Origin of the sequence: Levilactobacillus parabrevis, assembly GCF_044051715.1 — a bacterium.
In the GTDB taxonomy this organism is placed as follows: Bacteria; Bacillota; Bacilli; order Lactobacillales; family Lactobacillaceae; genus Levilactobacillus; species Levilactobacillus parabrevis.
Genome location: NZ_CP168688.1, coordinates 2,305,209 through 2,362,879, shown reverse-complemented (window position 1 = coordinate 2,362,879; position 57,671 = coordinate 2,305,209). Strand labels below are relative to the sequence as shown.

Here is a 57,671-nt window from a genome sequence, read left to right as displayed (position 1 = left end):
ATTCACGGTCGATGGTGGCCAACGCGCTTAAATTATAAACTGAAATAGAGTTGAAAAAGGGAACTGCGCTTCAGTGTGCAGTTCCCTTTTAAAATGCAATTAAGCCTCGAATTCGTCAGCTAATTTTGAGTAGATTACGGCGTCCTGATAGCTACCATCGCTTGTCGGAAGATAATCACGCAAGATACCATCTTGATGAAAATGACGATGCGCGGCAACTGCACGACTGGCTTTATTTTCTGGTGCGGCTAAAAGGTTGATGACGTGAAGATCTAGAGTGGTGAATCCAATCTGTTCTGCCGCCGCGAGACAGCGGGTCATGATACCTTGACCACGTAAGGAACTTGCCAACCAGTAACCCACGGCGGCATGGTCATCTTTGAATTCGTGGAGATCAATCAGACCAGCCGGCTGGTTAGCGACCCAAATCGTGGCTAACCATAGCTTATGGTCCGCGATGCGCTGCTGACAATACTGTAAAAAGGCAGCTTCGTCCGCCACTGTACGGGTTGTCGCGGCCCATGGCAACCATTGTAAGAGTTGCTCACGGTCTGCCTCAATCTGGGCAAAGAGTGCTGGTGCGTCGCTAAGCTGGGGATTTTCTAAATTAATGATGGGTGTCATACAGAGAACCTCGATTATTTTTAAGAATAGGGTTAATTGATTTTGCCTAAGCTGACTTAAATTCGCGAGCCAGCTTGGTATAGACGACGGCGTCATCATAGTTGCCACTAGCCGTTAACAGGTGCTCTCGCAGAATACCGTCTTGATGGAACCTGCGGCGCTGGGCGACGGCACGGCTGGCCGTATTGGCCGTGGCAATGATCAATTCTAGCTGATGAAGGTCTAGCTGACTGAAGGCCACGTCCTCGACAATGCCCAACACGTGCGTCATGATACCGCGGCCCCGGAAGTCGCGGCCCAGCCAGTAACCAATCTCGGCATGACCGTTCTGGAAATTGTGAAGGTCGATCGTTCCGGCCGGCCGATTGCCAACCCAGATGACCGCTAGCCAAAATTGGTTGTTGGCAATGCGTTCCTGAGAACGGAACAGGTAGGCCGCCTCGTCTTCCACTGATTTGAGGCTGGCCGTGCGGGGCATCCACCGTGCCAAATTTTCACGATCCGCATCGATCAGGGCGTATAGAGCTGGCGCATCGGCGACCACGGGGGTCATGAGATGGGTCCGCAGGGTTGTTAGGAAGTTGGCTTTCACGGGAAACACCTCGCACTTCAAGAGATTAGGTGGCTACGTAGATTGTTAAAATCACCAATTATAGATTTAGTTATACCTGTTGCTATCTCAGAAGTCAAAAAAACACCCGACCTTTGCAAGTCGAGTGTTGGTTCTAGGCGGTAATGCCCAGTGTATTTAGAATCAAGTAAATATTCAGGATAATCAGAATGACGGCGATGATCCATCCCAAGACCTTAGACCAAGTCTTGTTGACGAATTCACCCATCAGGTCCTTGTTACTGGTGAACAGCACCAGCGGGATCATGGCGAATGGTAACGCGATACTCAGGAAGACCTGCGAGGATGTCAGCAAGTCTTCGATCTTCGCTTCATTACCGTGGTAGATGACGGCGAAGATGATAACTGGTGTCACGGAGAGTAACCGAGTCAGCAGCCGTTGTGCCCAGAGTGGCATCTTTAGGTTGATGAACCCTTCCATGATAATCTGTCCAGCCAGCGTCCCGGTAATGGTTGAACTTTGCCCGGAAGCCAACAGGGCTAAGGCGAAGAGCATACTGAGGAGTGGACTGGCAATGGCGCCGACGACTTGGTTATCGCTGAGGGCGTTGAACAGGTCAACGAAGCGACCCAGATCACTGTTGGTACCGAAGAACAGGGCAGCCCCCAGAATCAGTAACAGACTGTTTACAACGAACGCAATCGTTAACTGAATGTTGGAGTCAATCGTGGTGAACTTGATGGCCTTGGCCACACTCTTCCGGTCGCTCCGGTCGAAGTTCCGCGTTTGTGAGATTGATGAGCCCAGGTACAAATCATGGGGCATGACCGTTGCACCGACAATCCCTAAGGTCAGGTAGAGCATGCCGTGATTAGTCACGATAGCGCTGGAAGGAATGTAACCCTCTAACATCTGGGTGACTTCTGGCTTGGCGAGAATCACTTCATACAAGAATACGAAGAGGATGACGGCAACCAGAGTAGCGACGATGGCTTCAATCTTACGGAAGCCCAACTTCATCAGGATTAAGAGAATTAAGACGTCAGCGGCGGTGATGATCAGGCCGACAATTAATGGGAAACCGAATAATAACTTTAAAGCAATCGCGGACCCGATAATTTCGGCAATATCCGTGGCCATAATGGCTAATTCAGTGACAATCCAGAGGAACAGTCCGGTCTTCTTACCGGTACGTTCTCGCGTCAGTTGCGCGAGATCCTTACCCGTAACAATCCCCAACCGCGCCGACATGGCTTGTAGCAACATGGCAACCAAACTGGATAGCAGAACAACGGTTAGCAGTGCGTACTTGTATTGCGCACCACCGGCAATTGAAGTGATCCAGTTCCCGGGATCCATATACCCCACGGCAATTAACGCGCCGGGGCCTGTATAGGCCATTAGGGTTCTCCAGAAGCCTGCGTTTTGCGGTACTTCAACGGTACCGTTGACTTCATCGAGACTCTTCTGGTTAGAGTCAGTGGATCCAATCATATGGTGCTTGGACTTTGGGTCGGTTTCATGATTTTTCATAAAATCCCTCTTTTCTATTGGCTTAGAAATTCAGGTAGTCAAGTGACTTCTGTCTTTCCTGGTAAGTACGTGGTCGGAACCAGTAATAGATGGTGCAAATAAGAGCAAAATCGGAAAACTGATGTCGATCACTCACTTCATTTCCAAACGTAAGTATAGGCTATCTAGCCGCAATGTCAACCTTACCAGGCTGAAGTTTTGGTTCTCCAAAAAAATATTTGTATAAGTAGAAGCCTTTTTCTTGTCAGCGTAAAAACGGACTAGCAGGGCTTGCTTGGGAGAGGACACAACAGTGTGGTGCCGGTTTCATGGTTGCAGTGATTGACTGTGTGAAGTGTTATTCAAAGTGGCGGTGTCTGTCGGAGCCGGGGTGAGTCGCATATGCAGGGCTAATGCCAGAATTAGTTCCGGCTTAGTTTTAACAGAAAAAAATTTTTTTCGGCTACATTTAGGTTACACGTAAATCAACTTTTCTGCTGGCTTAATGGATGCAAGTGTCCAGCTTAGTAAGGGTACATATGGAACTAACGGCAGATGACCTAGTTCCCAAAACTAGATAATTGCGTTATAATAACGATTATTATCCAAGAACGATACTAGGAGAAACGAGGTAACACCCATGCCACAAGAGAAAATTGCAATTTTAGTGGACTCATGTTCTGACGTTCCGGCGGCTGTTCTGGAAGCGGCAGACATGGCCCTGATGCCAATGAACGTTATTTTTCGGGATCGTGCCTACGAGGACCGGGTCACGATTACCCCGGCAGAATTTTACCGGCGGCAAGCAACCGAACGGGCGACGACGGCGAGTCCCACGGGGAAGCACATTATGGAAGCTCTGGAACGAATTCAAGCGTCCGGCTACACTCACGTCATCGCTGTCTGCATTTCAGCGGAACTCTCTGGAACCTATCAGGAAACGCAATTGCTGGCCGCTGACACGGATTTGACGGTCCACGTGGTCAATACTCGAAGTGTGGGGATCGGCAGTGGTTTTGCGGCCATTTATGCCGCTGCTTTGCGGTCTGCCGGGAAGTCATTCCAAGAGATCGTGGACGAGGTGGAACGGGTGACGGCGCAGACCAAAGTATTCTTTTACGTGCCATCCCTCAAATATCTGCAGGCGGGTGGTCGGATCGGCAAGGTTGCCGGGATGGCCGGAACCTTACTGAACGTGAAGCCCATTATTTCCTGTGATGCAGAGGGAATCTACTACCCAATCGCCAAGGTGCGTGGTGAGAAGCGGACGATTACCAAGTTACTGGCGCTGGTCAATGACGCCATTGGTGATGCTAAGCGGGTCAACGTCGCCGTCTGTGATGGGGTGAACCCGGAGCTGCGCGTATCCGTCCTTGGAAAATTAAAAGCGGCCCATCCCAACGTTTTGGAATGGTATGCTGGCGACGTGTCACCGGCGCTGGGTGTTCATACCGGTCCGGGCTTAATTGGCGTCGGCGTACAGGTGCTGGACTAGGTCAGGCCGTTCTTTGGCCGGCCGTCACAGCGTCAGGGTTAAACACGCGCAAAAAAAGCCACGATATTAAGGCTATCGCGGCTTGAGGGGGGATACGAGCAGAATATAGATACTTTGGGGGAGTGCTACTTGCTGCTCGTAAAAAAGAGTAATAAGAATTTGGTACAACCCAGCTAGTAACATCCGTAGTTACTAACTTGCTTGTAGTGTAACGCCTTGACCTCTCAGGTGCAATTGATTGGTTCCATAAATTTACTAATAATAGGGTTATCCCTTGTGCCACAACACTTTTGGCCGTTTACTGATCAGCGCACGAAAAATTAAATAGCTGAAGCAATTGTCGTGAACAAAAACAATTTTATGCTGCTAAAGATGGTGACGACAACGTTTTGCGACCCCAATGACTGAGTGGGTCGCTTTTTATTTTGGACGAAAGTGCCTGACTTTCTGCGAATAATCCGTATAATAGAGAAACGAATAGTAACGACACTGGATGGCGACACTTTGACTGGTTTGAGTAGACTTCGTGGTCAGAGCGGCTGGGTAAGTCGAGAAGGCGGGGAAGTGGCGTGTCCCAGCGGGTTGTTCCTAAATGCCGAATTTTTGGGAGTACTCTTGGGGTGTACACCCGTTAATTATTTATACGCCACGTATATCAATCGCAATGGTGGCAACAATGTGTCGTCACTAATCGGCAGTTATTAAAGTTGCTAGCCATTGTGACGCTGGCGGTCATCACGGTAGTTGGCTGACAATTGGCCTGACATTCCGTTACTTTTAGGGCTAATTTGGCTGGTAAATGTCCGGATGTTAGGGCTGGTCTTTGCCGCTTAAGACGGTGGTAATCCGATTGTTCGCCTGATAAGTAAGGGCGCAAGTGTGACTGAATTTCGTGAAATTCACGGGGCACGAGTGAGTCGTGTTCGAATAAAAATAAGATAGAGGGGGCTTTCACATGACGTTTTTATTAGAGATTTGGGATATGATCTGGCATCCGCTGAATGTGTTAGTGCCGCTGACCAATCAGTTGGGAACCGGTATCTACCCCGTGCTGTTCTTCTTGATCTTTCTGGAATCAGGGATGTTAATCTTCTCCTTTATTCCGGGGCAGTCGCTACTCTTTATGGTAGGGTCGATCTCAGCCGACCCGAATTCCCGGTTAAATATTTGGCTGCTCGTCTTGATGTTTACTACGGCGGCCACCCTGGGTTCGGCGATTAAGTACCTGACGACGCTACGCTGGCACAATACCCAGGATAAACTGATCGAGCGGTTACCGGACCAGAAGGTGGCGGAGGCGACAGCGGCCTTTAACCGCAATCAGGACCAGACCATGCTGGTGGGGCGATTTATCCCGTTCGTTGGCTTGTTTGTACCGATCATGGCCGGCACGGCTGAGATGACCTGGCGGCAATTCCGTCTCTACAACCTGATGGGGAGCCTTCTATGGGTGGGGAGCTGTTGTGCGGTGGGCTACTTTTTCGGCAATACGCCATTCGTTAGAAATAACTTCACCTGGTTATTCATTGTCTTGCTGGCGATTCCCTTTCTGGGACAACGCGCCATTCAATTGATTAAAGCAAAACGCGCGAGCTAAGGGCTCACGCGTTTTTTGTATAGAAAAAGTCCCGAGTAACATGCGGATTACTCGGGACCTTATTTAGGAATCTGTTAATAAATCACTTGTTTTGGGGGGAGTGCATCTATAGACAGTGATTCCTATCATCTATCACAGTGCTTAAGGTCAGAACGTATCACGAACTAACTACAGTCATCATAAGCGCTCGTTAGGTTGTTCGCAAGTAAAATGTGACGATTGAAATTAAGTGGCTATAAAATTGTGAATTCCATGAATAGGGTGTCTTAATTTAACGGTAGCTAGTCGTTGGAAGAATCCTAGCAAAGCCGTTATTTATAGCGTGATAAGGGGCTTGGGCTGTCCTTTAATTTCGATGGTAAGCGATTTAATCTGGTCATTTTAAAAAGGGGCGAGATAAGTTATGGTGTCGATGAATGGGAAAAGCCGAACGAATGGGTGAAATTGAAGAAATGGACAATAGGCCTACATAACGTTGCGAAACAGCGCTTACTTATATAGAAAATTATGATGATTCTATAAGTAAAACGGTGAAAAGATATGTGCAAATTGCACTTTCACCCGTCATTATCTCTGAAATGTGAGACTTTGACCGGATATTCCCTGTTTTCCGAGACGAAGTCATTTATCTTTCGCTAACTTTCAAGTAGACTATCGTTAGAATCGTTTTTCATGTAGGAGGGTAAACATGAAAGTCATCATTGTTGGTAGTACACACGCTGGCACAAATGCAGCGCTACAAATTTTACGGGATCATCCGGAAACTGATGTGACTATTTACGAACGGCACACGACGGTTTCATTCTTGTCTTGCGGGATTTCACTGTTCCTTGACGGTCAAGTTAAGCACCTGGAGGATATGTTCTATTCTTCACCCGAAGCGTTGGTTGAAGCTGGTGCAAAGGTCTTGACGCGCCGCAACGTGATTAAGATCGATTCAGAAACTAAATCACTTGAAATCGTGGATATGGACACTGGGGACGTTTCCACGGATACTTATGATAAATTAATTATGGCAACCGGGTCGACAGTGACCGTGCCACCAATCTTCGGCATCGATGAAGAAAAGGTTTTAATGTGTAAGAACTACGATCAAGCGATCGCCATTGATAAAGCGGCCAAGGGCAACAAGCGAATCGCCATTATCGGGGCCGGTTATATCGGGACGGAACTTGCTGAAAGTTACGCGCGGACCGGGCACGATGTTCAGTTGATTCAGTCACGGGATATCATTTTGAACCACTACGTTGACAAGGAATTCTCCGATCACGTTGTTAGCATTTTGGAAGACCACGGGGTTAAGGTCATGCTGAATAGCCGGGTCACGTCCTTTACCGGTGATGATAATGGCCAACTGGTCATTGAATCGACGAACGGTGACTTTACGGCTGACTTAGCCGTTGTCTGCACTGGGTTCGTACCCAATACAGAATTGTTACGGGGCCAGGTTGATATGGACCGGCACGGCGCAATCATCATCAATGACTACGTTCAGACGTCCAACCCAGACATCTTTGCTTGTGGGGACGCTAGTGTCGTTAACTTCAATCCAACTGGCAAACCAGCCTACACGCCACTTGCGACGAATGCCGTGCGTCAAGGGATGCTGGCCGGGATCAACATCTTCGGTAACATCCAGAAGTACATGGGAACGCAAGCCACGTCAGCGATGCAAATCTTTGGCCGGACGTTAGCTTCTACCGGGTTGACGATTGACCACGCCTTGCGAGCTGGCATTGACGCTGACCAAGTGACCTTCCAAGGAACTTGGCGGCCAGACTACATGCCATCGACTGATGACTTGACCATCAATTTGGTCTACAACCGGGAAAACCGGCGGGTCTTGGGAGCTCAATTCCTGAGTCAACATGAAGTTGCACAGTCAGCTAACGCCATTTCAATTGCGATTCAGAACCGCAACACGATCGATGATTTAGCTTTCATTGATATGCTGTTCAACCCGAACTTCGATGCCCCATTCAACTACCTGAACATTGTGGCTCAGATGGCGGTTGAAAAGGAAACGAAGCGTGGGAATAACCATCCACGTCTGACGGCTGGGATGGACGAAGATTCAGAGAACGTTTAACTGTAGAAAACGATTCTAATGAGGCTTGGCGTGAGGGCGCTGAGCTTTTTTTGTAGCTACAGGAGTCACTGATAGCTGGCAATTCTGCAACCGACAGGCAAAAGACTAGTCAAAAGATACCTATGGGGGTATACTGAGACCACTAATTAATTTTGATGAGGAGTTGCTAAGTATGCAAGCTATTACAAGTAAGGATTTCGAACACATTGGTGACGACACTGCGGTGACGGTCGTAGACTTCTGGGCTGACTGGTGTGGGCCATGTAAGATGCAGACGCCGGTTCTCGAGGATCTCGACAAGGATTATGGCGACCAAGTCAAGTTCGCCTCCCTCGATGTCGATAAGAACCAAGACCTTGCACAGTCCCTGGGCATCATGAGCATTCCGTCATTGGTCATCTTCAAGAACGGAATGCCTACGGAAAAGGTTGTCGGTTTCCATCCCAAGTCAGTCCTGAAGAAGTACATTGATGAAAAGTTAACTGAGGTGACGGCCTAATGGTGCAAACGACGTCGAACCAACTCAAAAACCGGTTACGGCGAGCCGACGGGCAACTCCAAGGAATCTTAAAGATGGTCGATGAGGGACGGGAGTGCAAGGATATCCTGACGCAATTGGCCGCCGTTCGTTCTGGTGTGGAGCGGATGATGGGAGTTGTTGTCGCCGAGAACGTCAAACAGTGTATTGCCGAGAATCAACTCGACGAGGATCAGCAAGCTGAACTGCAGGATGCCTTAGACTTAGTTGTTAAGACACATTGATCCGGAAGTCGCCAATTATGGCGGCTTTTTTGGTATAATCGAAAGATATTATTCGAGAGGTGGCCCGGATCTATGGCCAATGTTTTTGCAATTATAGTGTGTGCATTTATCGGTGGTGGGAGCCGTTACTTGCTGGGGGTTGTGCTGCCCGTTACTGCTGGCTTTCCTTGGGCTACGGTCCTCGTCAACTTGTTAGGGAGTGGGCTGCTAGCCTGGTTGTCCCACGCGGAAAGAGTGACGGCCCAGTGGCCTAGTGCGGTGAGCGTTGGGCTGGGTGTCGGCGGTTTAGGCGCGTTTACAACCTTTTCGACGTTTAGCTTGGACCTGGAGCGACTCCTGAACCGCCAGGCCTGGGGTGTTGCGGGGCTCTACGTTGGAATTACCTTGATTGGTGGCCTGCTGCTCAGCTGGCTGGGTGTCTGGAGCGCTCGGCGCTGGTGGGCCTTTCCCGTGGAGGAAGAGTCATGATGGCCGCGGTGGCTGGCTTCGGTGCGGCGATCGGTGCTCTGGGGCGCTACGGGACAACGCGAGTCGTTCAACGGTGGACTGGCAACCATTGGCCAGTCGCGACCTTGGCTATTAATTGGGTGGGCTGCTTTTTACTCGGTGGCCTGAGCGGTTGGCAACTCGATCAGCCACTGACCGTGTTATTAGGAACCGGTATTCTCGGTGGCTTTACCACCTTCTCGACCTTTAGCCATGAGCTGGTCATGTTAGCCGATCAGCGGCGTTTTGGCGCTGCATTAGGGTATTTAGTCCTGAGTGTCGGCGGTGGGCTGTTGTTGGCTGCCAGTGGGCTCTGGTGTGGCCTGCATTTTCGCTAAAATATAGAAATCAGTGGTGTTTTGTTGGAAACTTCCCTATTATGGGAACAGAGTATTTTTTCGAAGGGAGTGGCAATCGTGGCGCGAATCGCAACGATTATCAAACGAAATGCCGTGATGCGGGATCAATTGAATACGGTCAATCAGGCCTATTGGAGTCAACTCGTCAAGCATTTACGAGAACAGCCGAAGTATGCGGCGAATGAGACCTTGTTGCAACGGGACTTGGCGGATCTCTTAACGGAGATTCTGGCTGCACAAAAGGCCGGTCAGTCTGCCGAAGACTATCTGAGTGGTGGTCCGGCAACCGTGGCCATCGCCATGGGCAAGCTGGTCGAGCAACGTCCCTGGTGGCAAACTTGGGACGCCCTAGTGCCGTTGCTGGTCTTTACCCTGGGGACAATTTTACCGAGTGTGATCTTACCGGCGGTACCGCTCCAACTGTTGTTGGTAGCCGTGCAGTATGGTTTGTTTATTCTGGCGATGGGACTGGGACTCTGGCTGACGCAACGATTTACGATCCGGGGCCGACTGATCGGGTGGCTGGTGATCATCGTGGGCTTGTTGGCTGCGATGGGGATCGCCGCGCGCACGGTTCCGGCACACGGTCTCGTCTATCTGACGCGGGTCGGCGGTAGTATTACGTTGTTGGTTTTCGCTGTGATCATTACCGGTTTGGCCTGGTGGCAGAATCGGCAGCACCCGAACGCCTGGTTACCTGCCGTGTTGGGGAGCCTGTGGATCACGACATTGCTGGCGCTGTTGGCACGGTTCCCGGCCACTTCTGGCTTGATGGTAACGAGTGCTGGCAACTTGCTGATTGGGTTAGGAACCTTACTAGGGGATGCGAGTGTTCTGATCATCGGCTGGCGTATCTGGCAAGCGCGGCAACACAAGGCGGAAGACGCTTAGGTGTCGGTAGACAAAATAATAAAGTATAAGAAATACGCTTCTACGGGAATTTGTGAAAATGCCTGCAGGAGCGTATTTTAGCTAATCAGGGTGGATTGTACGAAGCGGTGAGGTTAGCTAGCCGGTAGAGGAGCGCTTGGGTTTAGAACCCGACTGGATCGAGGGCGTCTGTTTGAAAGTCACTCGCTGTTGGCAGACCCAGTGCCTGGCGAAGATCGGTTGAAACTTTGGCGACTTCACTCTGCGGGGCAATCTGGTAGTCGATGCCGTTGAGCGTGGCGTTTTCGCCTTGAAGTGTTTGCGACTTGATATGGCGGCTGGTGTGACCGTCCTTGGCGCGAAGCCACATGAGGTCGTTGAAGGTTAGGTTGGTCTGGAGGTTACTGCTCAGTGAATCTAGCACGGACTGGTAGCGGGTCAGCGAGCTGATGCTGGCCTCCTTGAGGACTAGGGCCTTGATGATCTGGCGTTGGCGTGCCTGCCGACCGTAGTCACCGAGCGGGTCCTGGTAGCGCATCCGTGAGTAGGCGAGGGCACCGGCTCCGTTCAGATGAATCTTGTGACCCTTGACCACGTTAGCCTGTTCGTAGTGGAAGGTCAGCAAGGGGGTGACGGTGACCCCACCCACTGCGTTGATCATTTTCTTTAGACCACCCATGTTCAGCAGGACGTAGTAGTGAATGGGAATGTTGACGAGGTGTTCCACGGTCTTGACGGTCGTCTTAGCGCCATAGAGGGGATAGGCAGCGTTGATTTTCTCCTCGTCCTGCTGGCTACCATAGATGTTGACGAGCGTATCGCGGGGGATGCTGGTCAGCTTGGCCGTCTGTTTTTGGGGATTGATAGTCGCGACAATCATGGTATCAGTCCGGCCCACGTCATGGCGGCCTAGCGCACCGGTATCGGTACCTAATAATAGGATGGCGAAGGGTTTACCACTGGTCAGCGCGGTGTTTGTTGGTTTGAGGCCATCGGCACGGTAGGTCTGTGAAAAGGTTGCCTGAGCCGCGTGCCAGGCCCGCCAGCCATAGATGCCGCCACCGATGACGAGCAGGCTACAGAGGGCAAGCAGCCATCGTCGCAAGTGGTGACGGCGAGGCGTGAAGGTCCGGCGACGTGGTGGTAATGGTGTATTTTGCATGATGATTCCTCCCCCAAATCTCTTAATCCGCAACCCAGTATAGCCAGCTTTAGCGGCGATGGCGAAGGGGACGCCTAGTTTTGATATTTTCTTAGGTAACTTTAGGAAACTGCAAGAGAAACTTAACCAGTGGATAGCGTTGTTTGGTGAGAAAAATTGGATAGTAGGTTGGTTTTCTTGAGTGATGCCGTTTTGGGGTTGTTAGTGCTATCGGGTAGATACAGGAAGTCTCCTGATATTGAAGGCTATTTAAGCCGGAGGAGGTCAGAAATGTAGCCAGCCGTGACGATGACCTTAGCTGACGATTCTTGTCAGGTTAGGTCATGGGACGAGCTTGGAGACGTCTGATCCTTGACGGCTTCAAGTCGAGGTCCAAGACCTAACCTCAGGCTTGGACCGGTCCCCACAGCAGGCGGAGTTTCTGACAGCCGCAGGCGACAAGTAATTAGTGGCAACTGCTGGGGCGGTTGGTGTACAGTAAAGACGTACACATATTTTTAACAAGGGAGTTGGCACAATAATGGCAAAAGTTGAAAGTTTTACGTTAGATCACACCGCTGTTAAAGCACCTTACGTTCGTTTAATTACCCGTGAAACGGGAACGAAGGGTGACGTTATCTCGAATTTTGATTTACGGTTAGTTCAACCCAACACCAATGCAATTCCAACGGCCGGGCTACATACGATTGAACACTTGTTAGCGGGCTACCTCCGTGACGAAATGGACGGCGTCATTGACTGCTCACCATTTGGTTGCCGGACCGGGTTCCACTTGATTACCTGGGGTGAACAATCTACCGAAGAAGTTGCCAAGGCACTGAAGGCTGCTCTTCACCGGATCGCATTTGATACGGAATGGAAGGATGTTCAGGGGACTGATAAATACAGTTGTGGGAACTACCGCGACCACAGCCTCTTCTCCGCTAAGGAATGGAGCAAGGACATTCTCGACAAGGGGATTTCTAAGGACCCATTCAAACGCGAAGTTATCTAAGCTAACTAAATTACAACCCTTACAGGCACGTGACCATTTTAGGTGGGCACGTGTTTTTTCGGCGTAAATGCTGAAGCTTTTGGCAAGAATGCCTTATACTTAAGGCAGTTGATTATTTTCAGACGTTTATTTTGGGGAAAAGAGATTTTTATGTTGAATTGGAAACGCGTTACGTTGTTCTTTGTCATAGGCCTTTTCTTAGGCGTATTGGGGGTGTTGCCGAGTACGCCCGCGGCGGCCTATCACGTCATCCATCAGCGTTCTAGTGCGTTAAGCGTTGGTCGACTCCGAGCCATTAATGACAGTGCCGTGCATTATGTGCAGGTGCCCAAGAGTTATCGGCATGCGCCCAACCTCCATCGGGCAAACGTGATCAAGCAAACGCGAGGGGCCCACATCACCTTTAAGACAAACTATCTGTTGCCGTATCCCGGTTATCGGCATCAGGCTTGGGGCAATCCACAGAGCATCGCAGCGGCTGGGCGCTATCTCTACGTGGTGTACTGCCCGACGGCTTGGCACAATCGGGGGCGCATCGTGCGATATGACGTGGCGGCTTTGCGGAAGCTACACGTGACACCACAACAAGTTCAGCGGACTTATCGCAGCGGAAGCAGTCAGTCGCAGGCTATTCGACGCGCCATCAAGGTGGGCCCTGCATTTGTAACAGGACACGGCCAATCCTTGGCTTATAACTGGCATGATCATCAGCTCTATATGTGGTGTGACAAGGAAAAGGCGCCACGGGTGCCAGCCAATAAATATGGTTACATTAGTCAGATTAACGGTAGCCAGCTGAAGCCTGTTCACCAGGTGCGGTTCCGGTTGAAGCACGGGCATTTTGCGGTGGCAGGCGGCCATGTCTTAACGTTTGACAAATACGGCAATGCTTACTTCTGGACGCGGCCGACGACCCATCACGTCTATATTTATAAGGGCCGGGTCACGCGGCATCACGTGAAATTTCGGTTGACCCATCAGGTTCTCCAGCACGGTCCGGGGACGCGGGTTCAGAGTATGGGGTATAATCCGCGAACGGGGCAACTCTACCTGGTCGCCGATGATTCCATTGCCAAGTTGCCGGCGAAAAAGTTGAATGGTAATGGTCATCTCACCAAGCATAATGTGACTTGGAATAAATTTGCTTCACGGCGGGAGTTTGAGGGCTTAGCGTTTGCGCACAATGGTCAGGCCTACCTGCTCACCAACCATAATCCGGAAATCTTGGCTGGCAATCGGCGCGGTTGGTAGCTAGTAAGTTGAGTGAGTAATGAAAATAATTTGAGACCCCGGTTTTTTCTGGCCGACTTATACTGGCTGAAAAGATTGGGGGGTAATGGATTATGCGAAAAATTCATTTATGGGGAGCATTGCTCGTAAGTCTTATTTGGGGCGTCACTGCAACCGTACCGGCTCACGCGATGACGACTGTGGATCAACATGCGGCCGCTCTGGCAACGCCGGACAAGTTACGTCCACTCGATGATACTCAAGTCCATTTTGTTACGGTACCCAGCAGTTATGCGCAAGCCGCCAACCTTCACGGGACCAACACGATTGCCAGTGATCGGGGATCAGCGGTGACGTTTACCACGAAGTACCTCCTGCCCACACCAGGTTATCAGGGGGAAGCCTGGGGTGATCCGCAGAGTATGGCCGTGGTGGGGCATTACCTATATGTCGTCTACTGCCCGACGGCTTGGCACAACCGTGGCCGCATCGTGCGGTTCAATATGCGTAAATTATCTAGTCTAAAGGCAACGCCGCATCAGATTCAACGGGTCTACACGATTGCAGCTAACCTGTCGGCGAAGGAAAAGCAGATTCGTACGGCAATCAAGGTAGGCCCGGCCTTCGTGACCGGTCACGGCCAGTCGTTGGCTTATGATTGGAAGACCCACCAGCTTTACATGTGGTGCGACCGTGAATCCGCGCCACGGGTACCTGTTAGCCAGTACGGCTATCTTCAGCAACTAAGTGCTAGCACGCTGACACCGGTCCAGCGGATTCGTTTCCGGTTACGTGCGGGGGACTTTGCGGTTCCCGGTGGCCACGTGCTGGCGTTTGATCATCAGGGGCGCGCCTACTTCTGGACCCGACCGAATGCCACGGACGTGTATATTTACCAGGGCCGCGTTGGGCGGCATCACGTTGATTTTCGGCTGACTAGTCAAGTCCTGAGGCACGGGCCTGGAACCTGTGTACAGAGCATGGCGTTCAATCCCAACAATGATCGCCTGTACCTGGTTGCCGATGAGTCGATTGCCAGCCTGCCAGTGGCTAAGCTCACTGGAAGCGGACACCTGACCGGACAGGATGTGAAGTGGACTCACTTCGCCTCTAAGCGAGAATTTGAAGGCCTAAGTTTTGGTGGGAACGGACAAGCTTACCTGTTGAGCAATCATCAGCCAGAAGTTTTTGCGGGCAACACGTTAGATTGGTAGTTTGTGGAGAAAATAAAATAAGCGATCGTCACGCAGAAAATCAGCCGGTTGGGCTGAGCCGGAGGTGTGGCGATTTTTTGTGACCTATTGCTTTTGGCTAATTAGGCGTAAAATATAAGTTAGTAAATAGTTAACGAGGCGGGGGACATATGCGGTATTGGAAAATAATGTTGGCGGTATTGATTAGCTGCGGTGTATTTGGCGCTGTGGGAACAACGGCGCAAGCAACGACGGTTGACCATGAGCAGACAGCAATTAAGAAGATAGTCAAACGCGACATGCGCCCCGTTCACGGTCGTTGGTCCGTCAAGGTCACGCGGCTCGGACAACGGCCGCTGGCGGTGACGACGGGCAACAAGAAGGTCCAGGGACAGCGGTCAGCCAGTACGATCAAAGTTTACGTCATGTTAGCGATTTTTCAGCGCGCACGGGCGCACCACTTGAAGTTGACGAAGACGGTCAAGACGGATCTGAAACGGATGATTCACAATTCCGACAATGCTGCGACCAATCGCTTGATTCATCAGCTGGGAGGATTCAAGCGGGTCAATCAGACGATGAAGACCTATGGCTTTAATCACTCCCATCTGCGTCGCTATATGATGGATACGCGGGCCTTACAGCGGGGACACGATAATTACACGTCGGTCAACGATCTCACGCGTTTCTTAACGTTGGTCAGTCAGCGTAAATTGTTGGGAAAAACCTATGACGATCGGATGATGACCTTACTCCATCATTGCAAGAACCATTCGAAATTACCAAAGTTAGTGAAGCGTGCCGCGGTCTACAACAAGACTGGTGAATTTCCAGCTAAGGGCGTGCAAAACGATGCTAGTCTCTTTAGAACGAAACACGGCACCTATACCGTTGTGGTCATGGCGCAGCAAGGCAATCAGGCACAGCAGTATCGCGCGATGAACCGGTTAGGCCGCGACACCGTAAGATATTTAGAGAATCATCGATAATCGTCGTGTGCGAGTTCGGGGTCAAGTGCCCTGAACTTTTTTTGACGCTGGATTATGCATGAATTTATGTAACGGCTTTAATAATTAATTTTGTAAAGCGCTTTGGTAGCTTTTGAGAAAGTAATCCGGTAAGCTGGGAATAGTCAAAATTCTGAAGCGGGGGATGATGGTGACGGCTAAGATTGTTTTCGCGGAACGACGGGCGCTGGACAAGCTCCCGCAGGAGAATCACTTTGTCTACATTGTCGATTATCCCATTTGTCAGGTCGATCGCTCGGGGCAGTTGCTGGTGGCGAAGAACTACGCCAGCTGGGGTGAGATTACGCAAATTACGATCGATACCCGCCAGCGGTTTGTGATTAACTCAACGTCAGGGCACTCACTGACACTAGGACCCAAGAAGATTGTCAATTACGATACCGATGTTGCAGACATGGGCGTGACGGCACTACTAAAGACGAATGGGTATAGGCTGCCCGTGACGACTGCGCAGCCACTGACCGATGAATTCAAGGCACAACTGGCGGCTGTTTTCCCAACGGTCAAGACATTGACTGAGATTCCAGAGAAATACGCGGTGATCGATTGTGAATTTGGAATCTTATTTAGAACTCAGCGGCAGGGCGACAGCATCGTGCAGCGGCGGGCCACGTTTTATGGTGAAAAGGCGGGGATTTTTCAGTTGGCAGTGCTGGGATACGCGGGTAATCAGGCACTGGATCTATTTTTCAACCGTTATTTGGACAATCCCAATTTCTCGGCTGAGATTAAACTAAGGGGACTCAAGGAGACCCAATTGACTTTGGCCGAATATGACAGGCAAACGGATCCGGTGACCGTGTTGAAGGCCTTTATCCATGAAGTTCTGGCCCGCCAGTTGCCACTGGTCTTTTGGGACAAGAGCAACGATCTGCGCTTGCTCCGGCACACGTTGGCCGTTAACTTTGACGCGTTTTCAGCAGCGGAGCAGGCACTCCTAGGTATGAAACTAGCGGTGTTTGACGGCAGCATTTACACCAATCAGGTCATTAACCGCAGTAATCATCGCAAGAAGGATACCCATCATTATTTGCCATTGAATGGCGTGGCGGGACTCTTGAATATCTTCAATCCGCACCAGCACAATGCTCTCTGGGATGCGCAGACCACGCACTGCGTCGTTAATGCCCTGGCTAAGATTCAACAGACGGAACCCCTGGTTTTGACACGTCCCCAGGCAGGCATCCGGTTGGACTCGGCGAGTGGTGCAGGGGTGGGGGACGTGCCCCAGTCAGCAGATGACCAGCAACCAATGGTATCACAGCCCAAGATGTTAGTGCCTACGCCCGCGATCTTCTGCCAACTGAGAGCAACCGGCAAGACCTATCGGGAGATTGCCCAGCTGTTCGGCGTCAGTACCAGTACCGTCTGGCGTGCCGTGAAACGGCAGACAAAAAGCGCCATCACCAATTGAATTGGCAATGACGCTTTGAATGTAAAGATTAACGGCGATGATTACAGGGTGATCGTTGCTTCGGTACCGTTTAAGGCAGCCTTGGTAACTTTCCCGTTCTCATGGACGTAGATGGTCGCAGAACCAGTCAAACCAGAAGTGGTGACGGTCAATTGGTTACCGCTACGGTCAACCGTGACCTTGCCAGCATCCTGACCCTTTTGGTCAACGACAGCAACGGAAGTTGACCCTTCGTGCATGTCGTACAGATTGATATCCAGGTCCTTGGTGAAGTCGTAGTCCGCGTGAACGGCCTTTGGATTCCGCAATAAGATCGTGTTATCGCGAGCCAATACAGGCAAGTCCAATTCACCGTAGTCCTTGCTGATCCACTTGCCATCAGTGACGTTGTAAGTTTCATCGTCATTGATGATGCTAGTCCACTTACCAGCTGGCAGGTAGAAGTTCACGTGGCCTTCAGGATTGAAGACGGGGGCAACTAAGAGTTGGGTCCCAAACATGTATTGGTTATCCAACGTGTGTGCCGTCCGGTCTTCCGTGAAGTTGAACCACATTGGCCGCATCAGGGGGTTACCGTAAGCCGTATCGTGGGCGGCTTGGGTGTACAGGTATGGCATCAGGGAAAGCTTCAAGTTAACGAACTTCCGCGTGTTGTCCACGGCTTCGTCATCGAAGTTCCATGGTACCCGGTAAACGTTGCTACCGTGGTAACGGCTGTGAGAAGATAACAGACCGAACTGCGTCCAGCGCTTGTATAGGTCTGGCGTAGGCGTGTCGGGACCATCTTCGAATCCACCAATATCGTGGCTCCAGAAGGCAAATCCAGAACTCAGGAAGGACAGCCCACCATGTAAGGTGTCAGCCATGTTCTTGAAGTTAGACAAGGCGTCACCACCCCAGTGTAAGGGGTACTTTTGTGACCCAACGGTAGCGGAGCGAGCAAAGACAACGGCCTCGCCCTTACCTTTGTTTTCTTCGATCGTGTCGAAGACGGCCTTGTTGTACTGCAGGGTGTAGTAGTTATGTTCGCGCTTAGGATCTGAACCGTCAAAGAAGACGGCATCCTCAACGGGAATTCGTTCACCGAAGTCGGTCTTGAAGCAGTCAACACCCATGTCGAGCAGGGCCTTTAACTTGCTCTTGTACCACTTAACGGCGTCAGGGTTGGTAAAGTTGACGAAGGCGTTACCGGCTTGCCAAAGGTCCCATTGCCAGAGGTTACCATTTTCACGCTTGATGAAGTAACCGTTCTTCTTGCCTTCTTCAAACATCTTCCCTTTTTGGGCGATGTAGGGGTTGATCCAGACACAGACCTTGATGCCCCGATCGTGAATCTTCTTGATCAGGCCTTCTGGGTCTGGGAATTCGTCGCGGTCCCATTCCATGTTGGACCATTCGAATCCCTTTTGCCAGAAGCAGTCAAAGTGAAAGACATCCAATGGGATGTTGTGATCCTTCATGCCATCGATGAACTTCAGCACTGTTTTTTCACTGTAATCAGTGGTGAAGGAAGTCGTCAGCCAGAGGCCGAATGACCATGCAGGTGGTAATTGCATGCTACCCGTTAATTCGGTGTAACGGTGCAAGATTTCCTGTGGTGTTGGGCCATAGATAACGTAGTATTGTAAGGATTCACCTTCAGAACTGAATTGAACGCGGTCAACGTTTTCAGAGGTAACTTCGAAATCAACCGTTTGAGGTTCATCAACGAAGACCCCGTAACCGGCATCCGTCAGGTAGAAGGGAATGTTCTTGTAAGATTGTTCGGAAGCCGTCCCACCATCTTGGTTGGTGATCTTAACTTCTTGACCGTTTTTGATGAAGTTTCCGAAGCGTTCACCTAAACCGTAAATCTTGTCTTCAACGCCAACGGATAATTGTTCGCGCATGTAGTGAACGTTGGTGTCATGGTTTAAGATTTCACCCTGGGCCTTGTTGCGAGAAGCCGTAATGACTTTGCCATTGGCGGTGAATTCCATATCAAATTGTTGACGGAGTGGGAGAGAAACGGTCAGGTCACCACTCGTCAATGAAGCCTTCTTATCCGTAACGTCAATGTTGACGTCAGGGTCTAAGTTGTTGAGCTCATATGAAGGGCCTTTGGTATCTTGATCAAAATGCGTCAGCTTTACGCCGATAACATTCTCGACGGGGGAGGTGAGCTTAATCGTGCTCATCCCGAGGTTTAATTCGTCTCCCCGTGTGTTGATTCGCTTGTAAGGGGCATAGACGTTTAAGGTCTTGCCATCCTTTTCGGCTTCGAATGCTTCAGCCGGTGAGTTAACGTCGTACTCTTTACGAGTTAACCAATAACCATTAGTAAACTTCAAAGTAGCCACTTCCTATTCATAATTTTAGTAATCTATTTCTAAAATTGGTACCAAGCTCAAACAAGCCGGATACCAATTTTAAATTCTAAGTTTTAATCTGCGATGGTCTATTCAGCGGCGTGACGAGCTGCGATTTCTTCGTTCATCTTTTCAACCTTTTCGTCGGTCAAACGGTAGAAGGCGAAGACAACCATGGCAAGGACGGTCACGATAATTGGAATAATCGTCGTGGTCATCCGGATACCTGCTAAACTCCGTGCGGTTTGTTGGTGGTTAGCCACGAAACCGTAGGCAGCTAAGACGTAGCCGGGTACAACCCCACCAAGGGCCATCCCAAACTTGAAGAAGAACCCAATAACGGCGTTGATAATCCCGTTTTCACGCTTACCAGACTTCCATTCCCCGTAAGTGATTGCTTGGGGAACCAGGGCCCATTGGAACCCGGTGGAAAGGATGATTCCGGCAGCTTCAATCGTCCGGCCAATGAAGGTCCAAGTCAAGTTAGTAGCTGGAACCGCATACATAATCAAGAAACCAATGACAGCTAATCCAAGGCTACCCTGCATCAACCATTGGGTCCCAATCTTCCGGTTCAACCATGGGGTAATTGGAACCACGATGAAGGCTGGTAAGGTTCCCAGTAGGTTATACCATTGCATCATGCCAGCGTTGCCGGCGTTGTAGGTCATGTAGTAGGCCCCAACGGAGTTCACAACGGACATCAAACCAAAGGTGATAATGAAGAAGATAGCTAACGTCCGCAGGGGACCGTTGATAACCAATTGGTGGTACAGGTCAGAAACCTTAACGCTTGATTCTTGTTCTGGCGCCATCTTGATCCGTTCAACGGATTGGCTGAAACAGAAGATTAAGATTGCGGCACCGGCGATCCCGTAGATCACCATCGTCCAGAACCAACCAGATTGTGATTGAACACCGGAGTAGTGACCACCAGAGATCATCTTAACAAAGATAGGAACACCGAAACTAACGGCCAATGATCCTAAGTTAGCTAAGAGCATCCGTACGGAACTCATGGAAACTAATTCCTTGTTGTTCCGCGTCATAGCGGCGTTTAAGGAACCGTAAGGAATGTTGACGGTCGTGTAGATAACGGACAGGCCAACGTAAGTTACGTAGGCGTAAACTAACTTGCCCATGGCGCCAACGTTTGGCACGTGGAAACAGAGCATAGCCAGTACGGCTAGTGGAATTGACATGTAGAGTAACCAGCCACGGTACTTCCCCCAGCGGGTCGTGTGCTTATCAACAATCGTTCCAACGATAGGGTCGTTGATGGCATCGATCAGCCGAACAACCAGGAACATGGTTGCGGCGTCGGCAGCGGGCAGGCCGTAAACGTTCGTGTAGAAAAATAGCAAATACGTCGAAATAGTGGTATAAATCAAGTTTTGCGCGAAATCCCCGGTTGCCCAACCGAATTTCTCACGCCATGGAAGCTTAACGTCGGTTTTTTCCAACGCTTTAGATGCAGAATCCATTTCTCTCACCTCATATGATAGTTTCCAATCAATCTAAGTTGGTTGGTTGTTTACCACAACATACTAACACCTTTTGAAAACGCATACAAGAATTAATTCCATTTTGGTCGAAATTTTAGCCAATTCGGCACTAGTGAAGCGGCTTCATTTGCTTTATGAAAATGATGTAAACTGTTACATAACTATCGTAGCACGCAATGAAAGCTGATACAATAGCGGCATAAGAATCATTCTAAATGTAATTATTTTCTGAAAATTGGTGAACTTGTTAAGTATGAATAAATTTGTAAGACGTTGAGCGACCACTTCCAAAGGAATTTCGTATAATGAAAGTAATGAAGTCATAAGTAGGGGGAGTTAGAATGGTTGGCTTATTTCGGGGACTGTGGCGCCAATCAGCGCGTTGATCAATGGCGAGCGCTACGGGCAGTTCATGAGGCACTGCGGGTCGCCTATCCATTTATTTTAGTGATGGCTTTAATTGACGTTGTTGGGCAAGGCTGTTTGTCCAAGAGCGGCTTCTTTTTTCAGGTTTATCATATCGGGAGTTGGCTACCCGGGTTGGAGTTTTGGCGCGACATTCTGCAGGCGGTCAGCGTTGTTGTGAATGGCCTGGTAGCAGTCATGATTGCCTTTACGACGGGGCACTACATGGCGCGAACCTATCACGCGGATGCCCTAGCTGTCGGGTTGATGAGTGCGTTGGCCTTCCTGACCTTGAACGTAAACTATGATACTTTTGGGCAGACGAGTCATGGCAATGACCTTGCGCAGTTCTGGATGCCCAATCTGGGGCCCCAGGGAATCTTCTTGGCGATTCTGGTGGGATTAGGTGTTGGCTGGCTGGCAAGTCATCTCATGCGGGGATTGGCAACGTGGTGGCGGCACCATCGACACTCTTCATTGTCCTGGACGGGACGGGTGGCCTGGTCGTTGACCATCGTTTTGGGCGTGACGGTCAGCATTGGTTATGGCTTAAGCTGGCTGACCGATGGTGGGATTAACGATCTCGTCTACCTGGCGTTACAGACGCTGAATACGAACCCCGGGCACAACGGGCTACGAATCCTGCTGGTGACAGCTGTAAGCAATGGTTTATGGTGGCTGGGACTGATTGGGCCCGTTGATGTGGCCGGTAATAGTTCGGTTACGTCATTGCAGAACCTGGCCTACGCCGTTCAGCACGGTTCCGGATGGGGAGCGCCCCATCCTATTACGCTTCATACGTTGGGGGATGCCTACGCTAATTTTGGGGGCGCCGGAATGACCTTGGCGCTGTTGATTGCGATTTGGATTGGCTCGCGCCAGGCAAGTTACCGGCGAGTCGCGACGCAGACAGTCTTACCAAACCTTGTCAATCTAAATGAGTCGACGTTACTGGGACTGCCCGTGTTATTTAATCCCATTCTGTTGTTCCCATTTGTTTTGGCCCCGGCCGTGAACCTGGTGCTAGCGTGGGCGGCGATTACGTTGAAATTAGTGCCGCCCATTGTGTATCCCGTGCCGCGGACCACCCCAGGGCCGCTCGTGGCTTATCTGGGAACGGGTGGCGACTGGCGGGCCTTGCTATTGAGCATGCTGTGTCTCACGGTATCCGTCCTGATTTATTTACCGTTCGTCCGGTTACTCAATGCGGAAGGGGGTGCTGACCATGCGGCGTAGGTGGTGGCGCTGGGCGCTGCTGATCGTAGTCATTCTGGCTGTGTTCATTCCTAGCCAGGTATGGTTGAAGCAGCGCATCACCAAATATAAATCGAGCTATAAAACGCCCCTGGCGCCTACGATTATGGTACCGGGGTCGAGTGCCAGTCAGAATCGCTTTGACACATTGATCACGCAGCTACGTAAGGAAACCAAACGGCCACACAGTGTGTTGAAGATCAAGGTTGCCGAGAGTGGCGCCGTTAGTTATACCGGCAACATTCGTCGGGGGGATAATCACCCATTTATCGTGATTGCTTTTGAAAATAATCGCGACGGCTATGCCAATATTAACAAGCAGTCTAAGTGGTTGAATTTGGCCTTTAAGGATTTGGTCAAGACGTACCACTTCAACCATTTTTCCATGTTGGGCCATTCGAATGGCGGCTTGATTCTGAGCCTCTTTACGGAGAAATATTTGGCACAGACCAAGCACGTGAAGCCGGATCGTTTAATGACGATTGCCACGCCGTACAATATGGAGTCCGACAGTACGACCAAACAAACCGCCATCCTGCGCGAGTTGATCAAGGGGCGGTCCAAGTTGCCTAAGAAGCTGACGGTGTACTCCGTAGCCGGAACCGAAAATTATTCTAGCGATGGGACGGTGCCCGCCAACAGCGTGAACCAGGGAAAGTACGTTTTCCAGAATCAAGTCGCGCACTATACACAAATTACAGTGACCGGGGATGACACGACGCACTCGGACTTGCCGCAGAACAAGCAGATTGTCTTATTGATTCGGCAGTATCTCTTGAAGGAAGTCTTGCCCACTAAGGATCGCGTGCCAACAACGAAACAGACGCGCAGTAAAGAATCGGACGAAACGGACCTCCCTTGATATCTGGTATAATGAAGGAAACGCGTAGTGGGAGGTTCCCAACATGAATTTTCGCCAATTGGAATACTTTTTAGCGGTGGCCGATGCCGGACAGATTACGGCTGCTGCCCACCAACTGCATATGGCGCAACCGCCGCTGAGTTACCAGATCAAGCAATTGGAAAATGACTTGGGAGTCCCTCTGCTCAATCGATCTGCGAATGGGGTGACCCTGACGCCAGCGGGACGCCTGCTCCAAGACTATGCTCGCCAGTTAGTCGACCTGCGCGAACGGGCTGACAGTCAGGTGCGGTCGTTGGGTCAGGGACTCGCGGGTGTCTTGTCGGTAGGGGTGGTATCCTCTTCAATTGGTGCGACGCCCAACGCGAAACTCCGGACGTTGACGCGCCATTATCCCAAGGTGCAAATTCGTCTGTTCGAGGACAATACCTACGGGTTGATCGATCGGTTAGAGAAGCACCTGATCGACGTGGCGATTGTGCGGACACCGTTTTCGGCGCCAGGATTGGCCAGCAAGGAACTCACCACGGAAAGTATGGTCGCAGTGGTGCCCCACAAGTATGATCACTTTGCCGGGGCCACATTGCGGGTGGAAGATCTGGCGGAAGTGCCGCTGATCATTTACCGGCGGTTTGAACAGATCTTTCAGACGACTTTTGATCAAAAGGGGATGCAGCCCTTCATCGCTTGCACTTGTGACGACGCCCGAACTGCCGTGCAATGGGCCGATGCACGGATGGGTGTGGCTGTGGTTCCGCGGACGGTCGCGGAGGAAACGAGTGGGGTGGCAACCAGTATTCGTGCGATTCGCTACCAACCGTGGCGGACAACGCTGAAGCTGGTTTGGCCCACGACAATTACGCCCAGCCCGCTTTTGCAGCGGTTTATTGATAGCTATTAAATATATGTGGAATACAAATTCGAAGGCCTTGCCATATTTTTAGAGTATGGCAAGGCTTTTTTGCGGTGTAATCGGTTCCTATAGCGGAAGGCCGACCTTTTGTGGGGGCCTACTGAGAAATAAATGCCCGGACTCAAGAATCGTTGCTTTGTGCAAACGGGCACGAAGCAACGTTAGATAACTTGTTCTAGGTGACTGAAGACAATAGCTAAGGCGCTTAACAACAAGGATAGTAGTGGTTTACCTCTATTTGTGCGTAAAATAACGTATATCGATGGTTGTTTACCGGATCTAACTTGCCCTGTGCTACCGAAAAGTTGATAATCAAGGACGTAGATTGATTTGTGAGGAGGAAACATCAGATGATTCAAACAGCCTTAATCATGATTGGCGTGGGCATCTTCGCTGGGATTGCCGGAGCAATTTTAGGTATCGGCGGTGGGATGATCATTACGCCAATTCTGACCCTGGGAATGGGGTTAAATATTAAATACGCAATTGGTGCCAGCATCATTGCTGTGATTGCCACGAGTTCGGGATCGACCATCGCTTATTTGCGGGATAACGTCCTGAACTTACGGGTCGCCATGTTCCTGGAAATTGCGACCACCATCGGTGCGATTGTTGGGGCCCTGTTAACGGGGGTCCTGGATCCGAAATACCTGTATCTGTTGTTCGGCTGCCTATTGGTCTTCTCCGGGTGGAACATGTACCGCAAGTTGCGGCGGGGCCAGGAAGTCCTTCAACGGGTCGAACCAGATAAGATTGCCAGCAAGCTCAAACTCAACGGCAGTTACTATGACAAGGCTGAGATGAAGACTATCGACTACCAGGTTGAAAATGTCCCGGCGGGCTTCTCCGTCATGTTCGGCGCCGGTGTGGCCAGTGGCCTGTTGGGCATTGGCTCCGGGGCCTTCAAGGTGATGGCAATGGATACCTTTATGAAGATGCCTCTCAAGCCGTCCAGTTCCACATCGAACCTGATGATGGGGGTCACGGCGGCGGCTAGTGCCACGGTGTACTTCTTCAACGGGTCCATCCTTCCCGGCATCGCTGTGCCCATGGCACTCGGTATCTTGGGAGGGGCTGTGATTGGTTCACGGATCATGCAGGTCCTACCGGCACGGTGGATTCGGATTGTTTTCATCCCCATCATCTTATACATTGGGATTCAGATGCTGGGTAAGGGATTGGGGGTTCACTTCTAATGCAAGAAAAACAGAGCGCAACCGCGACGGAAATGGCGCAGGTCGAAACGATTATTGGTCGGATTCTGCAAATTGGGGTTGTCTTTTCCGCCATCGTAATGGGGATTGGCTTAGTGATTCTCCTGGCGACCGGTGATTCCGGTTATGCGGGGCATATGGTACCGTTAACGATGGCCGCTATTCTGGTCGGTAGTTGGCAGCTAAAGTCGTACGCCATCATGATGCTGGGAATGTACTGCCTAATTTTGACGCCAGTCTTACGGGTCGTGGTGTCCATTTACGCCTTCTACAAGGAACGCGACCACCTTTACGTGGCCATCACGACGGCGGTTCTGATCATCCTGATGATTGCATTGGCTATTGGGTTGACTGGAAAATAAGTCCTGTACTTATTACTAATGTAAATTTTACGAAAATAGTCTCATTTTTTCGCAAAATAACTGGATTTTTGTTTTAACCACGAATCAGTTGTGGGACGCAAGCACGAAAAAAGGGACGGGGACGTAACTCGGTCTCTTCTCTATAGAAAAACAAGACGAAAATTCTCGGTTCTTGAAAATTTCCGTCCTGCTTTTGTCCATTCAAGATCCTGGTTGTATCTAGCCTTAAATGATGTTGAAGCGGTATTTCCTCAAATTTCATTTACCAATTACTTGCAGGGAAATACAATTGAGGCCGATAATGCTGATTTAGGATACTACCATGCATATTGAATGTGAGCACGCTGAAGTTGAATGGGTCATGAATTTTAACTTGGTTGCGGCTGGCGTTGTCGGCTTACTTGTATTGGGAATTGAGCTTGTTCCTGGAATCGGAGCGCGTGTTGAAGGTATTTTTGGTTGATTAGGTGGTTTTTAGAATTTATTAGAGAGGTAAGTGTTTGTAATTGTATGATTTTAAATTTCGAATTCTAGCTAGTTGTATGGCAGTCGTGCCTACAGCAATCATCGGTATAGAATGGTATATTAACTTATCAATGAATGAAACACCTTTAGAGTTTGCAATCTTATTACTGGCTTGGGTTTGGCTAGCATCACTGGTTAGTAGCATAGTCCTTTTAAGGCTGATTTCGATTTGCATATATCAAAAATCGGTTCAACAGATTTTGAAAACACCTAATGTTAATCACATGTTAGAATCCAAAGATTCGCAAGATCTGTATAAAATTTTTCGAACACTAGATTTCAGCTATTCTAGAAAGCTCAGAAAGGTCGCAAAAAAAGAGAATATGGATCAAAAGCGTAAACGCTTAATCGAAGCCATTATCCATCGCAAAAGTTTGCTGGAAATGGACGAGAATAAGTTGTAATTGCTAAAACTGATTCTATCGTGAATGGAATGTGGGAAAATGGCGGTCAGATAGAAACAAAAAAATTGATCCTAGAAATCATTTTGTGATTTCTAGGATCAATTTTTAATTACTGGAACTCAGGGATTTTTGACCCAGATTCTTTCATTTTTACTGAGATTAATCTTTATTGAGCGGTGTAACCACCATCAACAACGAATTCTGCACCAGTAGCGAACTTAGATTCGTTAGAAGCTAAGTAAACACAGATCCAGGCGATATCGTTAGGTTCACCGATGTGGCCCATTGGGGTCTTCGTACGTTCTGACATAGCTGCTTCAGCACCAGGAAGGTCGTCAACTAATGGCGTCTTGATGTAACCTGGGTGAACAGTGTTAACCCGAACATCGTAGTCCTTCAAAGCACAGTCAACGGCAGCTGACTTGGACATGATCCGAACGGCACCCTTAGAAGCGTTGTAAGCACCTAAGTTAGGGTCACCAACGAGACCTTCAATAGAAGAAATGTTGATGATTGAAGCGCCGAGGTTCTTGTTCTTCATCCGTTGGATACCTAAACGGGTACCGTAGAAGACACCGTCCAAGTTAACGGCCAATTGCTTCTTCCATTCTTCAGTCGTCGTGTTTTCAACACTCTTGTTAACGGCCATACCGGCGTTGTTAACGATCGTCGTCACTGGGCCAAAGGCTTTTTCAGTAGCATCGAATAATGCCAACCAGCCGGCTTCGTCAGTAGCATCGTGTTGGAAGAATTGAATAACATCTGGGCCGCCAATACTCTTAGCAGCTTTTTCACCAACGTCACTGTGACGTCCAGTGATCATAACCTTACCGCCTTCTTCAACGAACTTGTCGGCAACAGCCAAACCAATTCCGAGAGTACCACCAGTAACGATTGCAACTTTTCCATCTAAACGATGAGCCATGTGTATTACCTCCAAATATTTGTGTGATCTGCGTCATGTATACTTGTTGATTCTCAAATGACTAAAATTAATGGCAAGTGAGGGTTGAAAAGACTATCAACAAAATTATAAGTGAACTACGTCACATGCTTGTCACCTATTATGAAACAAAACCATCAAAATTCCAACCCTTTTATTAAAAAAATTTACAAAAATTTTTAGAGGTCAACATAACGGCGGTATAACGGGTTTTATGCTACACTAGTAATTAATGCATTTTTAGAAAAGTTAAGAGGCGATGACGTCGTGGGTACACGAAAACCTGAACAATGGCGGCGAAACTTGGCCGTTTTATGGTTGGGAACTTTTATTGCGGGCATGGGATTTAGTGAAGTCATGCCATTTTTATCGTTGTATGTCGATGACCTGGGCACGTTTACCAAGGGACAGCTGACCATGTACAGCGGGGTGACCTACGCCGTGACCTTCTTCGTGATTGCGTTGGTTTCACCACTGTGGGGGAAGCTGGCTGACACTAAAGGGCGAAAAATCATGTTGCTGCGTTCGTCCTTTGGGATGGCCATTGTCATCGGTCTGATGGGGTTTGTTAGTAATGTGTGGCAACTCATCGGGTTAAGATTCTTGCAAGGCTTCTTTGCTGGGTACATTCCCAACGCGACGGCACTGATTGCGGCGGAAACGCCCCGGGGGAAGAGCGGGAGCGCACTGGGAATCCTGACGACCGGATACGTCAGTGGGAACCTGATTGGCCCAGTTCTCGGTGGGATTCTGGCCCAGGTCTTCTCCATTCGCTGGACGTTTATCCTGACTGGGATCTTCCTGATTATCGTCTTCATCCTGAGTGCCACGTTGGTTCACGAACACTTTACACCGATCACCCGCGATCAACAGGAACAGTCGGGGAGTTGGTTACATAGGGTCAAACGACCTAAGTTGATTCTCGTATTATTGGTATCCACGATGATCATTCAAATGGGAAATAACTCGATCACGCCAATTATTAGTCTGTACGTTAAGCAGTTGATGAACAATGTCGGGCCAATTACGTTGGTGGCCGGAATTATTGCTGCCCTGCCTGGGATTTCCACGCTGCTAGCGGCACCCAAGTTGGGGGATTACGGCGATCGGCGGGGGACTAGTCGGGTCCTTATCTTTGGCTACGTCTTCGCGGTACTGATGTATTTCCCCCAAGGATTCGTCACAAGTATCTGGCTTCTGGGAATCTTACGGTTTATGATTGGGGTATCTGACGGGGCGTTGTTCCCGGCAGTCCAAACGATGTTGACTAAGAATTCGCCCCAGGAACTGACCGGGACCGTCTTCAGCTGGAATCAGTCGTTCCAGGCGGCAGGGAGTATGTTTGGTTCCCTGTTTGGCGGTCTCGTAGCGAATATCTTCAACTATAATGGGGTGTTTATTTTCACCGCCATTACTTTATTGCTGAACTTCTTGCTGTTATGGTGGGTCGTCCCCGAAGTACGGCATTTTCGGCAAAAAAACGCGTAACTAGGAAGGATTAACATGGCTAACGAGAATTTACCAACGCAGTTTCCCAATGATCCAACGTCGCTGGCGGCGGTTGATAACTTTCGGCGGTTGATGCTGGACTACAATAGTGCCGTGAAAGTGGTACGTACTAAAATTGAGTATCTCGACCAGGAGTATCAAATTTTACACGGCCACACACTGGTTGATAGTCTACAGTCGCGAATCAAGTCGCCAGAGAGCATTTTGGAAAAGGTGCAACGTAAGCACTTTGATTTTGACTTACAGAAATTACCAGAAGAAATGCATGATATCGCCGGTATCCGGATCATCGTTCGCTTTGAAGATGATATCCTCGCGATGGAGAGTCGCCTGGAGAAGCAGCCGGATATTCAGATTTTAAGGCGCAAGGATTACATCACGCATCCCAAGCCCAACGGTTACCGCAGTCTGCATTTGATCCTGTCGGTCCCCGTATATCTGGATGCCGGGGTCGAGCCAGTGAAAGTGGAAGTTCAGATCAGAACGATTGCCATGAATTTCTGGGCGTCACTGGAACATGAACTGAGTTATAAAAAGAATGTCCAGCATCAGGCTGAGCTCCGCAAAGAGTTAATTGCTAAGGCAGAGTTGGTACATCAGCTGGACCAGGACATGAACGGAATTAAGAATGAGATTCGGGCCGAAGACGGGCAGCTTTAGGCGGCTCGTGGTTAGTAATTGAGGCTCTTTGTCAACGAGTGTTGATGAGGGGGAATTTAAGAGGTTCAATTCATTTTCGAATTGGGCCTCTTTTTTGGACCCTGATTTTGAATTCAATTTGTATTCTATAACTGAAGTTGATCCAATTACGGTATCCATAGGCGGTGCGCTTTATCTGTTTAATTTTACGGTTAACGCCTTCAATTGGGCCATTTGAGATAGAACACTGTGTCATATTTTCAATAAACCGTATCTTATGAATAAAGGTGTGGACGGTCTCTAGAAGTTGAGGACTAACGTTCTCAACTTCACCCAAAGCTTCGATAAAGGCGGAGTAGTCGCGTTTTTGAATAGCTTCGGTTAAAGCGTGGGCAGAGTAATAGGTGTTTTTGAATTGCTGATTTAGTTCTACACCTTCCAGTACAACTTGCTCTTGGGTTAAATGGTCTTTAAGGTGTGAAAACCAGTGTGTTTTGGTCTTCTCAAGGTCTTTATAGTTCTTCAAGTAGAGACGCCAATAATACTTAAGAACACGATATTCACGAGTATTTTTAGGGAATTGTTTCATCAACTGAACGCGGGTCTGGTTCAGTGAACGTAAGGTCATTTGAACCAGATGGAAATTGTCGGCGACTATTACAGCTTTAGGGAAGATCTTACGGATAACGGATTGGTATTGTGCGTTGAAGTCCATGACAACACGAGTAACTTTTTTCCTATTCTTTAGAGAATAGTGATTTAGGAAAAATTCTCCAATTTCTTTGTTCTTTCGTCCTGGCAAGATGGTGATAAGGTCGTGCTTTTTAGCATCAATAGCGATAAAGCTCATTTGATTGCCAGTAGAACGAAACTCATCAATACACAAAGAAGTGGGAAGACCATTGTATGCCGGCCTGGTTTGCTTCCCAAGGGCTACTAGTTGTCGACTAACTGTGTTAGTCGACACGTTGTATTGTGAAGCGATACTGGTCATAGTTCGATCTGTGGTTAGCTCTTTTGTAATGCTATGATTAATGCTTTGAGATATCTGATGTTTTTTCTTTACGACAGGTGTTTGGGCAATTTGTGTGTGACCACAGCTCTTGCAGAGAAAACGTTGTTTGCGTAAAATTAGTAGAGCTGTCCGTTCGCTAATATTAGGAATCCTGATATTCACTGTTTTGAAGCCATTTCTAACGACTTCATGTTTGCCACAACGTGGGCAAACATTTACGGTATACGACAGGTCGGCATAGATTCGCAAAGCGTCACGTGAATTATCTTGTACGCTAAAATTAGTAATATTTTGGTCTTTAATTTGCAGTAGTTTTCTTGTAGACTGTTCTTGGGACATGTCATCATTCTCGCTTTCAATTGGTTTTCGTCGACTTGATTGTAGCATAGAGGTGACATGCCTCTTTTTTTGACTAAAAATGGTGTTGATGGATTTCTCCATCAACACCAGATATCATAGAACCGTAATTGAAAAGGGCGCTACCTGGCAGAAGTTGTTTCTTGCTAGGTAGCGCCCTGTTTTAATGTGGCATGTTGTTTTAGGGAAACAGGTGAGTGCTTGTGACTGGATTGGTTTAGTTCGTTTGATTCTCTCTCGCCAAGATGTCCGGAAATGTGCGGCCTCTGAAACGTGTTCAGTCGGGCAGGTCCCTGCGCTTAACCCAGCTAAGCACCGGCTCGGTTCCACCGAGCGGGCACTTAGCTACGTTAATGCTCAGGACCTACCGCCCGCCTTCACACTCTGGTCGAGTTCCGCAAGCCAGACTCCTCCGCTTAGAAAAATAAGGAACTCCTGCCCGGCATAGCCGAACAGAAGCTCCTTATTTCCCTAATGCTCAGAGTCAAAGCGGCTTGCTCCACTCTCTGCAAAAGGTCCTGGTTGTTTCGGTCATGCTTATTGTGAACGCTTATTTACCTTCAGAAGACTTGACGTCGCTCCGGCCAAGTAGCATAATCCCGTTGACAGCGATAACTGCTACCACTGCCATGGTAATGCCAATTGACGTTGGATCGTAGGTTACTTGTTTCAAGGCACCAACGATGTAGCCAATGACCTCACCAAAGATAACCGCCCAAAAAATCACGACTAAGTTAGATTCTAACCACTTCACACGCGTCACCTCACAATCGTTATTAGTTTAACACGATTCTGGGGTCGCGGGTAGCTATAAATTTGGCGGTGGCGGTCGGAATGTAATAATTTTGGGTGTAGGGCTTAGTTGTGGGGCTGAAGTATCTGACCTGGTGCGGTTGGGTTGCGGTGGGGTCCGTTGTTCTGTATAATGTAAACTAATTAAATTAAAGATGGTTGAAGCGACTGCTTTCAAGAATAGTGTTCTCCTTGGGTTGGGAGAGCCGTTTTGAAGCGGTCGCTTTTTGGCTGCTTGGGGTAAAATGGGCAGCTATTGGGGGCTAAATCGATACACAAAAACCAGCCATAATAGGAATTTAAACTATATTTGTCAGCCAAAGGAGGCTACTCGTGGAACTCTTAAGAAATTTAACGTTAATTCTATTAGCAACAACGATTGTCGGGCACTACAGTACGCGCATCGGGATTCCAGCCGTCATCGGACAACTCTTGGTGGGGGTCATCATTGGCCCGGCCATGTTAGGCTGGATCAGCCTGACGCACGTCCTTGAAAGCTACGCCGAACTGGGTGTCATTATTCTGATGTTTATTGCGGGACTGGAGAGTGATCTGAAGCTCCTGAAACGTTACCTGAAACCCAGTGTGCTTGTGGCGTTGATGGGGGTCCTGATTCCAGTAATCGGGACGTATGTGGTGGGGATGCTCTACCACCTCGGTACCACGGAGAGTCTCTTCATCAGTGTGATCTTCGCGGCAACTTCCGTGTCGATCTCGGTGGAAGTCTTGAAAGAAATGAACGCGCTGAACAGCCGGGAAGGTACCACGATCCTTGGCGCCGCCGTCGTCGATGACGTGTTGGCCGTAATTATCCTGAGTGTGCTGGTTTCCACCACCGGGACGGCCGTAGGCGATACCGCTGCGGCTTCCGGGAGTTTACTGCTGACGACGATTGAACAGGTCGTTTACTTTGCGGCCATCTACTTTGTGGTCCGTTGGGTCGCACCATACATGGCGAAAATCGGTGACCGCCTGATGATCCCGATGGGGCAGACGCTGATGGCCATTATCCTGTGTTTTGGGATGGCCTATGTGGCCGAATTGGTGGGCTTGAGTGACGTGGTTGGGGCATTCTTTGCCGGAATCGCGATCTCGCAAACGAGTGCAAAATCCACCGTCGATCGCCACATTGAGCCCATTGGTTACGCACTGTTCATCCCAGTCTTCTTCGTTAGCATTGGGTTGAACATGGACTTCAACGGGTTGGGTAAGCAGATTGGGTTCATCGCGGTACTAACCGTCGTCGCGGTACTGACCAAGTTGGTCGGGGCCGGAGCGGGTGCCAAGATGGCCGGCTTCTCGTTGGATAGTTCCACAGCAGTCGGTGCCGGGATGGTCTCACGGGGTGAAATGGCCCTGATCATTGCCCAGATTGGATTTACGGCAAAGCTAATGTCGCCGGTGCGGTACTCAGCCATTGTGGCAGCGATTATCATCGCTACGTTAGTCGCACCGTTCCTGTTGCGGGTCACGATGAACCGGGCCCATCGCGGGGAGGTTGACCGCTCTAAGGTACGGCCATCAGAATAGTATCGGAAGAGAAGTAAGGGACGGCCTAATCGTGGCCGTCCTGTTTTTGAGCAGTGGTGATGAAGAGAAATTTTGGACTAAAGCGATGTTTCACAAAAAAGTGAGACAGATTCTGCCAAAATGACATTAGTAGTAAGTAGCGGGTAAAAAAGAGGGTCAGCTCAAGCTGAGCTGACCCTCTGTCAAAATTTTAATTAAGATTGATCTTCTTCACGTTGTGCCTTGCGCTGTCGTAATGGTCGTAACCATTCCCCAGCAATCAACAAGAAGATGAAGATGGCGGCCCCTAAAGCACTCAGTAGGGCGCCCACTGTCAGCCCCGGCGTGGTGTACTTCAGGATCACGTGGTTTTTGCCCACGTGAATCGGCACGCCAATCATCCCGCGGTAGTTCTTCACTACGGGGATGATCGACTGGGCGTGCATAGCCGAACGAATCTTGACCGGTTTACCGTTGACGGTGGCTTGCCAGCCCGGCATATCAGGAATCGACACGTAGAGCAAGCGCCGTTGCGCCGTACCCGTGACGTGGCCCGATAACCAGGTAACGCCACTCTTACGGTCCAGCTTGAAGCGTTGCTGCTTCAGACTCTGGGCTAGTTTGACGTACTTGGCTTGATCTAACGAAACGAATTCGTTGCCGTAACCGGCTTGAGGACGCGAGGTGACGTAACTGACCGTTATGACCTCACCCTTAGTGTGCTGCCCCAGCTTGAAGACGTAGCGCGTACCATCGGCGTTGATCAGTGGCTTAGCTTTCTTACCGTTGACCAACAGGCTAGAGTAAATAACGTTGGCCGATGGGGAGTAAGCGTGCACAAGTCCGGTTGCGTTGACCCGGAGCTTAAACGTTTGTACGTACCGCGGTCCCTGATGTCGGTTGCGTTTGGCTGTGGCTCTGGCTGCTTCCTTAGCCGTGGCCTTGTGTGTAGTAACGTCCATGACCGTTGCCCGGGCCAGCGTATTCGGCTGTGCACCTAAGGCATCCAGAATCATCTGCTGATTGAACAGCGCTGTCTGGTCGCGAAGCTGCACGTCGGCTAGCTTACTAGGTACGGCAAATCCCAGACCGGCATATGAGTTCAACCGCGTTACGGGATGCTTATTGTCGGCGTTCAGGCGATACTTCACACTGAACAGGGTGTCGGTCAAGTGCGTGTAGCCCTGCGCACTGATCCGGCGCACATTCGGACTGAAGTAGCCCAGGTCGTGTTGGAAGACCCGTGACTGTTCGTCCAGTGTAGACGAGTACGAGCTCAGTCCGGCATAGTCGAACATTAGCGGATCGTTGTAGTGGTTATACGGTCCAGTGTAGGCTTTACCGATCGTCGAATGCAGGTAGTCGACTCGGTGCAGATTGAACTTGGTCGAGGACGCATCGATCTTGTTAAGAATTGCAGAGTCCTTTTTGAAATACTTCTCGAACTTCGTCTCGGACCCGAAATCCATCCCATGCGTGGCGATGTAGAGGTTGCCACCCAACTCGCAGGAGATGATCAGACCCAGCAGGCCGATTCGAATCGGTCGCCACTCAGTCACGAAGATCAGCATGGTGTTGAGCAATAACAGGCCTAAAGCCAGCCATAGTAAGTGGAAATTAGGTTGACTGTTGAGGTAAAGGTCGTTGTTATAGCTGGGGAACATCTTCGCCCACAGCTTGGGGATGAATTGGGCCGACACGAAGCCAATCGTCAGCAATCCAGCGCCCCACAATAGGGCAAGAATCTTCTGTGGATCGTTCATGGTCTGATCGGGATGCGTTTGCCAAGCGCGATAGGCCGTGACGATGGCTAAAAAGGTGAAAAAGTAGACGTTTCGGAACGGGAAGCCGGCTGGTTGCTGGAGCATGTGCCAGATGGTGTTAAACACCGTCAAGAACAGGCTCAAGCCCATCGCAATCAGTAGCCACATCGTCCGGGTCTTTTCGACCGCTTTGATCTTCGGTGACACGAAGTAGACGATCAGCAAGAGAAACATCAGGGTCCCCATGAATAAGCTCGGTGCGTGATAGAGATGTGATGTGAAGTCAGTCGTCCCCACCCCAAACTGGGCGAGCACTTCCGGTCCAAACAGTGGTGTAGGCAGATAGTTGTCCGCGAAGAAGTTACCCTTCCCCGTTTGCAACATGCCTAAGCCCGTTGGAATCAGGACAATCATCGACATCATGCCGGCTAGTAGCGAGCCGAAGATGAATTGTCGAATCGCTGGCCAGTGCATCCGCCAAGTCTCCCTGAAAGGCGTGGGTACCAGCTGGTGTTCCACGGTCAAGTAGATGAAGTACATGAGCGAAAACAGGCAGGTCATGTAACCCAGGTAATAATTGGACAGAATGGTCAGCGTTAAACTCGCAGTGTAGAGACCAAAATGGTGTGAACTAACGATTCGGTGAAGCCCTAAAGCCACGATTGGCAACCAAATCAGGGCGTCCAACCACATGATATCGTAGAAGTACATGGCCACAAAGCCACACAGGCTAAAGGCCGTTGAGAACAGCAGGAGTGACCAACCACTACGCAGAAATGCGTGGCGCAGGAAAATCGCCATGGTCAGGCCAATCGTGCCAATTTTTAAAATGACGATCCAAGCAATCGCAGTCGGTAACTGCGCCGCTGGAAAGAAGAAAATCAAAAGATTAAACGGACTAATGACGTAGTAGGTCAATAATGGCACCATACTACTACCCGTCCCCAATGCGAATGAAAATAGATGGAACTGCCCGTGCGTCACGGTCGAGCGCAGATACTCCAGGATCGGAACGTACTGTGCGCCCGTGTCGCTAAACAACAGACTATGCTTGCCAAATGGTGTAACCTTCAGTTGCCAGAAGACCACACATGTGATGACCAGCGGAATTAAAAATGCCCCCAAATACACCCAACGGCTAGCTCTTAACTGCGCCAAGGTGTTGTGATGTCGCTCCATAAAAACCCCTCCGTTGATGACAATCAAAATGTCTAACCCTAATAGGATAACATTCTCTGTACTCGGATAAAAGTTTACCTTAAATCCCGGGCACTGCGGCAAAGAACGTGCTAAACTTCGAATAAACTTAGACTTTGGTAAGGAAAATGACTTAAGGTTGCGTTATCGTTAATTTAGTAGACTATGATTCTAGTTAATGTTGGGTGTTACCTGTGGCTATTATGGATTTCGCCTGTTGTGGGGATCATCGCCTTGCCGGGTGATGCAAATCAACCGTGACGCTATGGGCGGACGCCCGGAGCCACAGAGCGGTCTCCAGGCTTACTTTGAACCTCAAAATTCGAGTTTCAAAGACACCAAATTCTCTAAGCGGTAAAGAACACCGCTTAGAGAATTCCCATGGCTTGGTCGATTTGCCTCGCCCTCACGGCTCACATAGCGGTTTACCGTGACAGTGAGGTTAGCAGCGATAGGCAGGTGTCCATTGTTAGTCTTGACTAAGGGTCTAGTGTTAACTGATTCTGAATGAAATTGACTAGAATTTTAAAAGTTAGGCTAAATAATAGCAGCATGTGTCTTGATGACCATGAGTTCATGGTACGCTTAGACCAGATTAGCATTAAGTGCTAGGTGAGACAGTTTGCTTTTTCATCGTGAGGGCCACATCTGGCAAGACATTACTAAATTAATTATGTTATCCAATTTTGAAAAACTAAAGGAGGAATGCCCGTTGAGTACTACTGCTAAAGTGTTGGTCGTGGAAGATGAACGTGAATTATCCGCGGACATTGTCGAATTAATTAAACCGATTTGTGAAACAACCACTGCATTTGATGGTGAACAGGGTGAATTTTTGGCCAGCCAGGGGGTCTTTGACGCAATTATCTTAGACTTAATGCTGCCTGGAGAGAGTGGGCTGGATCTTTTACTACACATCCGCAATCAGGAGATTAAGACGCCCGTGCTCATCTTGACGGCTAAGGATACGATTGCTGATAAGTTGCGGGGCTTCAATGATGGGGCCGATGACTACGTAACCAAGCCGTTTCACCGTGAAGAACTGTTGGCTCGAGTGAAGGCCTTATTGAAGCGCACAGGCTATCTGAACAGCACCAATGTTATTAGTCTCGGTCAGCTGGAAATCAACACCAGCAAGCACTTAGCCACGTTTAAAGGGGAGCCACTGACACTGAAGGGCCGTGAGTTCGATCTGTTGGCCTATTTGGTGGCGAACCCCGGCACGATTATCACGAAGGAACAGATCTTTAACCGGTTATGGGGCTTCGATTCCGAGACCAGTCTCTCCGTTGTCGAGGTCTACATGAGTAACTTGCGAAAGGAGCTCAAGAATGCCGGCAGTGACCTGTCGTTACGGACGATCCGTAACGCGGGGTACATTGTGGAGGCCCCCGATGAGCAATAAGGTGAATCGCGCCCAACAGTGGCGGTTATTTATCAGCAATTTTATTGGATTCACCATTATCTTCGTTCTACTGGGAATCATTGTTTTCGTGCTATTTTGCAACGCGATGCTGACCAGTACCGACCAAGCGTTACGCGTCGAACGGTCCTCCCGATTGAACGGTGGTCCGTTAGCGAAGAAGACAGTGGTTCAGGGCAAACAGCCCGGCAGTCGGGTTCCGGCTAGCAAGGCGATTCATCCGTTTATGACGACCACGCTGATTTTCGATGATCAGGGTGAAATCGCCAATCGCGATCAACTGGGTTCTCGCTATGAGACACTGAGAAATATCACACTGGATAAGTCGCAGGTCGGCCAGTTACACACGATTCAGGTTGGCGGTAAGTATAATTTCCGGACGCTATTGGTTAAGGTGCCCAAACGCAATTCGGATAGATTAGTCGCGGGAAAGTACCTGTTGCTCATGGAAAATATCGACCCACAGAAGGCAGCGATGAGTAATTTTACCCGCGTACTGCTGATCACAATGGGGATCTTCTGGTTGTTATCAATTTTGATGAGTATCTGGATGTCACGCCTGACTATGCGACCAATCTTGAAGTCGTGGGGCCGGCAGACGGAATTCGTGGGCAACGCGGCACATGAATTGCGGACGCCCCTGACCATCATTCAGAACAAATTAGAACTTTTACTGACGAAGCCCAACGATAAAATTATCGATCAGGCGGAAAATATTGCCATTGCCAATAGTGAGAGTCAGCGACTACAGAAGCTGACGCAAGATTTATTGGCCTTGGCGCGGTCGGACTCCAATACGCTGCAGACAAACTTTGAGAGGACGCCCGTAGCGTCATTCTTGCAGCAAACGGTGGAACCCTATACGGAGATTGCGGCTAGCCAGGGAAAGAACCTGGTCTTAGCACCGGTCGCGGATTTTCATGCGACGTTAGATCAGAACCTGGTGCATCAATTGTTAAACATTTTAATCGACAACGCTCTGAAGTATTCGCCCAAGGACAGCACGATTACGTTATCGGCGAAGGTCGTCGGTCGCAAGTGGCAGTTGGTTGTTGCCGATCAAGGAATCGGGGTCAATGAGACTGAATGGAAACGAATCTTTGACCGCTTCTATCGCGTCGACAGCTCGCGGAGCCGCCAAACTGGTGGCAATGGGTTGGGCCTATCAATTGCCCATTGGATTGTAAACCTGCACCACGGCAACATTGCGGTGAAGGCCAACGATCCGCAGGGCAGCCGGTTCATCACGACCTTGCCACTGAACCCGCCGGTCGGGTTGGGTGGTCACCGTGAGAAGCAGGTTTAACTGATTGCGTTTGAATGCGTATAGAAATGCGTGATTAAAATATCTTTTACCGGTAATCAAGTGCGACTGGCGGTAAAGGATATTTTTTGAATCTAATCCGAATGATGCTGGCTTTTGCCCAACTATGCAGTCAGTGGGTAGGGCCTGCTTTCTCGTGTGAGGGCCCGCAGCTAGCTTAGCCTTCCGACCGACAAACATAGACCAATTTTAGATGATTGGCGGGTAGAACTGTTTTAATCGGCTCATTTCTATGGTAAGATTTGATTCAATAGGACTTTAAAGTCAGCGCATAAGGAGCTTTTGAAGAGATGTTAACAATCCGTGATATTGCCGCTAAGGCGGGCGTTTCGGTTTCCACAGCCTCCCGGGCATTGAATAACAATCCACGTATCAGCGCCGCTACCCGGAAACGGATTCAGGCGTTAGCCGCAGCCGAGGGCTACCGGCCCAATTATAATGCCAAGAACCTCACGTCTGGCGAGGCTAATGCGGTGGGCGTCGTGTTTCCCACGTCCGACCGTAACTCAACGGATAACCCGTTCTATATCGACATTTTACGGGGAATCAACACCGAACTGATGAAGCGCCAGTACGTTCTGTCCGTGGCCATCAGCAAGACGGCCGATGCGCTGTTAGAGAACGTGAAATCCATGGTGGCTCAAGGGAAGATCAAGCGGTTCGTGTTGCTTTATGTGGACCAGAATGACCCCGTGGCGGCTTTCCTGCGTGACAAGCATCTCCATTTTGTGACCATTGGGGAACCAGTCGATGGCACACATGATTATTTCGTGGATAACGACAACTTGGAAGCGGGGATCGGTGGGGCAGCCTACCTCCTAGACCAATTGGCTGTGAAACATCCTGTGTTCGTCGAGTCCGGGCACGATTGGGGCTATGAACGACAACGACGCCAAGGTTACGAACGGGTAGCCGCTCAGTTCAACGTGGAGCCGCTGACCTGCAAGCTCAGTGATATTGAGTACGCGCAGTCGTTTATTAAGCATCACCCCGAAATTGATGGGATCATGGCAACTGATGACTTCAATGCCATCGAGTTTTACCGCTTGGTGCGCGAACAGGTCGCTGTCAGTCATTTTCCGGTGGTCAGTTACAACCATTCGTTGCCAGCTGGTCTGACGGATGCCGACCTGCACTCCGTCAATCTATTCCCCGAGAAGATGGGGTCCGCTACGGTCAGCCTGTTGTTTGGCGATCGGCAGACTGGGGATGCCAGTGCCGCTAAACAAATCAGAATTCCGTATGAAATTAAATAAAAAATTAGGGTCCGGTTTGCGGGAGAAAAATCCCACAACCGGGCCTTTTTTAACTGTCAGGTGTGAAAAAGTGCACGAATAAACTTTTGCGCAAACGGTTGCATTTAGATGTAAGCGGTGCCATAATGAACTCACGCGATAAGTAATTACTTAGCAATTATTAAAATTGAAATTAACCTGAGGAGGTTTTTGGATCATGGCAGACGAATCATTATCGGCCGAAGAAGCCAAGAAACATAACGGTTTACCGACATTATCAGCCAGTACCATTTGGATGATCAACTTTGGATACTTGGGGGTACAAACCGCCTTCACCTTGCAAAGTTCTCAAATGAGTCGGATATTCCAAACGATTGGGGCCGACCCGAATAGTTTGGGGTGGTTCTTCATTTTACCACCATTAGCTGGGATGATCGTGCAACCGATTGTCGGATACTATTCCGACAGAACTTGGGCACCTAAGTTGGGTGGTCGGCGGTTACCTTATCTCTTGTTAGGGACCATCGTGGCCGTCATCGTCATGTGTCTGTTGCCGAACTCCGGGAGTATGGGCTTTGGATATGCGTCATTAGCCGCCTTGCTCTTCGGGGCCATCACCGTGGCCTTCCTGGACTTGTCCTCTAACGTTGCCATGCAGCCATTCAAGATGATGGTTGGGGATATGGTCAACGATGACCAGAAGAGTTATGCCTACGGGATTCAAAGTTTCTTATCCAACACGGGTGCCGTGTTAGCTGCGATCTTACCCTTCCTGTTCGCGGCGATTGGCCTAGCCAATACCGCTGCCAAAGGGGTTGTGCCTGCTACGGTTACGGTAGCCTTCTATGTTGGGGCAATTCTGTTAGTCATCACGAGTCTATTCACGATTTTCCGGGTCAAAGAATACGATCCAGATACCTACGCCAAGTACCATGGGATTTCCAAAGAAGATAACGCAACCGGTGGGAACTGGTGGACGCTATTGAAGTCGGCTCCTAAGATTTTCTGGACGGTTACCTTAGTCCAATTCTTCTGCTGGGTGGCCTTCCAATATCTCTGGACTTACTCTGCTGGGGCCATTGCTTCTAACGTTTGGCACACCACCAACGCTGCATCCGCTGGTTACCAAGCTGCCGGAAACTGGTACGGGGTTTTAGCCGCCGTGCAATCCATTGCCGCCGTTGTCTGGTCATACGTCTTAGCTAAGTTACCAAACAGTGTTCACAAGTTAGGTTATGCTGGGAGCTTAGGTTTAGGTGCCCTCGGGTTCATTTCCGTCTTCTTCGTCCACAACCAGTACGCGTTGATTATTTCCTTCATCCTCGTGGGGATTGCTTGGGCGGCCATGAACACTTACCCACTGACGATGGTTACCAACGCCTTATCTGGTGCGCACATGGGGACTTACTTGGGCCTGTTCAACGGTTCAATCTGTTTGCCACAAATCGTGGCTTCCTTAGCCAGCTTCGCGTTGTTCCCATTGTTTGGGCACGCCCAGGCCAACATGTTCCTGTTAGCAGGGATCATCATGGCCATTGGTGCCTTGTCCGTCTTCACCATCAAGGAAACTTATCGCGCTTAGTTTTGCTAGAAAGTCAGCGTCAATTTCTGTAAAGTTAAGACTTAATCTATAAAATAACGATGAAACAAACTCGAAATGATAAAAGGAGAAATGACACGATGAAACGAATTTTTGAGGTACAACCGTGGAACGTCATCACCCATACCTTTGACCCCAAAGACAAACGCCTCCAGGAATCCATGACCAGTATCGGAAATGGCTACATGGGAATGCGTGGCGACTTTGAAGAAGGCTACAGCGGCGATTCGCTTCAAGGAATCTACTTGGGTGGTGTCTGGTATCCAGACAAGACCCGGGTCGGCTGGTGGAAGAACGGCTATCCCAAGTACTTTGGGAAAGTCGTCAATGCCGTCAACTTCATCAAGCTTCCCGTTGAACTTAATGGGGAAGCGGTCGATTTGGCGAAAGACACGATTTCTGACTTTACCCTCGATCTCGACCTGCACCGCTCCGTGTTGACCCGTTCCTTTACGGTTGAACGTGGCGACGTCCGTGTCGCTTTGAAATTCGAACGGTTCTTGAGTGTCAGTCAACAAGAACTCTCCGCCCAAAAGGTGACGGTGAAGAACCTGGGGGCCACGGCAGTTGACATCACCTTGAAACCCAGCATCGATGCCGATGTAATGAACGAAGAAGCCAATTACGACGAGCGTTTCTGGGACGTCCTGGCCACCGACCAACGGGCCGACCGAGGGAGTATCGTCGCTAAGACTACGCCGAATCCATTTGGCACGCCGCGGTTTACCTCTGGGATGGAAATGCGCGTCGTGACGGCCCTTAACAATGTCGCCGTGACCCAACCGAACGATAAGGAAGTCATGACCGCCTACACGGGCAGCCTCGTTCCCAATGCATCAGCAGAATTAGAAAAGCGCGTGATCGTTGTGACCTCACGGGACTACGATTCGCAAGAAAAATTAACCCAGGCCATGCACGACCTGAGTGACAAGGTCGCTGGCGAAAGCTACGCGGACTTGTTAGCCGCCCACACCAAGATCTGGGCCGACCGCTGGGAAAAGTCTGACGTTGAAATTAGTGGGGATGACGCCTCGCAACAGGGGATTCGCTTCAACCTGTTCCAGTTGTTCTCCACTTACTATGGTGAGGATTCTCGCTTGAATATTGGACCTAAGGGCTTCACTGGTGAAAAGTACGGTGGCGCGACTTACTGGGATACCGAAGCCTTCGCTGTTCCCGTTTACTTGGGGATCACCAATCCTGAAGTGACCCGGAACCTCCTGATGTACCGCTATAAGCAACTCGATGGCGCCTACATCAACGCCCAGGAACAGGGGCTCAAGGGAGCCTTATTCCCAATGGTGACGTTCGACGGGATCGAGTGTCATAACGAATGGGAAATCACCTTTGAAGAAATTCACCGGAACGGGGACATTGCCTTTGCCATCTACAACTACACCCGTTACACCGGCGACACCTCCTACGTCCTACACGAAGGGGCCAAGGTCCTCTCTGAAATATCTCGTTTCTGGGCCGACCGGGTTCACTTCAGCAAGCGCAACGGCCAGTACATGATCCACGGGGTCACCGGTGCCGATGAATATGAAAACAACGTTGACAACAACTGGGATACCAACCTCCTGGCACAGTGGACGTTGAAGTATACCCTGGAAGTCTTGGATCAGGTTGATGCCGCAACGGCCAAGAAGCTCAACGTTTCCGCTGCCGAAAAGAAGCAGTGGCAAGATATCGTGGACCGGATGTACTTGCCTTACGATAAGGACTTGAACATTTTCGTTCAACACGATGGCTTCCTCGATAAGGATATCGAGCCCGTTAGCGCGATTCCAGCCGATCAACGGCCGATCAACCAACACTGGTCTTGGGATAAGATCTTGCGGTCACCGTACATCAAGCAGGGGGATGTGCTGCAAGGTGTCTGGGACTTCATCGATGACTTTACACCGGAACAGAAGAAGGCTAACTTTGACTTCTATGAACCATTGACGGTTCACGAATCCAGTCTGTCTCCAGCCATTCACGCTGTGTTGGCTGCCGACCTGGGATACGAAGATAAAGCGGTCGAACTCTACGAACGGACGGCGCGGTTGGACTTGGACAACTACAACAATGACACTACGGATGGCCTGCATATCACGGCCATGACCGGTGGCTGGATTGCCGTTGTGCAAGGCTTCGCCGGCATGCGTGTTCGTGCTGGTCAACTCCACTATGCACCATTCTTGCCAAAGAACTGGACGAGTTATTCCTTCCGGCAAGTCTTCCGTGGTCGCTTGGTTGAGGTTACGGTCGATGGTCAGGGTGCTCACTTCAAGTTACTCAGCGGTGAACCGTTGACGATTGACGTGGCCGGTAAATCAGTGGAAGTGAAATAAGTTTAAAAATTAGTTACCGTCGCTGGTTAACGCCTGATATGGTTGCAATGTAACCTTTGCGTGGCAAGCGTGTCGGAACGTGATTGGGCTGACAGACTAGTTTTAAAAATAACTGCTGATGGATGAAGTCACATGAAAGCCGTCCAGCCCACGGATCGTTGTGTGGCCTCGAAATCAGTAGTTGCGAAGGCAGATTCCAAGGTTCTCACCTCATGTTATTAAATTGAAATCTGAACTTCCAAAAAATCACCATTTTTAGTGCCGGTGAGCACTAGAAATGGTGATTTTTTAGACTATTTAGAAGTCCTGCGGGAGGTTCTCTTGTTGCTGGGCCTTGGTTTTGGCGAGGGGGGCATTGTCTTGCCAGTAGGTTAGCCATTCACCATTCATGGTCAAGCTCTCCAACTCTAACTGGTTGTCGCTGAGCAGATCTTGTTCTAGGCGTGATTTGAAAGTGGTGATCAGGTCCTGGATGGCTTGTAAATTCTGTGCAAGATCATTGCCATCTAAGGCTGCCATTTTGTCGTGAAACTCGCGGCGTAGGCCGTCCTCAATGTCGCGGAGCTTGCGTTCGTTTGTGCGGGCCAGCTTGGGTTGATTGTTGGCGTCAAAAGCCATGGCTGGGCTGATACCAACGAATTGGGCGTTGATTTTGGGTGTGTCGATACCGTAGGGGGTCTGGCCGGCGTTGCCGAACACGTCGAACTCCCGGATGACCGTTAAGACTTCTGTCATGGTAAAAACTCCTTTGTTGTGTTTGATGATTTCAGTTTAGAGCATACGAAAACCCACGTCAAACGAAGCCGCGGGCAGGGGTTGACGTGGGTTGTGTGTTTTTGTTTTGGGTTTGGGTGAGGCTGCAAGGGATTGGGAGGTAGAAAGTTAAACAATGCCTTGCTGGCGATTGTTTATGATCGTTGGACAGGTTTAGTTCATTGGACTTTCACTCGCCTTGATATCCGGAAATATGCAGCCTCCGAAACGAGTTCCGCAAGCCAGATTCCTGCGCTTAACCCCATTAAGCACCGGCTCGGTTCCACCGAGCGGGCACTTAATGACGTTAATGCTCAGAATCTAAACGGCTTGCTCCACTCTCTTACCAGCTAGCCTTCCTGACGCCCGGAATCTTCCCTTCATGGGCGAGTTGGCGGAAGTTAAGCCGCGACATCCCGAATTTCCGCATGTAAGCGTGTGGCCGGCCATCTAAGTGGTCGCGGTGGTGAATCCGGACTGGTGAGGCATTCCGGGGGAGTAAGGCCAATGCGGCGTAGTCACCGGCAGCCTTTAATTCTGCACGTTGGTCAGCGTACTTTGCGACCGTTGCTTCAATCTTTTTTTCTTTTGCAATCTTTGATTTTTTAGCCATGAATTAAGGAATCTCCTTCTATCTAATTAGTAATGATTACGTTTTGCCAGCATACCATGATGCCGCGGAGGCTGTCAACGATTTTGCTCATTAACCCATTGGGCGCTAAAACGATTGTGCTTCTCGCGCTCGTGGCGGTATGGTACACTACGACTAGCGTAAAAACGCCTCACTACCGACGGGTAGCGGGGCGTTTCTAACACTTCTAGTACTTAACTTCGTATGAGATTTGGTAAGTCTTAGTCTCACCAGCAGGTACGGACACGTCCCCAAAGTTTGGATGGTGTGGCGTATCGGACAAGGTTTGTGCTTCCAGAGCAACCCCCATGTAAGGTTGACCGGCACCAGTGGCTAACTTCATGTCAGAGGTGAAGGAGTTGGCCGTGAAGACGACCAGACCATTCCGGCTAGACTTGATGGTCACGGAGCGCTTGGATTGTGGATCGCTTAATTCAGCAATCTTATTGTCTTCGCCCGGTTCAACGTGGAACAAGTCATCGAACCCTTTTTCGTTAGTCCCTTGCATCCCGCGGATAGCTTCGCCTAAATTCTGACCCTTACTGAAGTCGAATGGCGTGCCAGCGTTTTGGATGAAGTTCCCCGTAGGAATCTTTTCACTAGTAACTTCCAAGTGTTCCTTGGCGTTGATCTGCAACGTTTGGCCGGAGATCAATTGGTCGTCACTCAGGTTGAAGTAAACGTGCAACGTTGGGTTGAAGAGGGTCAGAGCCGTTGAGTTGGACTCAAACTTCAAGTTAACGCGGTCGTTGTTGTCCAGAGAGTAGATCATCTTGGCGGTCATATCGCCAGGGAAAGAGTCATCACTCGATTTGAAGGTGTGGCTCAGGATAATCTTGGCTTCGTTTTCATCGGAGTCATCGATTTCGCCATCCCAGTTAACGGTGTTAAAGCCATGAGGGCCACCGTGAAGGTTCGTATCCTTGCCTTCGTTGGTGTCAACTTTGTAAGTCTTACCACCCATTTCGAAGGTACCGCCGCCTAAACGACCACCGATCCGGCCAATTCCCATGCAGACGTAAAACGGATTAGATAGGTAGTCTTCCATTTTATGGTAAGATAACACCAAGTTCTTGTCACCCTTATCAGTTGGGACGGATAACGTATGTAGCGTTGCCCCCCAGCTTAGAATGCCGAGTTTGACGCCGTTCTTATTTTCAATCGTATATTCGGTGACAGCCTGATTCTGGTAAGTATCCCATTTTGTTGTAGCAGTTTTCATGAGCAAGTCCTCGATTTCTATAGATTAAAGCGTTTTCATTTCTGACTCTATTCTATATTTTTATCCGTACAATTGTCAAATATAGTTGGGACGAAAATCAATAAACGGGTAACCTTTTTGACCATCAACGAGACAAAGCCCTTATTTGCGGTAATCTCAGCGCCAACAACTTTATGCGGATAATTTTTGGAAATTGCGTTTTATCATAATAAATGTTAATCGATACAGATATAACTTGTACGCAATTAAAATAACTGGCATAATGGTTTAGTTTAGGGGGGAACGCATTGACTCTTAAATGGCATTGGTTACCAACAATCGTTGTTGGCGGTTGGCTCAGCTATCGTTGGGTGAGTCGGTTAGCCGTTGCGCCACAATCACTGACGCAGCGACGAACCGATGTGACCTATTCGGCCGTACCGACCCTCCTGATTCCTGGGTGGGGTGGGCACGCGTGGACTTATAATGGCTTATTGCGCTGGTTAGCAGACCAGGGGTATGGCCACAAAGTCTTGACGGTTCGCGTTGATTGGCGCGGGAACCTCCATTTTGCTGGCGACTGGTCGGACACGGCGACGAATCCACTGATCCAGGTGTTGTTTGATCACAGTCTGACACGTGATTATCAACCACAGGTCAGGTGGCTTACGACAATCTTAGCAGCACTGAAGGCCCGCTATGGTGTGACGGCATACAATGCCGTGGCCCATTCCTGGGGCGGTAGCGCCGCGGTCCACAGCCTAGTGCTTCACGGCGACCGTTCAGACCTGCCACAGCTACGCCGATTGATTCTATTGGGGGCACCAGTTGATGAAGGAAAAGTTGGCGGTCCTGTTGACACGGCCTATGAGCGTCTGAGAGCCGCACGGCATCATTTGCCGTCAATGAGTCATGGCACTGTGATTAACGTCTATGGGACGCTTCCAGGCCGTCTCACGGACGGCTCAGTTCCCGTACACCAGGTGACCGCATTACGACCAATTTTGGCGGATAGCGCAGTGACCTACCGAGAAGTACACGTACCAGAGACGAGTCACGGTCAATTGCACGCTTCACGGAGAATGTGGCGGCTGATTGCCAGGCTGATTTGGGGCCAGATACCAAAATAACCGCCGACCTGATTTAGGTCAACGGTTAAAAGTTCAGCTTACTTTAAACTTCACCTGCTAAAATAGAATCGATGACATCGAGAACGCCATCGTGATCATTGTCAGCGGGCGTAATGAGGTCAGCCACAGCTTTAACGGTGTCCGTCCCGTTCTGCATGGCAACGCCTAAACCGACGTGAGCCAGCATGTCGCGGTCATTGTCGTTATCACCGAATGCGGCAATCTCAGCCGGGGTGATGCCCCAGGACTTCGCCAGTTGGGTCACCCCAACGGCTTTATTCATGTGAGCCGCCACGATATCGATACTACCAAAGCCGCTAGCCATGGCATTGATTTGACCAGGGAATCGGTGATTCAGCCGATCCGCTAAGTGTTGAATCGTGTCGTTTGGCCACTCACCATTGATCTTATAGAAGGTATCTTCGACCTGGGTGAGGTCGTCAACCAAGACAATGTTATTGAAGAAGTAGGCCTGAGACGTGGGGTCACTCGGGTGGTCGCGCCGGTTAATGTAAGTGCCGTGCGCACCGGATAGGCGTAAAACCTGTGGACGAAGCGTGTCGTCGGCGAGAATGGCGGCCACAATCTGATGAACAGTTGGTGTAGGGATAATATCTTCGAACAGCGTTTGCCCGTGGTCTACAATCAAACCGCCGTTTTCGGCCACAAATGTCTGGACGGCCGGTGTCGGCGCGAAGACGCGGTGTAGGTGGCCTAGGTGGTTGCCACTAGCCACAACGAAGTGGATACCGGCGGCCTCGAGTGCCGATAATTGGCGCGCAAAGCGGGGCTGGTTGTAGTGCCGATCTTGATTTAAGAAGGTTCCATCAACGTCGGTCGCAATCATTTTAATTCTTGTCATACCAAGCTCCTCATTCGTTTATTTTTTCTTAACTTTAATCATACGGGGTTCTGTTTCTGAATTCAATGTTCTAATCTGTAAGAAATATGACAAAATGATGGCGTATCACTAGTTTTTTCATTCGTAATGCTATAAACTATTAATGAATCGGTAACATAAAGGCTGAAAATGAGGGCTATAATAAATGGTTAGCGGGTAAGAATAGTAACATCTTTTTTACCGTGCACACTTGGTAACCCTCAACTGGAAAGGAAGAAAGCAAAAAATGACGCAAACTAACGAATTAAACCAATCCTTGGAATGGTTTTCCCAACTCCAAAAGATTATGCGGCCAGTAACAACGATTAAAACGGAGGAAATCACGATTTCCTTGGAACAATTCAACCTGTTACATGCTATCACGACTCAGCGTGAAGAATTTACCCCAACGCGATTTGCTGGCCAAATCGGTGTTTCCAAGTCAATGATCTCCGGTCAAATCTCACGGTTATTACGGGCTGGTTTAATTGAAAGTATCGCTTCAACGGTTGACCGTCGTCAACACAATCTGAAACTAACCCCAGATGGTGTTAAGGTCTACACGTCTGTTCGCGGCCAAGTAGTTAAACGCCTGAACGGTTTGCATGACGATATTGCCAAATTAATGTAATAAATTTAACTTAATTTACAATTGAAAAAGAAATCCCCTTTACGACTAGAATCTTTCAATCGTGTGACAATTTGGTTAAGATGACCCAACGCTTTAATGTCTTAGCTATAATGGAACTGTTGGAAGAATTTGGAACTGGAGGGGATTTTTTGAAATTACGGGTAAAACTCGGGTTGCTGGCCACGGTTGCAATGGGGGCAACCGTCCTAGGACTGGGCGGTGTTCCTGGAACACCACAAGTAAGCAATACCGTTGTAGCCCAGGCGGCGACGACAATCAATGCCAAGCATCAAGGAATGATTGGTGATGCCAAGACGGCGAACAATGAGGCTTTGCAAGATATGTTAGACAAGTGGGACAGCGATGATCTCACGGTGCATGTGCCGAAGGGCACCTACGTGTTTGATGCGGGGAATATCAAATTACACTCAAACATCACGTTCAAATTTGACAAAGGTGCCGTCTTCCGGATCACTTCAGGCAACCGGGTGAACTTTGTTTATCCAAGTCCCGAAGCGGGTTACGATGGCGGAATCAGTAACGTCAAGTGGGAAGGTGCCACGTTCCAAGGGGACAATACTGAAATGGGCCAAAGCGTCTTCACTCAGAGTGTCCACCACGCGACAAATATTTCGTTTGACAAGTGTGTCTTCGATAACGCCGAGTCACCAACTGGCCACTACATTGACCTCGACGGGAGTCATGATATCGACATCACCAACTCCGTCTTCACGGGTTTCAATGGATCAAAGGACTTTAAAGAAGCAATTCAAGTCGACTATTCGAACGCCAAAGCAATGTCTTATAAGAATCCTGGCGATCAGTACGACAATCTCCCAACGTATGATGTAAACGTTGACAACAACCAATTCTTGCCTGTTTCGAAGGCGTCTGGGCGTGTTATTTCTTATGCCCCTAACCCAATCGGTGAACATGCTATCTATAACGATGGTAAAGCAGGCGTGATTCATGACGTTCATTTTACCGACAATACTGTGGTCGATCCTAAGCCGTTAATGGCAGATGGTGTGGCGACAATTCATTTTAAGAATGTGTCAAACTTATGGATTACTGGGAACAAGTTTATTAATCAACGGGTTCTCGGTTCTGGAAATTATATTTACTTATACAATGCAGAGCCAAACTATAAGATGACCAATTTGAACATTGAAGACAATACCTTTACCAATGTTAATCCAACGAAGCAGTATGTTTATCTTGATACGAGCAATAAGGATAATCCAATGACTGATGTGTCGATTACTGGTAATCAAGCGACGAGTCAACAGACTAAGGTGCCATTTGTGAATAGCAACTTCGCGTTGGACTTGGATACTATCAACATTGCACAAAACAAGATTAAAAAAGCTAAAGCAATTAAGGAAAATGTTACTGCACAACAAACCATTACGAATGCTAGTGTTAGCAACGCAACTTCACAAAAACTGAAGAAGCGTAAGCAGACTAACAAAAATGAAAAGTATTACAATGGGTTAGCAACGCAACACGCGCAACTCAGTAAGAATTACACGGACTACTCGGTTTATAACCATGTTCGTGGTCATAAGAACTGGAACATTCTCAAGTTCAACTGGAAGAAGAATAAGAAGAGCCGGGTCTACATTGATATGCGTGCAACTGCGGATACCGGTAAATGGTATCGAATCCGGTTTAGCAAGAGCGCCAATGCTAAGAAGTACTGGATTCGTAAAGGTGCTCTGCAGTTTGATACCTTCAAGGTTGAGAAGTACAATACTGATGTAACGTTGACGAGAGTTTATCCCGTGTATACGCGACCATATAATGATCCTCTGTTGGCTAAACAGAAGGGGACAACGTCTGACCTTTCTGAACGGACAATTACGATTACACACCGTGTGAAGCGGACAGATTCAAATGGTAATGTCTCAACTTATTACCAAATGGATAATGGACTATGGACGCGAGCACTGGCTTTTAGTTAAAGTACGAAGCAATCTGAAAACTGAATAGACGATGAATCCTTCAAGTTAGTGGTCGATTGGATCGATCACCCGCTTGAGGGATTTTTTATTTTTTTGATTCAAATCAAGGACTTTTATTAATGAAAAATGGTACACTGTTTCCAACCTTTAAGAAATCTGGACCAAAAGGACGCGTGAGGCTTTCATGAGGGCTCAAAAAATGTAAGCCCTAACAAATTCATAAAAATTTCATTTTTCTATCCTAAAAAGGTTGGATTATCTTGGTAAGGTTACTGTAAGCCCGATGTAATGGGATTGCTGGTAAATCACCGGTTTGCAAGATTCTTGCGAAATTATTAAAAGGTGAGCTTAGCTGAGGGTAATGGGTTTCATCATTTCTCATTGTGGTGTACAATGAAAATATAAATTAGCACTCCAACAAAAGAGTGCTAAATCTGGTACCTCATCGAAGAGAAGATAATTGGAGGGCGATTCTATGATTAAAATGTACTTTCATGCTAAGACTACTGCGGTAACGAAGGCCATGAAGTGGCTTGCTAACCACGACGCCATCTTTACTGCTCGTGACATTAAAAAACAACCTTTAACACGTGATGAAATTCTATACATGTTGTCCCTGACCGAAGATGGGACTGACGACCTGATCTCTACCCGTTCGAAGGCCTACAAGGCTTTACCCGACTCCGTGCAAGACATGGGGATGAATGAGCTCGTGGACCTCTTGCAAAAGAACCCAGGGATCTTAAAGAATCCGATTGTCGTTGACCGCAATAAGTTAGCGACTGGCTTCGATTTGGAAACCATCCGGGAATTTGTTCCTGCTGCATACCGGAAGAAGGAACTGGCTAGTTTCTTCAGAATCTTAAACGGTGGCAACAAGAATCTGGATGTCTCACCAGCATAGTAATGAACGCGTAAATAAAGGCTGCTACTCAATTGAGTGGCAGCTTTTTTGTGCAGTTTTCAAAGGCTTTATTCAGCCATGAATATGCTTGTTATGACGTTCTGGCAGAGAAATTACTGAATTGATTACATCTCACGCGTAATTAGTAAGGGGTTGTTTTTAGATTTTTGCAAAAAGTCATATATAGTTGACATATGGATAACACGCTTCTATACTAAAAATGTCATATATATCTAACATTTAAAAAGAGGTGACCTGCGTGAATCGTGTCAGAGAATTTCGGAAAGTTGCTGGTTTAACTCAGTATCAACTTGCCAAACAGGTGGCTGTTGCCCGTCAGACCATTAACTTAGTCGAAAATGATAAATATAATCCGTCACTTGATCTATGTATACGGTTAGCGAAGGCCCTTAATACGGATTTGAACCATTTGTTTTGGGAGGAGTGATTATTATGAAAAAAGGGATAACGTTACGTGATCGAGTTGTAAAACACTTTTTCAATATTTCGGGGGATTTTGACGAATATAAACGTCAGGAAGTTAATCGTATTGGGACTAATGCACTATTGATGTGCATACCTGCGCTGTTATTACCACCACTCATCGCCATTTTTTGGGCAACTACTTCGCCTGAATACGCACTTCTCGGTATCATCTTATTCAATTCAATTTTTTTCGGGGTAGTCGTTTGTCCCTATCTCGCAATAGCTTGTCATCGTGCGCACCTTACAGACAATGAAGTTGACGCCAATGACATGCCAATGGCGTGGGGGCACGTTTTGAAATCAGCTTTGGGACAAGCTATTTACTTTGCAGTCTTCACGTACCTTTTAAAAGCTCTGCTCAACTGGTTCTTCGATGGTGATAATTTTGTCCAGCAATTAGTTTCATTAGGTAACATCAAGGGTTCCGTTCTGGGTGGAATCTTTTTCGGAGTGATAATGGGTATCACAAATTGGGGACGTCTAAAAAAGCAACTCTAATCTTTGAAAGAATAGAAGAACTTGCGCATGAAGAGAGATGTCTTTTAAAATCAAAAAAGTCGCGACTCACATCGCGGCTTTCAAAACTGTCATTAACTTAACGTTGCTGGGCGAGAGTAGCCAACCGTGTGCCACCAGGAAACGTTGGTGGCTTCAGTCACGACACCGCGTAATTGGGCATCAATCATTTTATTGTTACCCAGGTAGATCCCACAGTGCGTGATGTTGTTGGTACTGGTCCCGAAGAAAATCAGGTCGCCAGGTTGCGCATTCTTAGCGCTCACGTGGGTGTAGGCATCGTATTGCTGTTGTGCCGTACGAGGAAGCGTTTGGCCAATGGCCTTGCTGTAGACGTACTTTGTGAAGCCGGAACAGTCAAACGCGCTGGGACCGTTGGCACCGTATACGTAAGGCTTACCCAAGTAGTTTCGGGCCTGCTTATAAATGGAAGCGTAGGTACCGTTACCGGCCGTTGCAGCGTTGGCGGTTGTGGTGTGGGCGTAACTCTTCTTTTGCAGGTAGCCGTGCCAGATCCAACCGGACGCCGTTTTACGCCCATTCGTGACGTAGTAGTAGAGGTACTTCACGCCGTTCTTCTTGATGATGTAACGCTTCTTGGTGGCGTGCCAAGTTGTGTTGGGGTAATTCTTTAGGTAGTGGGTCTTCTTGCCGAAGGTCATGTTGCTGGCAGTGCCACCCAGGTTGTAAGTCCAACCGGTCGCGCTCTTGCGAACGTAGGACGTATCGGTCATTTTACTAGTGCTAACGATTGTGTTCGTGCTGTTGGCTTGCGCCGTTGTCGTGCCTAAACTGATTGCGGGAACCAGGGCAGCAGCAAAGGCAATTGCCAGTCCAATTTGTTTCATATGCATGATTGTTATCCATCCCTTATGTAAAATTGTCATCGCTTAAGTACACCTTCTAAGATAACCTAGAAGTTTTACAGGATGGTTACGCCCCAATATTATTGGCATTACGCTTTTGCCGACTAATGTAATATTACAAGGGTTGGATGATTTTATTGAAATAGTAATATTGGCTTGGGGGGCTGCAAATCAAGCGCCCCTTTGTTTCCGAGTTATGGTAGACTATGAATAGTCTGAAAAATTATTGCGAAATTATAACAAGGTGGGTGTCATTTTATGAATGGATTTATAGGCGAGTTCTTCGGAACCCTGATTCTGATCCTGTTGGGGACCGGGACGGGTGCCGGAATCAACCTCAAAAAGTCTTACGCAACGGGCAGTGACTGGACATTTGTTAGTATTGCGTGGGGGATGGCTGTGACCATGGGCGTTTACGTGGCTGGGATGCTTGGTTCCGATGGGCATTTGAATCCTGCGGTCACGATTGGTTTTGCCGCGTTTGGTTTCTTCCCGTGGGCAGACGTGTTGCCATACATAGCTGGGCAGTTCTTGGGCGCTTTTGTAGGCGCTGCCATTGCCATCCTTCAGTTCTATCCGCATTTCAAAGCAACGCCAGATGAAGCGGCCGGGAACAGCGTCGGTATCTTCGCGACTCGGCCAGCCATCAAGAATCCCTTGTTTAATTTCATCTCCGAAGTTGTGGCAACGTGGGCGTTCATCTTTATCCTTTTGAATATGGGCGACTTTACGCAGGGACTCAAGCCGTTCATCGTTGGGATTCTGATTATGACCATTGGGATGGGTTTGGGGAGTACCACTGGATTCGCCATCAACCCCGCGCGTGACTGGAGTCCGCGTCTGGCTTACACCATCTTACCCGTTCCTAACAAGAGTTCCGCTGAATGGAATTATGCGTGGGTACCGATGTTTGGGCCACTCTTAGGGGGCTTACTAGCTGCTGGGTTGCAGGCTTGGATCAAGTAGCGTTTTAGCAATTTAATTTTGAAGAATACTACCGTAGCTGGTAGTATTTTTTTGTGATGACTTTTCCACATTTGAAATTATGTAACTTTAGTATTTTTGATGAGATAACATATGATTATGGAGATGCAGAACGGCTTATCACTTGCTATAAAAGGAAAACTCTTAGGGATGAAGAATAACATTAGACAAATCAAGCAATATATCTACCTGTGAACTTTCACGTGTATATCCTAGCTATTTCTGATAATTCTGGTTATAATGAGGGTACCAAAGGGGTCGTACTTCTGGTGGGATGTGTAAATCTAAAATTGAAGATGAATGCGGGATACTTTAGCTGAGCAATCATTAAGGAGGAGCAACAATGACTAACTCACGGCATACCCCCCAACACGGTAAAACTTGGCTCTACACTGGTGTGATCACAGCCAGTCTGGGATTGGGTTTACTGGGGACGCAATCAGTGGCTGCCCATGCGGATACAGCTACTGACACGGACGCGAGTCGTCTAGCAACAACTGAGGCAAACCCTCAATCACAGGAGGTAACACTAAGAACCACGGCCAACGACCAGCCAATGACAACCGAAGTAACCCCCGATGTGCCGGTAGAACCGGTCACGGACGTTACGACTACAGGGACTGAAGATATCGAGGATAGCATAGTTGAAGTGCCTGGAAATGAAAACGCTAACACAAACGGATCAGTAAACCCGGCAACTAGTGAACCAACGTCACCGCCGGCAGCACCAGCTGAAATCACGGAGACGCCAGCGATTACGCCACCACCAGCGGATACGGCTCAAGCGTTGCCTAAATCCGCCCGAGCTGCAGCGCCAGTCGCTTTGACGGTTAAGGCGACACCGCAAGTCAAGGCGGATATTGATCAGTGGATGCCTAACGAGACGCTGCAGGATTTGGTGTGGCAACAATTAAAGCGGGACAATAAGGATCGCACCTGGGCCAGCGCGAAGGACGTGACTCAGGAAGACATGTTGCTGCTGAAATCGCTGAGTGCGCAGGCATTTGGTGTGTCCCTCTATATTGATGGGAAGACTGAATTTTCATTGGCGGGGCTGCAATATGCGACAAATCTAGTTGATTTAGACCTCTATAACAGTTTGAATATTCATAACAACGCTTTTCGTGGCGACATTGTGGATATTAGTCCGTTGCGGCATTTGGAAAACCTAGTTTCAATTCAGTTGGGAAATAATCGAATTTCCGATATTAGTCCCATTGCTGGTTTGACTAAGGTTAACAAGTTGCAAATTGGGAATAACTGTATTGCCGATTTATCTTCGCTGAAGGCGTCACAATACACAAAAACCTTTAATTACGATGCTCAGGTCGTCGAACAATCAGTGGTCTACGTGAATAAAAAGACCCGGACTTATACGATGACCAATCCGATGAAGGCGCCCCAAGGGGTTACCTTGACGGCAAGCGTGGGTGGTGATCGGACCGGAATTCCGATCTTTCCGATAGGAATCCATGATCACCCGCAGGCCAAGGTCTACTACAATGGTGGGACTTCAAAGCCGGTGGGTGACCAACTGGTTTACACCAATATCGTTGATCAGATAATGCCTGGACCAACGACCAGTCCGTTTGCCGGCTACGATGCTTACCCTAACGCGTACACGTACTTCCTGACTTCGACCTATATTGATAGCAACTCGGGTCGGGTAATCAACCTGTTTACGCCATACGTGATGGCCGATGAAGCCGAACCGGTCACAGTAAATTACGTGGATGAGAAAGGAACGGCCTTGAAGGCACCGGTGACGTTGACCGGTATGGTTGGTGAAAGTTATGCGGCTGAGGCAGAAAGTTTTGAAGGGTACACGCTGACTAAGACGCCTACCAATGCCAGTGGGACGTTTGGCGACAAGGCTATCACGGTGACCTTCGTCTACAAGAAGG

General features: G+C 49.0%; 51 protein-coding genes (2 of these 51 cut by a window edge). 36 read left to right on the top strand and 15 right to left on the bottom strand.

Annotated elements, in window-relative coordinates; all coding sequences use genetic code 11:
• Positions 1 to 31, top strand: partial view of a glucose 1-dehydrogenase gene (locus ACEPSU_RS11060; RefSeq protein WP_395321641.1) — the end only. The gene continues 719 nt to the left of window position 1, outside the view; 31 of the gene's 750 nt are visible here — the last part of the coding sequence; the start codon falls outside the window, past its left edge; the stop codon is at positions 29 to 31.
• A gap of 68 nt (positions 32 to 99) precedes the next feature.
• Here ACEPSU_RS11060 and ACEPSU_RS11055 read toward each other — a convergent pair whose 3' ends face one another.
• The 3 genes from ACEPSU_RS11055 to ACEPSU_RS11045 form a co-directional block, all read right to left on the bottom strand.
• Entirely contained in the window at positions 100 to 624 is a 525-nt protein-coding gene (locus ACEPSU_RS11055) for a GNAT family N-acetyltransferase (protein WP_395321639.1), read from the bottom strand.
• Between the two features lie 46 nt (positions 625 to 670).
• Positions 671 to 1,216 carry a GNAT family N-acetyltransferase gene (locus ACEPSU_RS11050; protein ID WP_395321637.1) on the bottom strand — a complete coding sequence of 182 codons (546 nt, stop codon included), beginning with the start codon at positions 1,214 to 1,216 and terminating at the stop codon, positions 671 to 673.
• A 133-nt stretch (positions 1,217 to 1,349) separates the two neighbouring features.
• Positions 1,350 to 2,729 (bottom strand): Nramp family divalent metal transporter, encoded by a 1,380-nt coding sequence (locus ACEPSU_RS11045; RefSeq protein ID WP_020088917.1) that lies wholly within the window; start codon positions 2,727 to 2,729, stop codon positions 1,350 to 1,352.
• A gap of 619 nt (positions 2,730 to 3,348) precedes the next feature.
• Between ACEPSU_RS11045 and ACEPSU_RS11040 the strand changes: the two genes are divergently transcribed.
• From ACEPSU_RS11040 to ACEPSU_RS11005, 8 genes are all read left to right on the top strand, one after another.
• On the top strand, positions 3,349 to 4,203 hold the full coding sequence (locus tag ACEPSU_RS11040; protein ID WP_395321635.1) for a DegV family protein: 855 nt from the start codon (positions 3,349 to 3,351) through the stop codon (positions 4,201 to 4,203).
• Between the two features lie 955 nt (positions 4,204 to 5,158).
• Entirely contained in the window at positions 5,159 to 5,800 is a 642-nt protein-coding gene (locus ACEPSU_RS11035) for a VTT domain-containing protein (RefSeq protein ID WP_395321633.1), read from the top strand.
• Positions 5,801 to 6,488: 688 nt separating this feature from the next.
• Positions 6,489 to 7,889 carry an FAD-dependent oxidoreductase gene (locus tag ACEPSU_RS11030; protein ID WP_260339146.1) on the top strand — a complete coding sequence of 467 codons (1,401 nt, stop codon included), beginning with the start codon at positions 6,489 to 6,491 and terminating at the stop codon, positions 7,887 to 7,889.
• 172 nt (positions 7,890 to 8,061) lie between these two features.
• Entirely contained in the window at positions 8,062 to 8,388 is a 327-nt protein-coding gene (gene trxA / locus ACEPSU_RS11025; RefSeq protein ID WP_395321630.1) for a thioredoxin, read from the top strand.
• On the top strand, positions 8,388 to 8,651 hold the full coding sequence (locus ACEPSU_RS11020) for a metal-sensitive transcriptional regulator (protein ID WP_020088912.1): 264 nt from the start codon (positions 8,388 to 8,390) through the stop codon (positions 8,649 to 8,651). The genes trxA and ACEPSU_RS11020 overlap by 1 nt, the downstream gene beginning before the upstream one ends.
• Before the next feature lie 72 nt (positions 8,652 to 8,723).
• Positions 8,724 to 9,119 carry a fluoride efflux transporter FluC gene (locus ACEPSU_RS11015; RefSeq protein ID WP_395321628.1) on the top strand — a complete coding sequence of 132 codons (396 nt, stop codon included), beginning with the start codon at positions 8,724 to 8,726 and terminating at the stop codon, positions 9,117 to 9,119.
• Positions 9,116 to 9,475 (top strand): fluoride efflux transporter FluC, encoded by a 360-nt coding sequence (locus ACEPSU_RS11010; RefSeq protein WP_395321626.1) that lies wholly within the window; start codon positions 9,116 to 9,118, stop codon positions 9,473 to 9,475. Before ACEPSU_RS11015 ends, ACEPSU_RS11010 begins: the two co-directional genes overlap by 4 nt.
• Positions 9,476 to 9,553: 78 nt before the next feature.
• Positions 9,554 to 10,387, top strand: coding sequence for a hypothetical protein (locus ACEPSU_RS11005; protein WP_395321624.1), 834 nt, complete (start codon positions 9,554 to 9,556; stop codon positions 10,385 to 10,387).
• A gap of 142 nt (positions 10,388 to 10,529) precedes the next feature.
• Here the strand turns inward: ACEPSU_RS11005 and ACEPSU_RS11000 are convergent, their stop codons facing one another.
• On the bottom strand, positions 10,530 to 11,528 hold the full coding sequence (locus tag ACEPSU_RS11000; protein ID WP_395321622.1) for an LCP family protein: 999 nt from the start codon (positions 11,526 to 11,528) through the stop codon (positions 10,530 to 10,532).
• Between the two features lie 520 nt (positions 11,529 to 12,048).
• Here ACEPSU_RS11000 and ACEPSU_RS10995 point away from each other — a divergent pair.
• The 5 genes from ACEPSU_RS10995 (at position 12,049) to ACEPSU_RS10975 (ending at position 17,387) form a co-directional block, all read left to right on the top strand.
• On the top strand, positions 12,049 to 12,522 hold the full coding sequence (locus tag ACEPSU_RS10995; protein WP_020088907.1) for an S-ribosylhomocysteine lyase: 474 nt from the start codon (positions 12,049 to 12,051) through the stop codon (positions 12,520 to 12,522).
• A 150-nt stretch (positions 12,523 to 12,672) separates the two neighbouring features.
• Positions 12,673 to 13,773 carry a hypothetical protein gene (locus tag ACEPSU_RS10990; protein WP_395321620.1) on the top strand — a complete coding sequence of 367 codons (1,101 nt, stop codon included), beginning with the start codon at positions 12,673 to 12,675 and terminating at the stop codon, positions 13,771 to 13,773.
• A gap of 92 nt (positions 13,774 to 13,865) precedes the next feature.
• Positions 13,866 to 14,966: a hypothetical protein gene (locus tag ACEPSU_RS10985; RefSeq protein ID WP_395321619.1), complete on the top strand. Its 1,101-nt coding sequence runs from the start codon at positions 13,866 to 13,868 to the stop codon at positions 14,964 to 14,966.
• Positions 14,967 to 15,133: 167 nt separating this feature from the next.
• Positions 15,134 to 15,934 carry a serine hydrolase gene (locus tag ACEPSU_RS10980; RefSeq protein WP_395323188.1) on the top strand — a complete coding sequence of 267 codons (801 nt, stop codon included), beginning with the start codon at positions 15,134 to 15,136 and terminating at the stop codon, positions 15,932 to 15,934.
• Positions 15,935 to 16,097: 163 nt separating this feature from the next.
• The gene (locus tag ACEPSU_RS10975) at positions 16,098 to 17,387 is read left to right on the top strand and encodes a helix-turn-helix domain-containing protein (protein ID WP_395321617.1); all 1,290 of its coding nucleotides are present in this window, start codon (positions 16,098 to 16,100) and stop codon (positions 17,385 to 17,387) included.
• A 41-nt stretch (positions 17,388 to 17,428) separates the two neighbouring features.
• Here the strand turns inward: ACEPSU_RS10975 and yicI are convergent, their stop codons facing one another.
• The gene (yicI, locus tag ACEPSU_RS10970; RefSeq protein ID WP_395361547.1) at positions 17,429 to 19,717 is read right to left on the bottom strand and encodes an alpha-xylosidase; all 2,289 of its coding nucleotides are present in this window, start codon (positions 19,715 to 19,717) and stop codon (positions 17,429 to 17,431) included.
• Positions 19,718 to 19,824: 107 nt separating this feature from the next.
• A complete protein-coding gene (locus ACEPSU_RS10965; RefSeq protein WP_020088901.1) occupies positions 19,825 to 21,219 on the bottom strand; it encodes an MFS transporter in 1,395 nt (464 codons plus the stop codon).
• Positions 21,220 to 21,585: 366 nt separating this feature from the next.
• On the opposite strand from ACEPSU_RS10965, the gene ACEPSU_RS10960 reads away from it, so the two are divergent.
• The 6 genes from ACEPSU_RS10960 (at position 21,586) to ACEPSU_RS10935 (ending at position 27,179) form a co-directional block, all read left to right on the top strand.
• Positions 21,586 to 22,881 carry a PTS transporter subunit EIIC gene (locus ACEPSU_RS10960; protein WP_395321612.1) on the top strand — a complete coding sequence of 432 codons (1,296 nt, stop codon included), beginning with the start codon at positions 21,586 to 21,588 and terminating at the stop codon, positions 22,879 to 22,881.
• Positions 22,871 to 23,761 (top strand): alpha/beta hydrolase, encoded by an 891-nt coding sequence (locus ACEPSU_RS10955; protein WP_395321610.1) that lies wholly within the window; start codon positions 22,871 to 22,873, stop codon positions 23,759 to 23,761. Before ACEPSU_RS10960 ends, ACEPSU_RS10955 begins: the two co-directional genes overlap by 11 nt.
• 43 nt (positions 23,762 to 23,804) lie before the next feature.
• Complete coding sequence (locus ACEPSU_RS10950) at positions 23,805 to 24,662, top strand: LysR family transcriptional regulator (protein WP_395321608.1); 858 nt, start codon at positions 23,805 to 23,807, stop codon at positions 24,660 to 24,662.
• Between the two features lie 362 nt (positions 24,663 to 25,024).
• Positions 25,025 to 25,870: a sulfite exporter TauE/SafE family protein gene (locus tag ACEPSU_RS10945; protein ID WP_020088897.1), complete on the top strand. Its 846-nt coding sequence runs from the start codon at positions 25,025 to 25,027 to the stop codon at positions 25,868 to 25,870.
• A complete protein-coding gene (locus ACEPSU_RS10940) occupies positions 25,870 to 26,250 on the top strand; it encodes a DUF1634 domain-containing protein (protein ID WP_395321606.1) in 381 nt (126 codons plus the stop codon). Before ACEPSU_RS10945 ends, ACEPSU_RS10940 begins: the two co-directional genes overlap by 1 nt.
• 551 nt (positions 26,251 to 26,801) lie before the next feature.
• On the top strand, positions 26,802 to 27,179 hold the full coding sequence (locus ACEPSU_RS10935; RefSeq protein ID WP_395361545.1) for a hypothetical protein: 378 nt from the start codon (positions 26,802 to 26,804) through the stop codon (positions 27,177 to 27,179).
• 166 nt (positions 27,180 to 27,345) lie between these two features.
• Here the strand turns inward: ACEPSU_RS10935 and ACEPSU_RS10930 are convergent, their stop codons facing one another.
• Positions 27,346 to 28,104: an SDR family oxidoreductase gene (locus ACEPSU_RS10930; RefSeq protein ID WP_125700905.1), complete on the bottom strand. Its 759-nt coding sequence runs from the start codon at positions 28,102 to 28,104 to the stop codon at positions 27,346 to 27,348.
• A 285-nt stretch (positions 28,105 to 28,389) separates the two neighbouring features.
• On the opposite strand from ACEPSU_RS10930, the gene ACEPSU_RS10925 reads away from it, so the two are divergent.
• Together ACEPSU_RS10925 and ACEPSU_RS10920 are read left to right on the top strand one after the other, a co-directional pair.
• Positions 28,390 to 29,610 carry an MFS transporter gene (locus ACEPSU_RS10925; protein WP_020088892.1) on the top strand — a complete coding sequence of 407 codons (1,221 nt, stop codon included), beginning with the start codon at positions 28,390 to 28,392 and terminating at the stop codon, positions 29,608 to 29,610.
• Between the two features lie 15 nt (positions 29,611 to 29,625).
• Positions 29,626 to 30,291, top strand: coding sequence for a GTP pyrophosphokinase family protein (locus tag ACEPSU_RS10920; RefSeq protein WP_260338661.1), 666 nt, complete (start codon positions 29,626 to 29,628; stop codon positions 30,289 to 30,291).
• Between the two features lie 70 nt (positions 30,292 to 30,361).
• On the opposite strand, the gene ACEPSU_RS10915 is transcribed toward ACEPSU_RS10920, so the two are convergent.
• Both ACEPSU_RS10915 and ACEPSU_RS10910 read right to left on the bottom strand, forming a co-directional pair.
• Complete coding sequence (locus tag ACEPSU_RS10915; protein ID WP_395323154.1) at positions 30,362 to 31,624, bottom strand: ISL3 family transposase; 1,263 nt, start codon at positions 31,622 to 31,624, stop codon at positions 30,362 to 30,364.
• A gap of 568 nt (positions 31,625 to 32,192) precedes the next feature.
• Complete coding sequence (locus ACEPSU_RS10910) at positions 32,193 to 32,396, bottom strand: YjzD family protein (RefSeq protein WP_020090470.1); 204 nt, start codon at positions 32,394 to 32,396, stop codon at positions 32,193 to 32,195.
• Positions 32,397 to 32,767: 371 nt separating this feature from the next.
• Here ACEPSU_RS10910 and ACEPSU_RS10905 point away from each other — a divergent pair, with 371 nt between their 5' ends.
• Positions 32,768 to 33,964 carry a cation:proton antiporter gene (locus ACEPSU_RS10905; protein ID WP_020090469.1) on the top strand — a complete coding sequence of 399 codons (1,197 nt, stop codon included), beginning with the start codon at positions 32,768 to 32,770 and terminating at the stop codon, positions 33,962 to 33,964.
• 194 nt (positions 33,965 to 34,158) lie between these two features.
• On the opposite strand, the gene ACEPSU_RS10900 is transcribed toward ACEPSU_RS10905, so the two are convergent.
• A complete protein-coding gene (locus tag ACEPSU_RS10900; RefSeq protein WP_395321601.1) occupies positions 34,159 to 36,885 on the bottom strand; it encodes a YfhO family protein in 2,727 nt (908 codons plus the stop codon).
• Between the two features lie 730 nt (positions 36,886 to 37,615).
• Between ACEPSU_RS10900 and ACEPSU_RS10895 the strand changes: the two genes are divergently transcribed.
• The 5 genes from ACEPSU_RS10895 to ACEPSU_RS10875 all read left to right on the top strand — a co-directional run bounded on the left by ACEPSU_RS10895 (position 37,616) and on the right by ACEPSU_RS10875 (position 44,821).
• Positions 37,616 to 38,308, top strand: coding sequence for a response regulator transcription factor (locus ACEPSU_RS10895; RefSeq protein ID WP_395321599.1), 693 nt, complete (start codon positions 37,616 to 37,618; stop codon positions 38,306 to 38,308).
• A complete protein-coding gene (locus ACEPSU_RS10890; RefSeq protein ID WP_395361543.1) occupies positions 38,298 to 39,632 on the top strand; it encodes a sensor histidine kinase in 1,335 nt (444 codons plus the stop codon). Before ACEPSU_RS10895 ends, ACEPSU_RS10890 begins: the two co-directional genes overlap by 11 nt.
• A 308-nt stretch (positions 39,633 to 39,940) precedes the next feature.
• Entirely contained in the window at positions 39,941 to 40,906 is a 966-nt protein-coding gene (locus ACEPSU_RS10885; RefSeq protein ID WP_020090384.1) for a LacI family DNA-binding transcriptional regulator, read from the top strand.
• A 196-nt stretch (positions 40,907 to 41,102) separates the two neighbouring features.
• Complete coding sequence (locus ACEPSU_RS10880; protein WP_020090383.1) at positions 41,103 to 42,467, top strand: SLC45 family MFS transporter; 1,365 nt, start codon at positions 41,103 to 41,105, stop codon at positions 42,465 to 42,467.
• Positions 42,468 to 42,565: 98 nt separating this feature from the next.
• Complete coding sequence (locus tag ACEPSU_RS10875) at positions 42,566 to 44,821, top strand: glycoside hydrolase family 65 protein (protein WP_395321593.1); 2,256 nt, start codon at positions 42,566 to 42,568, stop codon at positions 44,819 to 44,821.
• Between the two features lie 297 nt (positions 44,822 to 45,118).
• Here ACEPSU_RS10875 and ACEPSU_RS10870 read toward each other — a convergent pair whose 3' ends face one another.
• From ACEPSU_RS10870 to ACEPSU_RS10860, 3 genes are all read right to left on the bottom strand, one after another.
• The gene (locus ACEPSU_RS10870) at positions 45,119 to 45,556 is read right to left on the bottom strand and encodes a hypothetical protein (protein WP_395321591.1); all 438 of its coding nucleotides are present in this window, start codon (positions 45,554 to 45,556) and stop codon (positions 45,119 to 45,121) included.
• 361 nt (positions 45,557 to 45,917) lie between these two features.
• Positions 45,918 to 46,187: a 30S ribosomal protein S14 gene (gene rpsN / locus ACEPSU_RS10865; protein WP_020088692.1), complete on the bottom strand. Its 270-nt coding sequence runs from the start codon at positions 46,185 to 46,187 to the stop codon at positions 45,918 to 45,920.
• Between the two features lie 205 nt (positions 46,188 to 46,392).
• A complete protein-coding gene (locus ACEPSU_RS10860) occupies positions 46,393 to 47,427 on the bottom strand; it encodes an aldose epimerase family protein (RefSeq protein WP_020088693.1) in 1,035 nt (344 codons plus the stop codon).
• Between the two features lie 287 nt (positions 47,428 to 47,714).
• On the opposite strand from ACEPSU_RS10860, the gene ACEPSU_RS10855 reads away from it, so the two are divergent.
• Positions 47,715 to 48,536: an alpha/beta hydrolase gene (locus ACEPSU_RS10855; protein ID WP_395321588.1), complete on the top strand. Its 822-nt coding sequence runs from the start codon at positions 47,715 to 47,717 to the stop codon at positions 48,534 to 48,536.
• A 43-nt stretch (positions 48,537 to 48,579) separates the two neighbouring features.
• Here the strand turns inward: ACEPSU_RS10855 and ACEPSU_RS10850 are convergent, their stop codons facing one another.
• Positions 48,580 to 49,398 carry a Cof-type HAD-IIB family hydrolase gene (locus ACEPSU_RS10850; RefSeq protein ID WP_395321586.1) on the bottom strand — a complete coding sequence of 273 codons (819 nt, stop codon included), beginning with the start codon at positions 49,396 to 49,398 and terminating at the stop codon, positions 48,580 to 48,582.
• Between the two features lie 265 nt (positions 49,399 to 49,663).
• Between ACEPSU_RS10850 and ACEPSU_RS10845 the strand changes: the two genes are divergently transcribed.
• From ACEPSU_RS10845 to ACEPSU_RS10825, 5 genes are all read left to right on the top strand, one after another.
• Complete coding sequence (locus ACEPSU_RS10845; RefSeq protein WP_020088696.1) at positions 49,664 to 50,047, top strand: MarR family winged helix-turn-helix transcriptional regulator; 384 nt, start codon at positions 49,664 to 49,666, stop codon at positions 50,045 to 50,047.
• A gap of 149 nt (positions 50,048 to 50,196) precedes the next feature.
• Positions 50,197 to 52,011: an N-acetylmuramoyl-L-alanine amidase gene (locus ACEPSU_RS10840; RefSeq protein WP_395321584.1), complete on the top strand. Its 1,815-nt coding sequence runs from the start codon at positions 50,197 to 50,199 to the stop codon at positions 52,009 to 52,011.
• Positions 52,012 to 52,486: 475 nt separating this feature from the next.
• Positions 52,487 to 52,915, top strand: a complete 429-nt coding sequence (locus ACEPSU_RS10835) for a Spx/MgsR family RNA polymerase-binding regulatory protein (protein WP_020088698.1) — start codon at positions 52,487 to 52,489, stop codon at positions 52,913 to 52,915.
• Between the two features lie 259 nt (positions 52,916 to 53,174).
• Positions 53,175 to 53,363, top strand: coding sequence for a helix-turn-helix transcriptional regulator (locus ACEPSU_RS10830; RefSeq protein WP_020088699.1), 189 nt, complete (start codon positions 53,175 to 53,177; stop codon positions 53,361 to 53,363).
• A 5-nt stretch (positions 53,364 to 53,368) separates the two neighbouring features.
• Complete coding sequence (locus ACEPSU_RS10825; RefSeq protein ID WP_260338672.1) at positions 53,369 to 53,899, top strand: DUF3278 domain-containing protein; 531 nt, start codon at positions 53,369 to 53,371, stop codon at positions 53,897 to 53,899.
• 92 nt (positions 53,900 to 53,991) lie between these two features.
• Here the strand turns inward: ACEPSU_RS10825 and ACEPSU_RS10820 are convergent, their stop codons facing one another.
• Positions 53,992 to 54,771, bottom strand: coding sequence for a C40 family peptidase (locus ACEPSU_RS10820; RefSeq protein WP_395321581.1), 780 nt, complete (start codon positions 54,769 to 54,771; stop codon positions 53,992 to 53,994).
• A 270-nt stretch (positions 54,772 to 55,041) separates the two neighbouring features.
• Here ACEPSU_RS10820 and ACEPSU_RS10815 point away from each other — a divergent pair, with 270 nt between their 5' ends.
• Both ACEPSU_RS10815 and ACEPSU_RS10810 read left to right on the top strand, forming a co-directional pair.
• Positions 55,042 to 55,749 (top strand): MIP/aquaporin family protein, encoded by a 708-nt coding sequence (locus tag ACEPSU_RS10815; RefSeq protein WP_395321579.1) that lies wholly within the window; start codon positions 55,042 to 55,044, stop codon positions 55,747 to 55,749.
• A gap of 361 nt (positions 55,750 to 56,110) precedes the next feature.
• A protein-coding gene (locus ACEPSU_RS10810; RefSeq protein WP_395321577.1) for a MucBP domain-containing protein crosses the window boundary here: on the top strand, positions 56,111 to 57,671 show its 5' portion. The gene runs 566 nt beyond the window's last position; 1,561 of the gene's 2,127 nt are visible here — the first part of the coding sequence; its start codon is at positions 56,111 to 56,113; its stop codon lies off the right edge, out of view.

Excerpts from the sequence above, each read along its gene's own strand:
- ACEPSU_RS11055 (WP_395321639.1), bottom strand. The coding sequence starts at position 624 with ATGACACCCATCATTAATTTAGAAAATCCCCAGCTTAGCGACGCACCA.
- ACEPSU_RS11045 (WP_020088917.1), bottom strand. The coding sequence starts at position 2,729 with ATGAAAAATCATGAAACCGACCCAAAGTCCAAGCACCATATGATTGGA.
- ACEPSU_RS11040 (WP_395321635.1), top strand. The coding sequence starts at position 3,349 with ATGCCACAAGAGAAAATTGCAATTTTAGTGGACTCATGTTCTGACGTT.
- ACEPSU_RS11035 (WP_395321633.1), top strand. The coding sequence starts at position 5,159 with ATGACGTTTTTATTAGAGATTTGGGATATGATCTGGCATCCGCTGAAT.
- ACEPSU_RS11030 (WP_260339146.1), top strand. The coding sequence starts at position 6,489 with ATGAAAGTCATCATTGTTGGTAGTACACACGCTGGCACAAATGCAGCG.
- trxA (WP_395321630.1), top strand. The coding sequence starts at position 8,062 with ATGCAAGCTATTACAAGTAAGGATTTCGAACACATTGGTGACGACACT.
- ACEPSU_RS11020 (WP_020088912.1), top strand. The coding sequence starts at position 8,388 with ATGGTGCAAACGACGTCGAACCAACTCAAAAACCGGTTACGGCGAGCC.
- ACEPSU_RS11015 (WP_395321628.1), top strand. The coding sequence starts at position 8,724 with ATGGCCAATGTTTTTGCAATTATAGTGTGTGCATTTATCGGTGGTGGG.
- ACEPSU_RS11010 (WP_395321626.1), top strand. The coding sequence starts at position 9,116 with ATGATGGCCGCGGTGGCTGGCTTCGGTGCGGCGATCGGTGCTCTGGGG.
- ACEPSU_RS11000 (WP_395321622.1), bottom strand. The coding sequence starts at position 11,528 with ATGCAAAATACACCATTACCACCACGTCGCCGGACCTTCACGCCTCGC.
- ACEPSU_RS10995 (WP_020088907.1), top strand. The coding sequence starts at position 12,049 with ATGGCAAAAGTTGAAAGTTTTACGTTAGATCACACCGCTGTTAAAGCA.
- ACEPSU_RS10990 (WP_395321620.1), top strand. The coding sequence starts at position 12,673 with ATGTTGAATTGGAAACGCGTTACGTTGTTCTTTGTCATAGGCCTTTTC.
- ACEPSU_RS10985 (WP_395321619.1), top strand. The coding sequence starts at position 13,866 with ATGCGAAAAATTCATTTATGGGGAGCATTGCTCGTAAGTCTTATTTGG.
- ACEPSU_RS10980 (WP_395323188.1), top strand. The coding sequence starts at position 15,134 with ATGTTGGCGGTATTGATTAGCTGCGGTGTATTTGGCGCTGTGGGAACA.
- ACEPSU_RS10975 (WP_395321617.1), top strand. The coding sequence starts at position 16,098 with ATGATGGTGACGGCTAAGATTGTTTTCGCGGAACGACGGGCGCTGGAC.
- ACEPSU_RS10965 (WP_020088901.1), bottom strand. The coding sequence starts at position 21,219 with ATGGATTCTGCATCTAAAGCGTTGGAAAAAACCGACGTTAAGCTTCCA.
- ACEPSU_RS10955 (WP_395321610.1), top strand. The coding sequence starts at position 22,871 with ATGCGGCGTAGGTGGTGGCGCTGGGCGCTGCTGATCGTAGTCATTCTG.
- ACEPSU_RS10950 (WP_395321608.1), top strand. The coding sequence starts at position 23,805 with ATGAATTTTCGCCAATTGGAATACTTTTTAGCGGTGGCCGATGCCGGA.
- ACEPSU_RS10945 (WP_020088897.1), top strand. The coding sequence starts at position 25,025 with ATGATTCAAACAGCCTTAATCATGATTGGCGTGGGCATCTTCGCTGGG.
- ACEPSU_RS10940 (WP_395321606.1), top strand. The coding sequence starts at position 25,870 with ATGCAAGAAAAACAGAGCGCAACCGCGACGGAAATGGCGCAGGTCGAA.
- ACEPSU_RS10930 (WP_125700905.1), bottom strand. The coding sequence starts at position 28,104 with ATGGCTCATCGTTTAGATGGAAAAGTTGCAATCGTTACTGGTGGTACT.
- ACEPSU_RS10920 (WP_260338661.1), top strand. The coding sequence starts at position 29,626 with ATGGCTAACGAGAATTTACCAACGCAGTTTCCCAATGATCCAACGTCG.
- ACEPSU_RS10915 (WP_395323154.1), bottom strand. The coding sequence starts at position 31,624 with ATGTCCCAAGAACAGTCTACAAGAAAACTACTGCAAATTAAAGACCAA.
- ACEPSU_RS10900 (WP_395321601.1), bottom strand. The coding sequence starts at position 36,885 with ATGGAGCGACATCACAACACCTTGGCGCAGTTAAGAGCTAGCCGTTGG.
- ACEPSU_RS10890 (WP_395361543.1), top strand. The coding sequence starts at position 38,298 with ATGAGCAATAAGGTGAATCGCGCCCAACAGTGGCGGTTATTTATCAGC.
- ACEPSU_RS10885 (WP_020090384.1), top strand. The coding sequence starts at position 39,941 with ATGTTAACAATCCGTGATATTGCCGCTAAGGCGGGCGTTTCGGTTTCC.
- ACEPSU_RS10880 (WP_020090383.1), top strand. The coding sequence starts at position 41,103 with ATGGCAGACGAATCATTATCGGCCGAAGAAGCCAAGAAACATAACGGT.
- ACEPSU_RS10875 (WP_395321593.1), top strand. The coding sequence starts at position 42,566 with ATGAAACGAATTTTTGAGGTACAACCGTGGAACGTCATCACCCATACC.
- ACEPSU_RS10870 (WP_395321591.1), bottom strand. The coding sequence starts at position 45,556 with ATGACAGAAGTCTTAACGGTCATCCGGGAGTTCGACGTGTTCGGCAAC.
- rpsN (WP_020088692.1), bottom strand. The coding sequence starts at position 46,187 with ATGGCTAAAAAATCAAAGATTGCAAAAGAAAAAAAGATTGAAGCAACG.
- ACEPSU_RS10860 (WP_020088693.1), bottom strand. The coding sequence starts at position 47,427 with ATGAAAACTGCTACAACAAAATGGGATACTTACCAGAATCAGGCTGTC.
- ACEPSU_RS10850 (WP_395321586.1), bottom strand. The coding sequence starts at position 49,398 with ATGACAAGAATTAAAATGATTGCGACCGACGTTGATGGAACCTTCTTA.
- ACEPSU_RS10845 (WP_020088696.1), top strand. The coding sequence starts at position 49,664 with ATGACGCAAACTAACGAATTAAACCAATCCTTGGAATGGTTTTCCCAA.
- ACEPSU_RS10835 (WP_020088698.1), top strand. The coding sequence starts at position 52,487 with ATGATTAAAATGTACTTTCATGCTAAGACTACTGCGGTAACGAAGGCC.
- ACEPSU_RS10825 (WP_260338672.1), top strand. The coding sequence starts at position 53,369 with ATGAAAAAAGGGATAACGTTACGTGATCGAGTTGTAAAACACTTTTTC.
- ACEPSU_RS10820 (WP_395321581.1), bottom strand. The coding sequence starts at position 54,771 with ATGCATATGAAACAAATTGGACTGGCAATTGCCTTTGCTGCTGCCCTG.
- ACEPSU_RS10815 (WP_395321579.1), top strand. The coding sequence starts at position 55,042 with ATGAATGGATTTATAGGCGAGTTCTTCGGAACCCTGATTCTGATCCTG.